Raw genomic sequence first — 57671 nt, forward strand, 5'->3', positions numbered from 1 at the left:
AGCCATGCTGGACCACCGTCGCCGGATCGATGATCCCCTTGATGTTGGGAAAGCCGTTCTCCTCATTGGCGCTGGGCGAAGCGAAGGCGACATCGCCCAGCGGCTGGCCGTCACCATGGGTGACGCAGTAGAGAATGGCGTTGATCGATTCGCCATGGGTCGACAGTTTCAGCGGCGCGATCTTGGAGCGGAAAGCGCCTGACGTGTCGACCGTATGCACCTCGATGAATTCGACGCCGCGCTTTGCCAGTTCGCTCTGCAACGCCTCGAGCTTCGGCGCATAATGCGCGGCCTTGTCCTCAAATTCCACGTTCAAACCTCCACCAGGAAAACTCGGAGCAATTCCAGGAAAAGTGTGAAACGGTTTTCCGTCCGGAATTGCGTTAGAAGATAGAGATAGACGCAGCACTATTTCGCGCTGCGCCTGAAAAATCGCGACAACAGTTCATCGAGCTCATGGCGGCCGCTGATGCCACTTGGCCGGAAGGCCATGCAGAGCACGATGACGACCCCGAGCGCGACGCCCGACAGGCCGAGCAGTTGCGGCAGCTGGATGCCGGCGACCGTCACGCCGGATTCGATGCTGCGGATGAGTTCGAGCCCGACCGAAAGCACGATCACGCCGGTCACAGCACCTGTCACCGTCGCCATGCCGCCCAGGATCAGCATCGCCAGCGTGTTGAAAATCATCTGGAAGTAGAACAGCTTGGGGCTGATCGTGCCGGCGAAATAGGCGTAGAGAACGCCGGCCAGGCCGCAGATCAGCGCCGACAGCACCCATGACATCAGCCGCAGGCGCCGGGCATCGATGCCGAGCGCGGCGGCGGCTTGCGGGCTTTGCGCGCTGGCCCTGAGCTGCAGGCCCCAGCGGCTGTCCTTGAACAGGCGCGCCAGCACGATCACCACCACCGAAAACACCATCATCCAGGGAAGGCCGACCACTTTCGGGATGCCGAAGAAAGCCTGATTGCCCTTGAACAGGTCGGTCCAGTTGAGAAACACCGAATGGACGATGATCAGCAGCGCCAGGCTGACGATGGTCGCGGCGACGCCCGACAGGCGGCTGATGACCTTGCCGCTGACGGCAGCGACGATGCCGACCGCGATGAGCGCGATGAGCGCCGACGACACCGGATCGAACTCCAGCGTGGCGAAGCCGAACGGCGCATTGGGGATCGACAGCTTCTTCATCGCCAGCGGCGTCGACAGGATGGCGACGCCATAGGCGCCGAGGCCGACGAAGGCGCTGTGGCCGAGATTGGCGATGTTGCTGTTGCCCATGAACACCTGCAGGCCGACAACGACGATCAGGTTCACAAAGGCGCCGAGTGCCAGATAGGTGTAATAGGTCGGCGCGAAATTGAGGATCAGCAGCCCGACCACCAGCACCGGCAGCGACGTCACCAACCCGCCGATCAGCGAGCGCGTCAGCGCACCTCCTGGCCGCGTAACGGTTGCAACGGGGGGCGCTGCGTTTTCAACGGCTTGCGACACCTCAGATCTCCTTGTCGCCGAGTTCGACCCGCTGGCCGAGCAGGCCTTCCGGCCGGTAGACAAGCAGCGCGACGATGATCACGTAGGTGAGCGCATCCTTGAAGCCGCCGTACTCCTGCGGCAGCGCGACAAGCAGGCCGACCTCGATAAAGCCGAGCAGCATGCCGCCGGCCGCCGCCCCCGCCAGCGAGCCGAAACCGCCGATCACGCAAGCGACGAACGCCTTCAGCACCAGGCCGAAGCCGAGATCGGGCGAGACGCTGCCGCGTCGCGCGATGATGAACACGGCGGCAATGCCGGCCAGCGCGCCGGAGATGGCGAAGGCCGTGGCGATCACCCGGTTCGCCTTGATGCCCATCAGCCGCACCGTGGCGAAATCGCGCGACGCCGCGCGGATCGCCAGGCCCAGCGTCGAGCGGTTGAGGAAGAGCACCAGAGCAAGAATGGTCAAGCCGGAAACGACGAGTTCCATCACCTGCAGCGACGACACCGCGAAAGGGCCGAAGAACCACATCTGGTTCAGCCCATTGAGGATCGAGACCGACTGCGGCTTGGGCGAGATCAGCAGCATGAACAGGTTCTGCACGACGATCGAGACACCGAAGGCGGTGAGCAGTCCCGTCGTCGTCGGCGCATAGCGCACCGGCCGGAATGCCACCCGTTCGAAGGCAATGGCCGCCAGTGCGGCGGCGGCGACGGTGATCAGCACGGCGACGAATGGCGAGGTCAGCCCGAGCGCAGCCGCCAGGAACACGCTGTAGGCCGAGACGCCGATGATTTCGCCATGCGCGAAATTGACCAGGCCCATGATCGAGAACACCACCGCCAGGCCGAGCGCGACCAGCGAATATTCCGCGCCGAAGGCCAGCGCGTTGAGAAGCTGCTGCAAGGCATAGTCCATGTCGCCGCCTACCCGCCAATGTAGAGGTTGAAGAGGCCGTGTTCGTCGGCAAGGCTGGCCGGCGGCCCGCTGTGGCGAAGCGTGCCGGCGCTGACGACATAGACGCGGTCGGCGAAGCGCAGCGCTTGTTTGGCGTTCTGCTCGACCACCAGCAGCGTCAGCCCCTCCGCCTTGAGCTCGCCGATGAAATCGAAGATCTGCACCACGATCTTCGGTGCCAAGCCCAGCGAGGGTTCGTCGAGCAGTAGCAATTTCGGCCGCGACATCAGCGACCGGGCGATGGCCAGCATCTGCTGCTCGCCGCCCGAGAGCGTGCCGGCCGCTTGCCCGTAGCGTTCGGAAAGCACAGGAAACAGCGTCAGGAAACGCTCGATGTCCTGGCGCACCCCTTTCGGGTCGCGCCGTGTCGCCGCACCAAGCCGCAGGTTCTCGCCGACCGTCAGATTGGCAAAGATATGCCGGCCTTCCGGCGTCGAGGTCAGGCCGGCGCGAATGCGGTCCTCGGTGCGGACGCGCGAAATGTCCTGGCCGTCGAGAACGATGCGGCCCGAGGCCGGCACGACCAGTCCGGTCAGCGCGTTGATGGTCGAGCTCTTGCCGGCACCGTTAGGCCCCAGCAGGGCGACGAGTTCCCCCCGCCCGACCTTCAGGCTCAAGTCGCGCACCGCCGTCACCGCGCCGTAGCGGACGATCAGATTGTCGACCGTCAGCACGACAGGGCCTGCATTGCGAAGGCTCGATCCATCATCGCTTGCCTGCCCGTCAGTTCAGCGCCGGAACGAAGGTCGGCGGCGTGTCGGTGATCAGCACCCGCTTGCCGCTGGCGAAACCCATCACCGGCACGGCCTTGACCGGGTAGCCCTTCTTTTCAGCGAACGAGATAACCGGTGCCGTGGTGCCGGGATAGCCGCCCGGCGCGCGGATCGCCTCGCGCAAGGCGGCGGGCTCGACGGTGCCGGACTTCTTCGCCGCCTCGTAGCTGATCTGCACCATGTCGGCGCCGAGCGCATCGAAGATGCCGTTGATCTTGTAGCCGTCGGCCTTGCACTGGGCGAGAAATTTGTCGATCGGGCTGTCGACACCGGTCGCGCCATGGGTGGCGAACATCACCTTCTCCAGCGATGCCGGATCGCCGACGGTTCCTTCCAGCGATTTGTCGTCGAAGGCGTCGCAGCCCGCCACCCAGCCGTCATAGCCATTGGCGCGCAGCTGGCGAATGAAAATGCCGACATCCGGCAGCACGGCGCAGATGTGGATGGCGTCCGGCTTCTGCGGCAGCGCCTTGATGCTGGCGATCTGCGGCGACCAGTCGGTGGTGCCCCAGGAATAGTTGAGCTTGGAGACGACCTTGCCGCCGAGGTGCTCGAACACCTCGCCGAACCATTCCGGCAGCTTTTCCGAATAGGAACCGGCATCGGGCGAGACCATCAGCGCCACCGTACGGGCACCCTTGCCGTAAAGCGCATTGGCGGTCGCCGCCGCATTGATCGGGTCGGGCACAGCGCCAGCGATGAAATTGTCGAGCCCGGCCTGCTGCATCTCGAGCTGCGTGTTCGGCGCCGAAAACACGGTGGCGCCATAGGGTGCCGCGATCTGCGCGGTCGGAATCAGCGCATCCGGAAATGGCACGCCGGTGATGATCTGCGCACCGGCATCGAGGAATTTCTGGCCGAGCGAAACCGAGAGCTGCGGGTCGGAACGGTTGTCCTCGATCATCAACTCAACCTTGGGATCGCCGGCGCCTGCAGCCTTGTTCAGCTTGTCGGCCATGCAGCGCGCGCCCTCGGCTTCGCTGTAGGGCGCATAGGTGCCGGTCATCGCCACCGCGAGCCCGATCTTCAGGTCGGCGGCGCCGGCATGCGTCACCTGCAAAACCCCAGCCGCGACGATCGCGGCCCCCAAAATCATCTTGTCCCCAAAAATCATCCTGTCCATCGAACCCCTCCTTCTCCCTTGTTGTTACCGTTGCGGGCGCGTCACGACGTTTCGGACTGCCCGACATAAACCTCGATGACGCGCGGATCGCGCCATACCGTTTCGGTCTGTCCGGAGGCGATCACCTGGCCCTGGTCCATGACACAGAGCCGATCGCACAGCCGGTTGATGAAACGCAGATCGTGATCGATGACGATGGTGGCGCAGCCGACATCGCGGCGAATGCCTTCGATCGCCACCGCCAGTGTCTCGGACTCGCCTTCGTTGAGGCCGGCCGCGGGTTCGTCGAGCAAAAGCAGCGACGGGCCGAGCGCCAGCGCGCGGGCGATTTCGAGTCGGCGCTGGCTGCCATAGGACAGCGTGCCGGCCGGGACGTCGGCGAAGCCGTCCAGTTGATATTGGGCAAGCAACTGGTCGACGCCGATGCGTGCCGCGACGTCCGGCCGTACCGCCTGGCAAGTGATATGGGCGACCTCGACATTCTGCCGGACGGTCAAATCCCTAAACAGCCGGATGGTCTGGAACGTGCGCGCGACACCCGCCCGTGCGCAGTGTTCGGGACCATGGCCGGTGATTTCCTTGCCCGCCAGCCGGACACTGCCGGTGTCGGGCTTGAGCACACCGGAGATGGCATTGACCAGCGTGGACTTTCCGGCGCCATTAGGGCCGATCAGGCCGAGGATTTCGCCGGCCTCGCAGGATAGCGAGGCACTGCGTAGCGCCTGCACGCCGCCAAAGGTCTTGCTGACTGCCTCAACCGACAGCATCGGTCACATCTCCCATCCGGCCGATGGCTATTTCTCCTGTCGGCCAGTCCCGGGGATGCTAGACCCAAGATTTTTCCATAACAAGCATTTTTTTCCGTTTTAGAAAATATTCTTGAGAAGCCACGTTTTCCGACCAGATTCTGGCCAGGCTGGGATCATATCCCGGCGCCGGCCGGTAGCCCGTCGCGCGGCACGGTGTTCGACATCAGCATGACCACCGGTTCGTCGCCAAGCGCGATGTAGGCGTGCTGCATTTCACCGTCGAACAGGATGCTGTCGCCCGGCCGCAGCACCGCCGGATCATAATGGATCGTGTGCAGCTCGAGGCTGCCGCTCAGCACATGGATGAACTCTTCGCCTGAATGGGCGCGCCAGCCGCCATTCTCCTCGAAGCTCCTCGCCCGCAGCGTGACGCGCCAGAAAATGTTGGTCTTGTCGCGAAAATCGCTGCACAGGACCTCGAATTCCATGGCGTTGCCCTGATGCAGGATGCCGCTGCCGGCGCGCGTGATCGAGCGCCGCGCCTGCATGCCGGGCTTCGGGCTGAACAGGAAAGAGGCCACCGGCACATGCAGCACGCCGGCGATCATCAGCGCCACATCGACCGTCAGGCGGGCCTTGCCATTCTCGAGCTTCGACAGTTGCGACACCGAAAGGCCGGAGCGTTCGCTGAGGTCGCGCAGCGTGATGTTGCGCTCCTTGCGCGCATCCCGGATCTTGCTGCCCACATTGCCCTGCATCGCCCAAGCCCTTGGCTGTCGTGTTTCCAATTCGACAAGCTCTAGCGGGGTGGCCTTGGGGCGTCCAGCCCTTAGACGGCTACGGCTGGTTTCGGCCATAGCGACATCGCGACAGTGGCAAATACGGTTTCAAGCGTGCGGCTGACGAGCTCGAATGTTTCCGGATCGGCAAGCAGGTCGTTGCGGACTTCGAGATAGAGACAGGCCCTGCCCTGCTCCAGCCCGTGCCGGTTCAGCGTGTAGCCGATGGCCTGGCGCCAGTCATATGGCTCGTTGTCGCCGATCCTCAACCCGGCCTGCGCACCCTGCGCGCCAAGGGTTTTCAGCACCGAGGTGACGAACGGGGACTGCTCCCGCCACAGCACGCCGATATCGACATTGCGCCTGACACCACCCATCACCGGGGTGAAGGAATGCACCGAGATCAGCGCTTGCCGGCCGGCGGCCGCATCGACGATTGCCTGTTCGAGCGGCACCCAGGCAATAAGGGTACGCAGCCGGCGGTCGATCGCATCAGGCGCGAGATTGCCGGGCACCGGAATGCCGCCAAGATCCGGCCGCATGAAGTCCCACTCACCGGCCGGGCGATTGTAGTCGAGGAAAAGCCGCGAACAATGCGCGACTACGGCCGGCGCCCGCAACGTCCGCGACAGCCGGCGCGTCAAGGCATCGACGCCGATGTCGACGGCGAAATGCGTGCCGAGATAGGGTGCCGCGAGGCCAAGATCGCGCCATGGCGCCGGCACCAGATTGCCGGCATGTTCGGCGATCAGCAGATAGGGGCCTGCCGCCTCGATCCGCAGCCGCTCGACGCTGGCCGCGGCCAGCGCGGTGATGGCCGCATCATCAAGCTCTGCAAGGCTGGCAGCGTTCATCGTGCCGATCTCCGGATCAACCGATGACGGAGCGGACATGATAGGACTTCGCCGCTGTCGCTTCCGCCAGGCCGGCGCGGCCATTGGTGCGGCCAAGGCCGGAATTCTTGATGCCGCCCCAGGGCAGATGCAGGTCGGCGTGATCGCAGCGGTTGAGATAGACCGTGCCGGCCTCGACCTCGTCGAGCAGCGCCACGCCGCGCTCGATATCCCTGGTCCAGATCGAGGCGCTGAGGCCGAAATCGCTGTCGTTCATCAGGGTGATCGCCTGCTCGTCGCCGCTGACGGACTGGATGCAGGCCACCGGCCCGAACAGCTCGTCGCGCATGATCTGCATGCCGTGGTCGACGCCGACCAGGACCTCCGGCGCGACATAAGCGGCGCCGAGGGCAGAGGCTTTGAGTGCGCCGTCGTGCGGCATCAGCCGTCGGGCCCCTGCCCGCACCGCGCTGTCGGTGAGACCCCGAATGGCGTCGACGGCACTCGCCCGCACCACCGGGCCGACCATCGGCTTCTCGCCGATCGGATGGCCGATGGTCCATTTCGCCGTCTCGGCAACCAGGGCTTCGACGAAGCGGTCATGGATTGCCTGATCGACATAGATACGCTCGACCGAGCAGCAGGACTGGCCGGCATTGGAATAGGTGCCCTCGGCGATCTGCGGGATCGTCGCCTCGAGGTCGGCGTCGGCGCGCACATAAGTCGGATCCTTGCCGCCGAGTTCGAGATGTACCTGGGTGAAGGTGCCGGCGGCGGCGGCATGCACGCGCCGGCCGCCATTGACCGAACCGATGAAATTCACCGCACTGAAGGCGCCCGATGCGATCAGGTTCTCGGCATCGGCATGGTCGAGGTGCAGGCTCTGGAACACGCCCTCGGGGCCGCCGGCGGCACGGAAGGCCTCTTCCGCAAGCTCGGCGATCAGCGGCGTCTGCGGCGAATGCTTGAAGATCACCACATTGCCGGCGGCAATCGGCGCCGTCACGAGATAGCCGAGCATGGCGGTCGGATAGTTCCAGGCGCAGATCGACAGATGCAGGCCGCCAGCAACTGGCCGCGCATAGCGGCGAATGGTGTCGTCCGAGGGATAGGGCACGTCGGCCAGCGTTTCCGGCGCGATGTCGGCAAGCAGCTGCCCGACCAGCGCCAGGCGCGGCGTCTCGTCGGCCTGCCACAGCGGCCGGCCGATCTGCCAGGCCACCATTTCCGCAAGCGGCGTTGCCCGCGCCTTCATCTCCTCGCCGAAGCGCAGCAGGATCGCCAACCTGTCGGCCAGCTTCATCCGCCGCCAGGACGGCAAGGCGGCACGAGCCCGCGTGAGCGCGGCCCCGATTGCCGCGCCATCGGCATAGCTGCGCGTCGTGTAGGTCGAGCCGTCGACGGGAGAGGTCACGGAGAAGGTCCGCGCGCCGGAATGCAGGTTCATGGTCTTGAAATCCATTCGAGCTGAAACATCATCGATCCCAGCACGATATCGCTATTTTCCATTTTGGCAAATTTTTTCTAATACCGCTTGATGGAAATTTTATCCGCCCCTATTGTCCCGATATCACGCATCGGCGGAAGCAATCGCGCATTGGCGCGAGGACATGAGGGGGTTCAGATGATCGCTTACGATTTCACCGGCAGGCATGCGGTCGTCGCCGGCGCTGGCGGCGGCATGGGCGAGACGATCGCGCTGGCGCTGCTCGATGCGGGCGCCTCCGTCACCGCCATCGACATCAAGGCCCGCCCGGTGTCCCTCGCCGCCTATGACGACAGGCTCACCTTCGCGCAGGGCGATCTCACCGACGCCGCCTTTGTCGAACAGGTCATTGGCTCTGCCGGCCGCGAACGCGGCGGCATCGACTATCTCGCCAATGTCGCCGGCGTGCTCTGGTTCGGCCGTGACAAGTCGGCTCTCGAGATGGACCTCGACGTCTGGGACGAAGTGTTCAGGATCAATCTGAAATCCTTCGTGCACACGGCGCGCTCGGTCGTGCCGCATATGCGCTCGGGCGGGCGTGGCGGCGCCATGGTGCATTTCTCGACCATCCAGTGGTATCGCGGCGACGCCAACCCGCAGGATGCCTACCAGGCATCGAAGGCTGGCGTCTGCGCGCTCTCCAAGTCGCTCGCCATGCAGCTTGCCGGCGAGCGCATCCGCTCCAACGCCATCTGTCCCGGCATGGCGCTAACCCCGCTGCAGGCGCGCTGGGACACCGAGGAAAAGCGCTCGGCCGTGGCGAGCTACGCGCCGCTCGGCCGCATCGGCACGCCGCAGGACATGGCCAACGCGGCGCTTTTCCTGCTTTCCGACGCGGCGAGCTACATTACCGGCATCGAACTCGCCGTCGACGGCGGCCTGTTGATGCGCATGTAATCCGCATGCCTGCGGCCCGGCCGCGATAACAGGCAAACCGGGGCGAATGACAGGCGGCCAAGGCCGGTCGAACCTGTCCAAGTGTTAATTCGACTTGGGCCGGTTTCGGCCATATTGGTTGATGGGGGTGAAAGATGCCGCCATGGACCAGCAATTGGAAATGCCCCTGCAGACGATTGTCGCGCAACGCCGTTCGCGCGGCTGGATCCCCTGGCTGATCTTTCTCGCCGTCGTCGCCGCCACCGGCGCGTATCTGTACCAGCGCCCGCAGGTCACCGCTGCGGCGCCGGGCAACAGAAGGGGCGCGCAACCGATGTCGATCGGCGCCGCGGCCATCGAGAAGGGCACGATAGACGTCACCGTCAACGCGCTTGGCACGGTCACCTCACTCTCCACCGTCACGGTCAAGCCGCAGGTCACCGGCCCGCTCGTCCAGGTGAACTTCAAGGAGGGTCAGAACGTCGGCAAGGGCGACCTGCTGGCCGAGATCGATCCCCGCCCCTACCAGGCAGCGCTGGCCCAGGCCCAGGGCCAGCTGGCGCGCGACCAGGCGATGCTGAAGGATGCCCAGCTCGACCTCGCACGCGATCAGACGCTGGTCACCCAGGGCGCTGCGACACATCAGACGCTCGATGCGCAGGTCGCCCTTGTCGCGCAGGACGCCGGCTCCATCCAGGTCGACCAGGCCATGGTCCAGACCGCCACTCTCAATCTCGACAATTGCCGAATCCTGGCTCCGGTGGATGGGCGGGCCGGCCTGCGCCAGGTGGATGAGGGCAACTACGTGACTCCGGGCGATGCCAACGGCATCGTCGTCATCACCAGGGTACAGCCGATCAGTGTCCTCTTCAGCGTGCCCGAGGACGAATTGCCAGCGATCGCGCAACGCTTGCAGCAGGGCGCCACGCTGCCCGCCACCGCCTTCGACCGCGCCGGCAACAACAAGCTTGCCGACGGCCGGCTCGAAACCTTCGACAGCCAGATCGATCCGAGCACCGGCACCATCAAGCTGAGGGCGGGCTTCGCCAACGAAACGCGCAGTCTCTATCCGAACCAGTTCGTCAACGTCGGGCTTCTGGTGGACGAGCACAAGGACGTGGCGGTCGCCCCGATCGCCTCGATACAGCGCGGCCAGCCCGGCACCTTCGTCTATCTGGTCAATCCCGACAGCACCGTCTCCGTGCGCAAGGTCACGCTTGGCGTCACCAATGGCGAGCGCGTCGAGATCCTGTCGGGCCTCAACCCCGGCGACCGCGTGGTCGTCGATGGCGCCGACAAGCTTCGCGACGGCGCCCACATCAACCTGCGGCAGGATGGCGCGACACAGGCGCCAGCGCCGGCACAGACCCCGACATCGCCATCGCCACCGCCGGGGACAGCACCTCAACCGCAGGCGCAGACACCTGATCAGCCCGCCTCGGATGCGTCGAAACCGGACGATACGTCCAGGCGCAAGGGCCAGGGCCGCAAGCACCGTCATGCGGAGTCCGGGCAGCAGCAATGAGCCCGTCGCGAGCCTTCATTCTCCGGCCGGTGGCGACATCGCTGTTCATGGTTGCCATCATGCTGTCCGGCCTGCTGGCCTACCGCTATCTGCCGGTCTCGGCGCTGCCGGAGGTCGACTATCCGACCATCCAGGTGCAGACCTTCTATCCCGGCGCGAGCCCGGACGTCATGACGTCCTCGGTCACCGCACCGCTGGAAGTCCAGCTCGGGCAGATCGCCAACCTCAACCAGATGAACTCGGTGAGTTCGGCCGGCTCCTCGGTCATCACGCTGCAGTTCAGCCTTGCGATCTCGCTCGATGTCGCCGAGCAGGAGGTGCAGGCGGCCATCAATGCCGCCGGCAATCTGCTGCCGGCCGATCTGCCGGCACCGCCGATCTACGCCAAGGTCAATCCGGCCGACGCGCCGGTGCTGACGCTCGGCCTGACATCGGGCACGATGCCGCTGCGCGACGTGCAGCAGCTCGCCGACACAAGGCTGGCGCAGAAGATCTCGCAGCTGGCGGGCGTCGGCCTCGTCAGCCTCAGCGGCGGCCAGCGCCCGGCCGTGCGGGTCCAGGCCGATCCGCGCAAGCTCGCCGCCTATGGCCTCAATCTCGACGATCTGCGCACCACGCTGGGCAGCGCCAACGTCAACACGCCGAAGGGCAATTTCGACGGACCGTCGCGGGCCTACACCATCAACGCCAACGACCAGCTGAAGAGCGCCGACGAATACCGGTCGCTGATCGTCGCCTACAAGGACGGCGCCCCGGTACGGCTGAGCGATGTGGCCGATGTGGTCGACGCCACGGAGAACAACAGGCTGGCGGCCTGGATGAACAGCACGCCGGCGATCATCATCAACATCCAGCGCCAGCCCGGCGCCAATGTCATCGAGGTGGTTGATCGGATCAAGGCGCTGCTGCCGCAATTGCAGGCCTCGCTGCCGAGCGCCATCGACGTCAAGGTGCTGACCGACCGCACCACCACCATCCGCGCTTCCGTGCGCGACGTCGAATACGAACTGACACTCGCCATCATCCTCGTCGTGCTGGTCATTTTCGTCTTCCTGCGCAGCGCGCGCGCGACGCTTATCCCGAGCCTCTCCGTTCCCCTGTCGCTGGTCGGCACGCTGGGGGTGATGTATCTGTTCGGCTTCAGCCTCGACAATCTTTCGCTGATGGCGCTGACCATCGCCACCGGCTTCGTCGTCGATGACGCCATCGTCGTCATCGAAAACATCGCGCGCTACGTCGAGGAGGGTGCGACGCCGCTGCAGGCGGCGCTGAAGGGATCGCAGCAGATCGGTTTCACCATCATCTCGCTGACCGTCTCGCTGATCGCGGTGCTGATCCCGCTGCTGTTCATGGGCGATGTCGTCGGCAGGCTGTTCCGCGAATTCTCCATCACGCTCGCCACCACCATCCTGATTTCCGCCGTGGTGTCGCTGACGCTGGTGCCTATGGCCTGCGCTAAGCTGCTCAAGCCGTTGTCGGCGGTGCGCGAGAACGCCCTGCAGCGCGCCAGCCGCGACTTCTTCGACTGGGTGATCCGGGGCTACGGCCATGCACTGACCTGGGTGCTCGACCGGCAGACGCTGATGCTGTTGGTGGCGGCGGCCACGCTGGTGCTGACGGTGGCACTCTACGTGGTCATCCCGAAGGGGTTCTTTCCCGTGCAGGATACCGGCGTCATCCAGGCCATCACCGAGGCACCGCAGTCGATATCCTATGCCGCGATGGCCGAGAGCCAGCAGCAGCTTGCCGCTGTCATCCTGAAAGACCCCGATGTCGACAGCCTGTCGTCCTTCATCGGCGTCGATGGCACCAACACCACGCTCAATGTCGGCCGCATCCTCATCAACCTCAAGCCGCATGAAGAGCGCACCGCCGATATCACGCAGGTTATCGCACGCCTGAAGCAGGCCACCGCTTCGATGGCCGGCGTCACCCTCTACATGCAGCCCGTGCAGGACCTGACCATAGACGGCACGGTCAGCCGCACGCAGTACCAATTCGTCCTCCAGGATGCCAATCCGGACGAGCTGACGCTATGGACGCCGAAACTGCTGGCAAGATTGAACACGCTGCCTGAGATCGCCGACGTCGCCAGCGACCTGTCGGATGCCGGCCTCGCCGTCTTCGTCGACATCGACCGCGACCAGGCGGCGCGCTTCGGCATCACGCCGGCAACGATCGACAACGCGCTCTACGACGCCTTCGGCCAGCGCATCGTCTCGACCATCTTCACCACGTCCAGCCAGTACCGGGTCATCCTCGAAGCGGATCCTTCCTTGCAGGATTCGCTGCGCGCGCTGTCCTCCGTCTACCTGCCGTCATCGACCGGCGGCAGTCCGGTGCCGCTTGCCGTCGTCGCCAGCACCCATGTCGCCACGGCACCCCTGCAGATCACCCATATGGGGCAATTCCCCGCCACCACCGTGTCGTTCAACCTGGCGCCTGGGGCGTCGCTGGGCGAAGCGGTCACCGCGATACAGCAGGCGCAAAGCGAGATCGGCATGCCGCTCAGCGTCATCACCAGTTTCCAGGGCGCGGCGCGCGCCTTCCAGGCTTCGCTCGACAACACGCTGTTCCTGATCCTGGCGGCCGTGATTACCGTCTACATCGTGCTCGGCGTGCTTTATGAGAGCTTCATCCACCCGATCACCATCCTGTCGACACTGCCTTCGGCCGGCATCGGCGCGCTGCTGGCGCTGATGATCGCCGGCGAGGACCTGACCATCATCTCGATCATCGGCATCATTCTCTTGATCGGCGTGGTCAAGAAGAACGCCATCATGATGATCGACTTCGCGCTCGACGCGCAGCGCAACGAAGGCAAGGCGCCGCGCGAGGCCATCTACCAGGCCTGCCTGCTGCGCTTCCGCCCGATCCTGATGACGACGCTGGCGGCGATGCTGGGCGCGCTGCCGCTGATGCTCGGCACCGGCGTCGGTTCGGAACTGCGCCATCCCCTCGGCGTCACCATCGTCGGCGGCCTGCTCGTCAGCCAGTTGCTGACGCTGTTCACCACGCCGGTCATCTATCTCTGGTTCGATCGCCTTGCCGCCCGGCTGCAAGGCATCCAGACCGATTTTCCCTCAGCGCATGGCGCGGACACCGCGCCATGAACCTGTCTGCCCCCTTCATCCGGCGCCCGGTCGCCACCACCTTGCTGACCTTCGGCCTGCTGGCGGCGGGACTGGTGGCGTTTCCGCAATTGCCGGTGGCGCCGCTGCCTGAGGTCGACTACCCCGTGATCTCGGTGCGGGCATCGCTGCCGGGCGCCAGCCCGCAGGTGGTGTCCAACACGGTTGCCAGCCCGCTCGAACGGCATCTCGGCGAGATCGCCGATGTCAACGAAATGACGTCGTCGAGCAGCGTCGGCAGCGCCCGCGTCACTTTGCAGTTCGGCCTCGACCGCGACATCGACGGCGCCGCGCGCGATGTACAAGCTGCCATAAACGCGGCGCGCGCCGACCTGCCGTCCAGCCTGCATTCGAACCCCACCTACCGCAAGGTCAATCCGGCCGACGCCCCGATCCTCATTCTGACGCTCACCTCCGACACTCTGTCGAAGGGACAGCTCTACGACGCCGCCAGCACCGTGCTGGCGCAGAAACTGTCGCAGGTCGATGGCGTCGGCGAGGTGTCAGTAGGCGGCAGTTCGCTGCCGGCGGTGCGCGTCGAGCTCAATCCGCAGGCGCTCTACAATTACGGCATCGGGCTGGAGGATGTGCGAGCGGCACTCGCCTCGGCCAACGCCCACAGTCCCAAGGGCGCCGTCGACGTCGGCCCGCAGCGCTACCAGATCTACGCCAATGACCAGGCCAACCATGCGGACGCCTATCGCTCGCTGGTGGTGGCCTATCGCAACGGCGCGCCGGTGCGGCTTTCCGATGTCGGCAAGGTCGACGATTCCGTCGAGAACATCCGCAATGCCGGTCTTGCCAATGGCAAGCCGGGCGTGCTGATCATCCTCAACCGCTCGCCCAACGCCAACATCATCGCGACGGTCGACCGCGTGAAGACGCTGATGCCGTCGCTGCGCGCCTCGATCTCGCCAGCCATCGATCTGTCGCTGGCGGTCGACCGCTCGACCACCATCCGTGCTTCGCTATGGGAAGTCGGACAGACACTGATGATCGCCATCGGCCTGGTTATCCTGGTTGTCTTCGCCTTCCTGCGCGATGTGCGCTCGGCACTGGTGCCGATCGTCGCGGTACCGGTGTCGCTGATCGGCACGCTGGGCGCCATGTACCTGCTCGGCTTCAGTATCGACAATCTGTCGCTGATGGCGCTGACGGTCGCCACCGGCTTCGTCGTCGATGACGCCATCGTCGTGCTCGAGAATATCTCCCGCCACACCGCCGCCGGCATGGGCCGCGTGCAGGCGGCGATCAAGGGCGCACAGGAGGTCGGCTTCACCGTGCTGTCGATGAGCCTTTCGCTGATTGCCGTCTTCATCCCCATCCTGCTGATGGGCGGCATTATCGGCCGGCTGTTCCGCGAATTCGCCATCACGCTGTCGGCAGCGATCCTCGTCTCGCTCGCCATTTCGCTGACCACGACCCCGATGATGTGCTCGATCCTGCTGCGCGACGAGCGAGGCCGCGCGCACGGCCGGCTCTATCGCTTCAGCGAGCGCGTCTTCGACGCCATGCTGGACGGCTACCGCCGGTCGCTCTCCTGGGCGCTCGCCCATCCGCTGCTGATCATGGCCGTGCTCGCGGCGACGCTCTGCCTCAATTTCTATCTCTACGTCACCATCCCCAAGGGTTTCTTTCCGCAGCAGGATACCGGCCGGCTTGTCGGCTCGATCCAGGCCGACCAGGCGACCTCCTTCCAGCTGATGTCGCAGAAGCTCAGCCAGTTCGCCGGCATCGTCGGCAAGGACCCTGCCGTCGATGCCGCTGTCGGCTTCACCGGTGGCGGCCAGACCAATTCCGGTTCGATGTTCGTGTCGCTGAAGCCGCTGGCCGAACGCAAGGTTTCCGCCGACCAGGTGATCGCCCGACTGCGGCGCGAACTTGCGGTGGTGCCGGGCGCCACGCTCTTCCTGCAGGCGGTGCAGGACATTCGCGTCGGCGGGCGTCAGTCGAACGCCCAGTACCAGTACACATTGCAGGGCGACAGTTTCGACGAGCTCGCGCAATGGGCGCCAAAGCTCGCGGCGGCACTGCAGACCGAGCCGAAGCTGACCGACGTCAACAGCGACCAGCAGAACAAAGGCCTGGAGGCGGATGTTACAATCGATCGCGATACCGCGACGCGCCTCGGCATCACCGTCGGCCAGATCGACAACACGCTCTACGACGCCTTCGGCCAGCGCCAGGTTTCCACCATCTATGTGGCGCGCAACCAGTACCACGTCATCATGGAGGTGGCGCCGCAATACTGGCAGAATCCCGAGGCCCTGAGCCAGGTCTATGTCAGCACGTCGGGCGGATCGGTGCACGGTTCGCAGGCGAGCAATGCGGTTGCCGGCACATTCGTCACGCCGGGGCAGTCCAGCAGTGCGGCATCAACGGCGGCGGATGCCGCGCGCAACCAGGCAACCAATTCCATCACCAGCACCGGCAAGACCGCCGCTTCGACCGGATCGGCCGTCAGCACGAGAACCGAGACGATGGTGCCGTTGTCGGCGGTCGCCAGCTATGGTCCCGGCAGCACGCCGCTTTCGGTCAACCACCAGGGCCTGTTCGTCGCAACCACGCTGTCGTTCAATCTCGCGCCGGGCGTGGCACTCAGCGACGGGGTTGCGGCCATCAACGCGGCGGCGGACCGTATCGGCATGCCGGCCACCATCCGTGGCAGTTTCCAGGGCACCGCCCGGGTGTTCCAGGATTCGCTTTCCGATCAGCCGCTGCTCATTCTTGCCGCGCTGATCGCCGTCTATGTCGTGCTTGGCATCCTCTACGAGAGCTACGCCCACCCGCTGACCATTCTCTCCACACTGCCCTCGGCCGGCGTCGGCGCGCTGCTGGCCCTGTCAGCCTTCGACATCGAATTCAGCATCATGGCGCTCATCGGCGTCATCCTCCTGATCGGCATCGTCAAGAAGAACGCGATCATGATGATCGACTTCGCGCTGGCCGCCGAGCGCAACGAGAACAAGTCGGCGCATGACGCCATCTACCAGGCGTGCCTGCTGCGCTTTCGCCCGATCATGATGACGACCATGGCGGCGCTGTTCGGCGCGGTGCCCCTGGCCATCGGCCTTGGCGAAGGCAGCGAGCTGCGCCAGCCGCTCGGCATCGCCATCGTCGGCGGCCTGATCCTGAGCCAGATCCTGACCCTCTACACGACGCCGGTCATCTACATCTACGTCGACCGTTTTGGCCGCTGGTGCCGGCGGCTGCGGTCGCGGACATGGCACCCTTGGCAGCCAAGTGCACAACCGGGAGAGTGAGATGGTTGCGGCGGCCGGCCGATGCGCTAAGTCCGAAGCTCCTCCTTCCGCGATCAACAGCCTGTAACTTTTCCGTTCCTTGCCATGCCGTGACCTGGAGCAGGCCTATATGAATATCGCGGGCCACGAACCGCCGGCGATGACAGGATCATCGCGACGCGACGGAGCGGATTGCCCGCGTTTCGGAAAGCGATATCCATACCGCTTTTCCCGTTCAAGGGAGGCGCAATCATGCGCAATTTCACACCAAGGATCATAGCAATCGCATCGCTTCTGGCGGCGGTGCCGTTATCGAGTGCATACGCGGTCCACCGCCACAGGGTCGAGCCGCAGGCCATGTCTGTCGAGGCCAGAGCCGTCCTGGACCAGTTGCAGGGCGTCAAGCAGGGGATTGTCGAGGCAAGGGATGCAAAGGCGATCACCCCGGCGCAGGAGCACGATCTGATGATGAGGGCCGACGCCATCCATCGCTCGGCAACGGGCAATGGCGCGTACCGGGATTTGCTCAGCCAGGTTGAAGATCTGGATCAACAACTGCTGAATGATGCAGGCGGCGGCATCTATATGGGTGATGGTTCCGATGGCGGATATTATCCAAACGGCTGACGCAGACCGATAGCGATCGTACGGCGCCCCCGGCGATTGTCCGGGGCGCCGGCTTTTCCGATTCGAGCCTCGCTTGCGCGCTCTGCGTGATCACCGAAATCTTCAGCTTTATGCCGTTCACCGGACGCCCAAGCAATGGCAAATAGTGGTAGTGGGTCAGTTTCAAACTGACCCACTACCCAAATAGTTAGCAGCAAGCTACCCGACTCTGCCGCGGTTTGGGCGACCCTGTGGAGCGGGATGGAACGTCTGGACACAAGCGGCGAAGGCTGAAAATGTGGCGCGTATCATCTGGGCTACGGAGGTCGTTCGGACGCGAGGAAGATGGCGCTGAATTTGGAAGACATTGCCGGCCATCCGGCCCTGCATCGCTATGTTCAGGCCCAGTCGCTGGCGCTGATCCGCATCTATGAAGAGAGCCCACGGCTGGCTTCCATTTTCGCCACGCAGCAGCGTTGGCTGATGGGACATGTCGGCCTTGCCATGCATTTCAGGCGCGATCCGCACGACCGCAGCAAGGAACTGACGGTATCGCGGTTCACCGAGGTCGTGCATCGGCACGCGGTGGCCAGCCGCAACACAGCGGACGCTTTCATCAAGGAAATGCTGCACTACGACATCGCCGAGTATGTGTCGGGCGGCGACGGCCGTACGCATCCCTTGCAGCCGACCGCGGCCACCATACAAACTTTTACCGGCTGGGTCCTCGCCCATCTGCGGACGCTGGATCATCTCGATGGCGCCGACCGGCTGGCCAGGTTCCTGGAGCGGCCCGACATGCTCGCCAGGCTGCAGCCTCTGGTGGCGGATGGCCTGCTTTCCTCCAAGCCGGTACGCGAACCCAACCAGACCTTTTCCCTGTTCATCTGGCTCAACAATGGCGGCATCGTCATGGATTGGCTGATGTCGGGCATCGATCCCGATCATGCCGGCCTGGACCGCATTCCAACCAGCGTGGTTTCGATCGGAGACTTCGCCAGATGGCTCAAGCTGTCGCGGACACATCTTGCCCGCAAGCTGCGTGCGGCCGAGAACCTCGGCAGCATCGGCTGGCTCGGTCAGCGCGGCCATTCGGTGATGTGGGTGTCGGACACCTTCTACCAGGAATACATGACCGTCCAAGCCGCCAAACTGGCCATTGTCGATGCCGCTTTCGACGCCTGTTTTCCGGCGCCGGAGCATCGCTGAGAACCTTTATTTGCCTGGGTTGTGAATGTGCCCCGAACGATCGCAACCTGTTATCAACTGACCGCGTCTGGACACGGACCGCGAAGGCTGAAAATGTGATTTGCGTCTTTGTTTAGGGCTCGGCGCGGTAGGGGGAGAATGGCGCTCACGTTGGAAGAAATTGCCGGTCATCCGGCATTGCATCGCTGTATTCGCGTCCAGGCACAGGCGATGAACCAGACCTATGAGATGAACCCGCGGCTCGCCTCGGTGTTCGCCACTCAGCAACGCTGGCTGATGGCCCATATCGGTCTCGCCTTGCATTTCAGGCGGGAGCCCGACGACTATCGCAAGGAATTGACGGCGGCGCGTTTCATCGACGTGATCCGCCAGAATTCCGTGGCCAGCCGCAACACCGCCGACGCCTTCGTCAAGGAAATGCTGCACTACGGTTTCATCGAGTATGTGCCCACGTCACAAGACGGCCGCATCCGCCCTCTGCAGCCGGCGCTACCCTCACTGGAGCCGGTTACCCTCTGGATGATGGCTCATCTGCACACGCTGGACAGTCTCGACGGCGCCAACCGCCTGGCTATGTTCCTGGCACAGCCGGATGGGCTCGCCAGGGTGCAGCCATTGGTGGCCGATGGCTTGCTTTCGTCCAATCCCGTGCGTGAGCCCAAGCAGACCTTTTCCCTGTTCACCTGGCTCAACAATGGCGGCGTCGTCATGGACTGGCTGATCTCGGGCGTCGATCCCGACGATGCCGGACGCGCTCAAATCCCGACCGGCATCGTTTCGATCGGCGATTTCGCCAAATGGCTCAAGCTGTCGCGAACCCATCTGGCGCGCAAGCTGCGCGATGCCGAAGACCTCGGCAGTGTCGGCTGGCTCGGCCAGCGCGGCAATTCGGTGATGTGGGTGTCGCGCGATTTCTATCAGGAATACATGACCGCCCAGGCGGTCAAGCTGGCCATAATGGACGCCGCCTTCGTCGAGGCTTTTGGCGAGCCGGCAGGCAACTGATCGGTGCCGCATCCCCCGTGCGGGGGATGCGCAAAGCCGGCGGGCGCCCTCAGTCGATGTCGAACGAAACGCCCTGGGCGAGCGGCAGCGCCTTGGAATAGTTCACCGTGTTGGTGGCGCGGCGCATATAGGCCTTCCACGCATCGGAGCCGCTCTCGCGGCCGCCGCCGGTCTCCTTTTCACCGCCGAACGCGCCGCCGATCTCGGCCCCCGAGGTGCCGATGTTGACGTTGGCGATGCCGCAATCCGAACCGTCGACACCAAGGAAACGCTCGGATTCCTGCAGGTCGCGGGTGAAGATCGACGACGACAGGCCGGCGCCAACCGCATTGTGCTCGTCGAGCACGGCGTCGAAATCGGAATATTTCATCACATAGAGGATCGGCGCGAAGGTCTCTTCCGTCACCGGCGACACCTGCTTCGGCATTTCGACCAGCGCCGGGTGCACATAATAGGCATCCGGGTGACCGTTCTCGACCCGCGTGCCGCCGGTCACCTTGCCACCATGCGAACCCGCCTCCTTCAGCGCCTTCTGCATGGCGTCGAAGGCAGCCTTGTCGATCAGCGGCCCGACCAGCGAAGAGGTCTCCAGCGGATTGCCGACCGACACACTTTCGTAAGCCTTCTTGAGACGTGGAACCAGGGCGTCATAGACGCTGTCATGGACAAACAGGCGCCGCAGCGTCGTGCAGCGCTGGCCTGCCGTGCCCATGGCGCCGAAGGCGATGGCGCGCAGCGCCATGTCGAGATCGGCGGTCGGGCAGACGATGCCGGCATTGTTGCCGCCAAGCTCCAGCACCGCACGGGCAAAGCGCTTGGCCAGGCGCGGGCCGACGTCGCGGCCCATGCGGGTCGAGCCGGTAGCCGAAACCAGCGGCACCTTGGGGTGATCGACCAGGATCTCACCGACGGCGCGGTCGCCGATCAGCACCGGTGCAAGGCCCTGCGGCGCATCAGTGCCAAAACGCTTCACCGCGCGTGCAAAGATCGCCTCGCAGGCGAGCGCCGTCAGCGGCGTCTTCTCCGACGGTTTCCACACCACGGCGTCGCCGCAGACCAGCGCCAGGGCTGCGTTCCACGACCATACCGCGACCGGGAAATTGAAGGCTGAAATGACGCCGACGACGCCGAGCGGATGCCAGGTTTCCATCATGCGATGGCCGGGGCGTTCGGTGGCGATGGTCAGGCCGTACAATTGCCGGGAGAGGCCGACGGCGAAATCGCAGATGTCGATCATTTCCTGCACTTCGCCAAGCCCCTCGGACGGGATCTTGCCGACTTCGATCGAGACCAGCCGGCCGAGCTCGGCCTTGTGCGTGCGCAGCTCCTCGCCGAGCAGCCGCACCAGTTCGCCACGCCTCGGGCCGGGCACCATCCGCCACGCCTGGAACGCCTTGTGCGCGGCATCGATGGTCTTGGCCGCTTCAGCCGGCGAGATTGTCTTCAGCGCCGCGATCTGCTCGCCCGTCACCGGGCTGCGCACGATCAGGTCGCCGCCGACGAGCGCGTCCTTGGCAACGCCCAGTTTCGCCAGAAGCTCCGTCGTTTCCTTCGCTATCGTCATTTTTGTCCCTTTCAGATCCGATCGCTCATATGGCGTCGGTGAGAGCTTCGCGCCATGTCGCCCGCGTGCCGGCGGCACTTTCAGGCACAGTCATGGCGTGGCATTACCCGTTTCAGGGGAAAATCGCCACCCCGGCATGGTCCAAGCCCGGACGACACGATTGAGCCAGACGAGCAAATGAGGCTTAGTGGGCCTTCTGCGCAGGACTGCGCACGGCGCCATCCTTCATCAGCCGGTCGATATGCATGCGGATATGGGCGGCTTCCGCGGCCGTGTTGGCAAGCGCGATGGCGCGGTCGAAGGCGACACGCGCCTCCTCGCCCCGGTCAAGCTGCATCAAAAGACCACCCTTGAGGCCGAAGAAGTGGAAATAGCTGGAAAGCCTCTGTTCGAGCGGCTCGATCATGGCAAGTGCCTCTGCCGGCCCACGCACCTTGGCGACCGCGACCGCGCGGTTGAGCGTGACCACCGGCGACGGCTGCATCTGTTCGAGCAGGCCGTAGAGCAGGTCGATCTCCACCCAGTCGGTGTCCTCGGCCTTCTCGGCCCGCGCATGCAGCGCGGCAATCGCGGCTTGCACCTGATAGGGGCCGGGCTTGCGATGGCGCAGCGCCTTGTCGACCAGCGCCAGCCCCTCGTCGATCATCTTGCGGCTCCACGCGCCGCGATCCTGGTCCTCGAGCAGCACGATCTCGCCATTCTCGTCGAAACGGGCTGGCGCGCGCGCATGCTGCAGCAGCAACAGCGCCGTCAGCCCCATGATCTCAGGCTCGGTCTGAAACAATCTGAGCAACAGTCGCGCCAGCCGGATCGCCTCCTCGCAGAGCGGCGCACGGGCCGGCGCCTCGCCGCTGTTGGTCGAATAGCCCTCGTTGAAGATCAGATAGACCATGGCCGCCACGGCGGCGAGCCGTTCCGACCGCTCGACCGCGCCCGGCGTCTCGAACGGCACGCCGGCTTCGGCAATGCGCGCCTTGGCGCGGGTGATGCGCTGCTCCATGGCGCTTTCGCCGACCAGGAAGGCGCGCGCGATCTGCTTGACGGTGAGGCCCGAGACGATGCGCAGCGCCACGGCGATCTGCTGCGTCGGCGGCAGATCGGGATGACAGCAGATGAACAGCAGCCGCAGGATGTCATCGCGGTAATGCGCTCCGTCCAGCCGCTCGGCGATATCGTTCTCGGCATCTTCCAGGTCGGATATCTGGTCTTCCTCCGGCATCGGCGCCTGCTTGGCGCGCTTGCGCACCGCATCGATGCCGCTGTTGCGGCCGACAAAGATCAGCCAGGCCGCCGGGTCACGCGGCGGCCCATTCTGCGGCCAGTTCTTCAAGGCCCTGAGGCACGCGTCCTGGAAAGCTTCCTCCGCCGTATCGAGATCGCGGAAGTAACGCAGCAGCGCGCCCATCGCCTGCGGTCGGGCGGCGCTGATGGTCGAGCTGATCCAGGCGAGTTCGGTCATGCGGAAATCTTGCGGGGATGAAAGACGGAGACCGGCCGGATCTCGTAGGAACCGCCGCTCGGATTGACCTCGGAGAGTTCACGGGCGAATTCCACGGCCTCGTCGAGATCGGCGCATTCGAGCGTGTAGAAGCCGAGGAACTGTTCCTTGGTCTCGGCAAACGGACCGTCGATGACGACCGCTTCGCCCTTGACCTTTCTCAGCGTCGTTGCCGCCGTGGTCGGCAACAGCCGCGCCACCGGACCAAGCCGGCCGGCCTTGGCATACTTGTCCTGGACGTCGAGGAGCTTGGCCATGACCTCGTCGTCCTGCGCCTTGCTCCACGAGCTGACGACGTCTTCGGAAGCATAGCAGAGGATTGCGTAGAGCATGGTTGGTCCTTTTGTCTGTCAAAGGACGAAACAGTAGGACCGATCCCGACACGACGTCGATAAAAAAATCGGGCTGCCGCGGATTTGATAACCGTCCAATGCGCCAGTCAGCTTTCACATGCCTTCAGCCATCTGAGCACGAGGGCTTCCTCGTCATCGAGACCGTCTACCCGGCGTTTGCGCTTGTTGGCTCGCGTCATTTCGCCGCGCAACCGGCCTTGCGACCAGGCTTCGAAGACCCGCGGATGGATGTAGCATTTGCGGCAGACGGCACGCGTGTTGCCCAGCCGCTCGGCGACCTTGTCGATGACGCCGTTCATCACCCGCTTTTGTTGCGCCTGGCTTTCCGGCAAGACCGTTTGCGCAAACAGCGATGCGGCGTGGATGGTGCCGCCCCATGTGCGGAAATGCTTCGAACTGAAGGCATCGCCGACGGCCTCCCTGATATAGCGGTTGACGTCGTCGGACGTCACCGGCCGCCTGTTGCCGTCCTCGTCGAGATACTGGAACAGCTTCTGGCCCGGCAGGTCCTGCGCACCCCGCACGATCCCGGCGATGCGGCGGTCGACCAGCTTCAGCTTCCATTCCTTGCCGGACTTGCCCTTGAAGGCAAAACGCAGGCTCGAGCCCGAAATATCGACATGGCGATCGCGCAAAGTGGTCAGCCCGAAACTCTTGTTGTCGCGGGCATAGGCGGCATTGCCGACGCGGATCATCGTGTTGTCGAGCAGCCAGACGACGGCGGCGATGACACGCTCGAGCGGCAGGCCGTGACGGCGCAGATCGCCATCGACGCGGCGCCGCAGGTCCGGCAGGCTTTCGGCGAAGGCGACAAGGCTCGAATATTTGGCGCCGTCGCGTTCTTCGGCCCACTGCGGATGATAGCGATACTGCTTGCGGCCGCGCTGGTCCCTGCCGGTTGCCTGGATGTGGCCATCGGCGTCAGGCGAAATCCAGACATCCGTCCAGGCCGGTGGAATGACGATCGCCTCGATACGCGCCCTGGTGGCATCCGAAACCGTCCGCCCGTCCGGTCTCCTGTAGGAAAATCCTTTGCCAGTTCTCAGCCGGCGGATACCCGGCTCGGCGTCGCTGACATAGGTCAGCGCGGCGTGGTCCGCCGAAGCCTGCGCACCGTTCTTCGAGGTATCATTTTTAGCATCGTCGTCAGACCGATTGTACGGCAACCTGGATCTTTGCAGCATGTCTGCTCCACGCAAATATCCGTAGATAAGCTACGGGCCGGTTGCTGGTTCCACACGCTGTCCGAAAAGCCGCGCTGCCGATAGCGCCGAGCCTGCCTTCACGCCTTTTCGAGCACCACCGGAATGACGTCGACAGCCTGCTCGCCGACCTGCCCCCCCGTGGTCTTGAGCACGCCGACGATCGGCGCCACGTCCGAATAGTCGCGGCCATGGCCGACGGTGATGTGGTCGTTGCTCGCCCGCATGCCGTTGGTCGGATCGAATTCCTGCCAGCCGGCGTCGCGCCCGCACCACACCTTGACCCAGGCATGCATGGCGTCAGCGCCTTCCAGCCGAGGCTTGCCCTTCGGCGGGATGGTGCGCAGGAAGCCGCTGACATAGCCGGCCGGAATGCCGAGCCCGCGCAGGCCGGCGATCATGATATGCGAAAAATCCTGGCAGACGCCGCGCTTCAGCCTGAAGGCATCGCTGGCTCGGGTTCGCACCGTGGTCGCCTCGCCGTCATAGGTGAAATCGTGATGGATGCGATTGCACAGGTCCATCGCCGTGCCGGCAGCCGAGCCGCCGACGCTGTCCTGCGCATAGAAGGTGATCGCACCGTCGATGCCGGCATGGGTGCTGCCCGTCAGGAAATGGTGCGGTGTATCAGGCGCCAGCGACCGCACAGCGGCGAGTTCCTGCCTGAGCCTGCCGATATCGGGCGACACGTCGAGCCCGGGCTCGGGCCGCGACACCGACACGCGTGCGCTCATCCTGATGTCGAGCGCGTCATGCGCGTCGCGAAAAGCGATCGAAGTGACGTTGTTGCCGAAGAAGTCGGAAAAGTCCGAACGCTCGTTGGGCGCCGGCGCAAAGGACAATGACGCCGCGATGACGCGCTGCACGCCGGAGATCGTCGATGGCAGCACGCGGATCTGATGGCGGCCGCCGCCGGCCGCCGCGGCATAGTCGTAATGGAGATGAAGCCGGATGTCGTAAAGCATGCGCTACTTTTCTTGTTTTGGCGCAGGTTCCTGTCGCAAAACCGTGCGATACTTTTGCGGAACCTGCTTAGCCGAAATAGGCTTTGGCGAGGCTGTTGTAGAGGCCGCCGATTTCGTAGGCGAGATCGTCCAGTGCCTCCGCCGTCATGTCCGAAGGCTCCTTGATGGCGATGGCGGTGTTGAGCTGCAGGATCTCTTTCGCCGCCGGTGACATGTGCCCCTCGCCGCCGAGCGACGGCAACAGGTTGATCTCGGCCTTCAGCCGTTCGAGCTGGAATAGGATGGAGCGCGGATTGAGCGGATCGAGCGCCAGGAGGTCGATCACCGTGCGCCGGCCGGCCTGCACCGGATATTGCCGGCGGTGGGTCATCACGCTGTCGCCGATCTCCAGCATCATGTCGAGCGCCCCGTCGGGCGCCTTGGCGCTGGTCAGCCGCGACAGCGTGCGGGCGATCTGGATGCCGCGCTCCAGCCGCCGGCCGACCTCGAGGAAACGCCAGCCGGCGAAGCGATACATATTCTCGTGCAGCAGGCCGGAGAAGCCGGCGAGCTTGCGCAGGATAACCGTCATTGCCCGTGTCGCGTCATCGCCCGGCGCCACCGTCGTCGCGAACTGGTGGATCGTCTTCGACAGGTCCTTGAGCGCCAGCCAGCCATCCGGCGAAAAACGGTCGCGAATCTGTCCGGCGCTGTAGACGGCGCTGTCGAGCGTACCAATCAGCCCCGACGGGATCGCGGTCTCGACGTCGATGCCGAAAGGTTCGAGATAATCCCTGATGTCGGCGAGCAGCGGCATGTCCGGATCGGAGGTCTCGGCCAGCCGTACATGATAGGCGCGCAGGATGCGCACCGTGTCTTCCGAGCGTTCGATGTAGCGGCCGAGCCAGGTCAGGTTCTCCGCCGCGCGACTGGGCAGGCTGCCCGGCCTGGTGCGGGTGAAGCTGTCGCCCTCTTGCGGCAGCAGCGTCTCGCGCTCCACCGGCCGGTCGCTGACCACCCAAACGTCAGCCGCCTGCCCGCCGCGCTGCATGGCGATCGCCGTCGGATCGAGCGACAGGCCGACGCGGGCAAAACCGCCCGGCATCACCGTCCAGCCCTCGGGCGTTCGCGCCAGATAGACACGCAGGCTCGCCGGCCGCGGCTCCAGCCAGCCGCCGACAAAGACCGGTGTCGTCGAAAGCGTAACCGCTTCCTGGCCGACGAAGGCGCCGCCCTCGCGTTCGATGCGCGCCACCAGCTCTGCCCGTTCCCCGGCGGACAGCGCCGAGCCGAGCTTCGTCGAATCGTCATCCTCGAACGCAAGTCTCGTCGACAGCGCCAGACCGATCACCATGCGGTCGATATTGGCCAGCACATGCGCGCGTTCGGCCGCCTGGCCGCACCACCACGTCGCGACGCTCGGCAGCAGCAATTCCTCGCCCCGCAAGGCGCGTGAAATCTTGGGCAGGAAGGCGAGCAGCGCACGCGTCTCCATAAGGCCCGAGCCGAGCGCATTGACGGTCGCGACCGCACCGTGGCGGATCGCCTCGACCAGGCCCGGCGTGCCGATCTGCGAATCCGGGCGCAGTTCGAGTGGGTCGGCGAAGGCAGCGTCGAGCCGCCGCCACAAAACGCTGATCGGCATCAGGCCGGAAACTGTGCGCACCATCAGCCTGCCACCGGAAACGGTCAGGTCTTCGCCCTCGAGCAGCATGATGCCGAGATAGCGGGCGATATAGGCGTGTTCGTAATAGGTTTCGTTGAGCGGCCCCGGCGTCAGGATGGCGACGCGGCCCTCGGTTTCCTTGGCCATGCCGATCAGCGCATCGCGAAAGCGGCGGAAGAAGCCGGCGAGGCGGTGCACATGCATCTCGCCATAGATATCGGACAGCGCGCGCGTGGTGGCGACGCGGTTCTCCAGTGCAAAACCGGCGCCGGACGGTGCCTGGGTGCGGTCGCCAAGCACCCACCACTGGCCATCGGGCCCACGGCCGAGCTCGAAGGCGCAGAAATGCAGGAAATGGCCGCCGGCCGGCCGGGTGCCGACGACGGGCCGCAAATATTCAGGGCTGGCGGCGATCAGCCCCGCCGGCAGGATGCCTTGTTCGACCAGCCGGTTCGGCCCGTAAATATCGGCAATCGTCTCTTCAAACAGTTCGGCCCGTTGCACGAGGCCGGCGCTGATGGCGGCCCACTCGCTCTCTTCGATCAGAACCGGAACATGCGCCAGCGGCCATTCGCGCTCATTGGCGCCGGCCTTGTCGTAGACGCGGTAGTAGACACCGGCATCGCGCAGATACTGGTCGGCGCGGGCAAAACGCTGGCCGAGTTTTTCGGCACCCAGTCCATCAAGCGCTTCGACAAAATGCTTCCAGACCGGACGGGGATTGCCCGAGGCGTCGACCATCTCGTCGACAACGCCGTCGATCGGCTGGTAGTGCTCCAGCAGGCTGTGGTGCTGCGGCTTGCCGCGTACCCTCTTGTGATTCCCCTTTGCCATGCCCGATCACAGTCTTGGTGGACGCCGAAGGTCAAGGGTCATCGGGAAATCTTCCGCCGGTTGTTCCTCGCGCAGCACATAGCTGGACGGCGTATGGCCGCGCGGTTCGAAGCGGGCGAGCCGCCGTGCTTCGGCCTCGTTGCCGTTGACCGGAAAGGTATCGTAATTGCGCCCGCCCGGATGCGCGACATGGTAGACGCAACCGCCGACCGCTCGGCCCGACCAGCGGTCATAGATGTCGAAGACCAGCGGCGTGTTGACCGGCAGCGCCGGATGCAGGCCCGAAGCCGGCTGCCAGGCCTTGAAACGAACACCGGCCACCGCAACCTCGCGGTTGTCGGTCACCTTCATCGGCACGATGCGGCCGTTGCAGACGATCGCATGGCGCTCCGGGTTGAGGCCCGCGGTCTTGACTTGCAGCCTTTCGACCGAGGAATCGACGAAGCGCACGGTACCGCCGATCGCGCCTTGCTCGCCCATCACGTGCCAAGGCTCCAGCGCCTGCCGCAGCTCGAGCTTGATGCCGGCATGTTGGACCTCGCCGCAGAAGGGGAAGCGAAATTCGAGCTGGGCGTCGAACCACTCGGGACGAAACTCGAAGCCGTTGAGCTTGAGGTCGTCGAGCACGTCGAGAAAATCGGCCCAGACATGATGCGGCAGCATGAAGCGGTCATGCAGCGAGGTGCCCCAGCGCACGAAGCGGCCGTCGAGCGGGCTCTTCCAGGTGCGCGCAATGATGGCGCGCACCAGCAATTGCTGCGCCAGCGACATGCGCGCATTGGGCGGCATCTCGAAGCCGCGGAATTCGACCAGGCCCAGCCGGCCGGTCGGACCATCCGGCGAAAACAATTTGTCGATGCAGATTTCCGAGCGGTGCGTATTCCCGGTGACGTCGGTCAACAGGTTGCGGAACAGCCGGTCTACCAGCCACGGCAAGGGTGCCGCCCCCTGGTCCGGATGCGGCACCTGCGCCATCGCGATTTCGAGTTCATAGAGCGAGTCGTGACGCGCTTCGTCGAAGCGCGGCGCCTGGCTGGTCGGGCCGATAAACAGGCCAGAGAACAAATAGGACAGCGAGGGATGCCGCTGCCATTGCAGCATCAGGCTCTTCAACAGATCGGGCCTGCGCAGGAACGGGCTGTCATTGGGCGTCGCGCCGCCGACGACGACATGATTGCCGCCACCGGTGCCGGTGTGGCGGCCGTCGATCATGAATTTGTCGGCGCCAAGCCGCGTCTGCCGCGCCTCCTCGTAGATCGCCGTCGTCGTCGCCACGCAATCCTGCCAGTTGGCAGCGGGATGGATGTTGACCTCGATGACACCGGGATCGGGCGCGACGCGAATGACATTGAGGCGCGGATCGTGCGGCGGGCCGTAGCCCTCGATATGCACCGGCAGCCCGATCGCCTTTGCCGCGTTCTCGGCGGCGGCCACCAGTTCGAGATAGTCTTCCAGAGCTTCGACCGGCGGCATGAACACGCAGAGCCGCCCCTCGCGCGGCTCGACCGAGAGTGCGGTGCGCACCGCGCCACCAATCTCCGTGATTTCCTGTTCGACACGGTCCTGCTGCCCGGTGGCCGCGGTGAACGATGCCGCCTGCTGGCGGCGCGCCATTTCGTCGGCGCCCTCCAGCTCGGCTGGCGCGGCGACAGGCAGTATCGCCTCGCGCGCCGGCAGCGGGCCGCGCGGCAGCGACGGATCGACCGGCACGATATAGGGGAACTGCGCCGGCGGCACATAGGGAAGTGTGCCCAGCGGCAAGCGGTAGCCGACCGGTGAATCCCCCGGCACCAGGAACAGCCTCCCGCGCCGCGTCTTCCATTTTTCCGAACGCCAGCGTGGCCCCGATGCCTGGCTGTTCCAGCGCTGCACAGGCAACACATAGCCCGACGGCTTGGTCAGCCCGCGCTCGAACACTTTCGCCATGCGGCTGCGTTCCTCCGGGTCCTCCAGCTTGGAGTTGGACGGATCGACATTGTCGGGCAGCTTGCCCTCCTTGAGCAGCCACTCGGCCGGATCCTCATAGGCTTCGCTGACCATGGATTTTTCGATGCCAAGCTCGCTGGCAATCGCGGTGAGCAGGCTTTCGGCCTGTTTCGGCCCGACATCGGCCGCGCTCTTTTCCCGCGCGATCAGCGACGGGTCGCTCCACACCGGCTCTCCGTCTGCACGCCAGTAGAGCGAGAATGTCCAGCGCGGCAGGCTCTCGCCCGGATACCATTTGCCCTGGCCGTAATGCAGGAAGCCGCCCGGCGCAAAACGCTCACGCAGTTTCCGGATCAGCGCATCGGCCTTTTCGCGTTTCGTCGGCCCGACGGCGGCGGTGTTCCACTCGGCGGATTCGAAATCGTCGATCGACACGAAGGTCGGCTCTCCGCCCATGGTCAGCCGCACGTCCCCAGCTTGAAGAGCGGCATCGACCTTATTGCCGAGCGCATCGAGCGCCTGCCAGCTTTCATCCGAGAACGGCTTGGTGATGCGCGGGTGCTCGGCGATGCGGTCGACCCGCATCTCGAAGCCGAACTCGACATTGGCGAAGCTCGCCATGCCGGAAATCGGAGCGGCATTGCGGAAATGCGGCGTCGCGGCCAGCGGCACATGGCTCTCGCCGGTGAGCAACCCGGAGGTCGGATCAAAGCCGATCCAGCCGGCGCCGGGAAGATAGACCTCGCACCAGGCGTGCAAATCAGTGAAGTCGACCGCCGTTCCGGGCGGTCCGTCGAGCGCTGCGAGATCCGGCTTGAGCTGGATCAGATAGCCTGAGACGAAGCGTGCGGCGATGCCGAGATTGCGCAGGATCTGCACCAGCAGCCAGCTCGAATCCCGGCACGAGCCCTTTTTCGCAGCCAGCGTCTCTTCCGGCGAGAACACGCCGGTCTCCATGCGCACGATATAGGCGATCTCGCGCTGCAGGCGCGCATTGAGATCGACGAGGAAATTGACGGTATTCTTTGCGCTGCGGTCGATGGTCCCGAGCAAGGCCGAAAGCAGCGGACCGGCCGGCTCCGGCGTCCGGTAGATGGCGAGATCGTCGCGGATCTCTTCCGGATACTCGAACGGAAACGCCTCGGCCGACGGCTCGACGAAGAAATCGAACGGATTGTAGACCGTCATGTCGGCGACGAGATCGACCTCGATCTTCAGTTCCGTCACCGGCTCCGGAAAGACGAACCGGGCGAGGAAATTGCCGTAGGGGTCCTGCTGCAAATTGACGAAGTGGTTCGCCGGCTCGACCTTGAGTGAATGGCTGAGCACCTTGGTGCGCGAATGCGGCGCCGGCTGCAACCTGATGATCTGAGGGCCGAGAACCACCGGCCGGTCATATTTGTAGTGGGTCAGGTGATAGACGGCTGCCAGAATTGCCATGGGGCCCCGGAATCCAGCGTTTCAAACGAATTCGCTGAACCCTGACACAACTAGCAGCCGTTCTCCAAGCAGAGATGTTGCGGTGCACCTAATTTAAGCGGCTACCAAACGCCCAATTTCGCTTGGTAGGTGGCCGCTGCCGGCCTGCGCCCAGCGTCAGCGATGACGAAGCGGAGAGGCCATCTGCCCATACTCAGAAGCGGAGAGGCCATCTGCCCATACTCAAAAGAACGCCTGTATCCCCGTCTGCGCCCTGCCCAGGATCAGCGCGTGCACGTCATGCGTGCCCTCATAGGTGTTGACCGTCTCCAGGTTCTGCGCGTGGCGCATGACGTGGTAGCCGATCTGGATGCCGTTGCCGCCATGCATGTCGCGGGCCTGGCGGGCGATGTCGAGCGCCTTGCCGCAATTGTTGCGCTTGACGATCGAGATCATCTCAGGCGCCATCTTGCCTTCGTCCAACAGCCGTCCGACGCGCAACGATGCCTGCAGCCCCAACGCGATCTCGGTCTGCATGTCGGCGAGCTTCTTCTGGTACAGCTGCGTGCCGGCCAGCGGCTTGCCGAACTGCTTGCGGTCGAGGCCGTACTGGCGGGCGCGGTGCCAGCAATCTTCCGCGGCACCCATCGAGCCCCAGGAAATGCCGAAACGAGCCCGGTTGAGGCAGCCGAACGGGCCGCCAAGGCCCTTGGCTTTGGGCAGCAGCGCGTCCTCGCCGACTTCGACGCCTTCCATCACCACTTCACCGGTGATCGAAGCCCGCAACGACAGCTTGCCGCCGATCTTGGGTGCCGAAAGCCCCTTCATGCCCTTTTCCAGCACGAAGCCGCGGATCTCGTCCTTGCCGTTCTCGCCCTTCAATTTCGCCCAGACGACGAACACGTCGGCGACCGGCGCGTTGGAAATCCACATCTTGGAGCCGGAGAGCTTGTAGCCGTTGGCGGTCTTCTCGGCGCGCGTCTTCATGCCGCCCGGGTCGGAGCCGGCATCCGGCTCGGTCAGGCCGAAGCAGCCGATCCACTCGCCGCTGGCAAGCTTGGGCAGATACTTCTTGCGCTGTTCATCGGAGCCATAGGCGTAGATCGGATACATCACCAGCGACGACTGCACGCTCATCATCGAGCGATAGCCGGAATCGACGCGCTCCACTTCGCGCGCGACCAGCCCGTAGGTCACATAGTTGGCGCCGAGCCCGCCGAATTCCTCGGGAATGTTGATGCCGAGCAGACCGGCCTCGCCCATCTCGCGAAAGATCGCCGTGTCGAAGGTCTCGTTGAGATAGGCGTCCTCGATGCGAGGCGCGAGCTTGTCGGCGGCGAAGGCCGCGGCACCATCGCGCACCATGCGCTCGTCTTCCGAAAGCTGGTCCTCGATCAGGAACGGGTCTTCCCAGACGAAGGTATTCTTGTCGGCGGCCATGGCTCTCTCCCAATTGATGCAGGTCGCCCAAAGTATTCAGCGGTTTGGGATGACGACATGCATGAAGCAAAATCTTGGCCCGGCTTATCGACCTGCGGCTTGAAAAAATCAAACGAAATTGCTTCACCGATCAATGAGCGTTAGGAATGGATCATGAGTGTCCAGCGCCGCCTTTTGCCCAACATCAGCGCCCTTGCCGCCTTCGAGGCGGTGGCCCGCCTCGGCAGTTTCACCGCCGCCGCCCAGGAACTGGATTTGACCCAGGGCGCGGTCAGCCGACAGATCAGATTGCTGGAGGATCAGTTCGGTCGCCGGCTGTTCGAACGTGACAGCCGCAATGTCAGGCTGTCGACAGCAGGCGAAATCTATGCCGACGCGGTGCGTTCAGCGCTTGGCCAGTTGCGTGACGCGGCCCTTGGATTGATGAGCAATCGGCATAGCGGCATCCTGAACCTCGCCATCTTGCCGACCTTCGGCACGCGCTGGCTGATGCCGATGATCCCCGATTTCGTCGAAAACAATCCTGATATCACAATCAACTTCGTCACCCGCGTCGGCCGCTTCGACTTTGCCCGCGAGCGGCTGGATGCCGCCATCCACTATGGCCTGCCTGACTGGCCGGAGGCCGACTCGACGCTGCTCGTGCGCGAAACGGTGGCGCCGGTCGTGTCGCCGGAATTTCTCGCCGGCCGCGCCATCGCCTCACCGGCCGATATCGGCCGCTTGCCGCTGCTGCACATGACGACGCGCCCTGGCGCCTGGACCGAATGGTTCGAGCATCAGGGCCTGAGCGCCCCGACCGGACCAGGCATGCAGTTCGAACAGTTCGGCACCGCCGCCCAGGCCTGCATGGCAGGGCTCGGCGTGGCGCTTTTGCCGCAGATCCTCATCGCTGGCGAATTGCAGCGCGGCCAGCTCGTGCCGGCGCCCGGCCAGCCCATGCAAAGCCGCAGCGCCTATTACCTCGTCGTCCCGCACGACAAACGCGGCCACCCGCCGGTCGCCAGCTTTCGCGACTGGCTGCTGACGCATGTCGCTCCGCAGATTTGACTTGGTCAGTTTATCAAAAATTGATAATATTGGATAAAACGAAAGGAAAATCATGCCTGCCAGTTACAGCATCGGCTCCCGTTATGAGACATTGGTACGCGAGTTGGTAGAAAGCGGCCGCTATGCCAGCGCCAGTGAAGTTGTGCGCGATAGCCTGCGGCTGCTGGAAGAGCGCGAAGAGCAGCGCGAGGCAAAGCTTGTCGCGTTGCGTGAGGACATCCGCAAAGGCGTAGAAAGTGGCCCGGGCATACCGGCCGAGCAAGTGTTTCAACGTTTGGAAGCAAAATACAGCGGCGGAAAGCCGTGAAGAATGGCGGTCATATTCGCGCCAGCGGCCTCCCAGGACATCGAAGAGATCAGCGACTACATCCATGCCGAAAATCCAGCCGCGGCTCGGCGCTTGATTGCTGGGCTGAGGGAACGCTGTGACCGTATTGAAGACACGCCGCGTGGTGGCGTTTCGCGCTCTGCCCTATGGCCCGGGCTACGCTCAATTGCATTTCAGCGCTATGTGATTTTCTACACTGCACGCGGCGACGAGGTGCGTATTGAACGCATTTTGCACGGCGCCCGCGACATCCCGACAATTTTCGAGGAACCGAGCAATGATCCTTGAACCTTCGTGTTCACCTGGCTCCTTTGGACTAAATCTCGTCAGGCACGGACGTGCCTAGCATCTGTCGCGAAACACCTACTTCCGCTTCAGCGCATCGGCCAACGCCGCGCCGAACGCGCCCTGTTGCGCCGGCCGCTCCGGCTGGCGCGGCGGCGCCGGTGAACGCGGCGCCGGCTTGCCGCCGCCAGTGTCGCGCGGCCCACCGCGCGATGCGCCGCCCTCGCCGCCATCCTTGCGCATCGAAAGCGCGATGCGCTTGCGCTTGATGTCGACATCGACGACCCGCACTTTCACCACGTCACCCGCCTTGACCACCTCATGCGCGTCCTTGATGAAACGGTCGGCCAGTTGCGAGACGTGCACTAGGCCGTCCTGGTGCACACCGATATCGACGAAGGCGCCGAAGGCCGCGACATTGGTCACCGTGCCCTCCAAAAGCATGCCGGGCTTCAGATCCTTGATGTCGTCGACGCCGTCGGCGAAGGTGGCGGTCTTGAAGCCGGGGCGCGGATCGCGGCCGGGCTTTTCCAGCTCCGCCAGGATGTCGCGCACCGTCGGCAAGCCGAAACGCTCGTCGACGAAGACGCGCGGATCGAGGGCCTTGAGCGCAGCGCTATCGCCCATCAGCGCGCGCACGTCGCGGCCGCAGGCGGCGACGATCTTCTTGGCCACGCCATAGGCTTCCGGATGCACCGACGAGGCATCGAGCGGCTCGCTGCCATTGGCAATGCGCAGGAAGCCGGCGCATTGCTCGAACGCGCGGGGTCCAAGGCGGGAAACCTTGAGCAAATCCTTCCGGCTGGCGAAGGGACCGGTCGCGTCGCGGTGCGCGACGATGGCGTCGGCGAGCGACGCGCCGAGACCTGAAACGCGCGCCAGCAGCGGCGCCGAAGCGGTGTTGAGATCGACGCCGACCGCGTTGACCGCATCCTCGACCACCGCTTCCAGCGAGCGGCCGAGCCGGTACTGGTCGACATCATGCTGGTATTGGCCGACGCCGATCGATTTTGGTTCGATCTTGACCAGTTCTGCCAACGGATCCTGCAGGCGCCGGGCGATCGACACCGCGCCACGCAGCGACACGTCGAGGCCGGGGAATTCCGCCGCCGCCGTCGCCGAAGCCGAATAGACCGAGGCGCCGGCCTCGCTGACGATCACCTTCAGCGGCTTCGGCCCGCCATCCGCCGGCATCTCGGACAGCATGTCGGCAACCAGCTTTTCCGTGTCGCGGCTGCCGGTGCCGTTGCCGATCGAGATCAGCTCGACCTTGTGCAGGCGAATGAGTTTGGCCAGTTCCGCCTGCGTGCCGCGCACGTCGTTCCTGGGCGGGAACGGATAGACCGTCGTCGTCGTCAGCACCTTGCCGGTGCCGTCGACCACCGCCACCTTGACGCCGGTGCGGATGCCGGGGTCGAGCCCCATCGTGGCGCGCGAACCGGCAGGTGCTGCCAGCAGCAGATCCTTCAGATTGCGGGCAAAGACATGGATCGCCTCTTCCTCGGCCCGCTCACGCAGATCGCGCATCAGGTCGAGCGTCAGGTGCAGCGACAGCTTTATCCGCCAGGTCCAGCCCGCCACCTCCATCAGCCAGCGGTCGCCCGGCAGGCTGCCGCCGATCGCATAGGCATTGGCGATCGTCCGCTCGACCGGCTTCACCGGCGAGGTGTCGTCGGCATCGACCTCGATGTCGAGCGACAGCATTTCCTCGTTGCGGCCGCGCAGCATCGCGAGCGCGCGATGGCTCGGCACATTTGCCCAGCGTTCGACATGGTCGAAATAGTCCGAGAATTTGGCGCCGGCCTCTTGCTTGCCGTCGACAACCCGAGCCCGCATGAAGGCGCGTTCCTTCATGTAGGTGCGCAATTTGCCGACCAGGTCGGCATTCTCGGCGAACTGTTCCGACAGGATGTCGCGCGCGCCCTCGAGTGCTGCCTTGGCGTCGGCCACCTCTTCTGTGACATAGGCCAACGCCAGTTCGGCCGGGACCAGCGAACGATCGGCAAGGATAGCTTCGGCCAGCGGCCCCAACCCGCGCTCCCTGGCGATCTCGGCCTTGGTCCGGCGCTTGGGCTTGTAGGGCAGATAGATGTCTTCCAGCTCCGCCTTGGTGGTGGCGGCGACGATCTTGCCTTCAAGCTCGGCGGTCAGCTTGCCCTGCTCGCGGATCGAGCCGAGAATGGTGTCGCGGCGCGCGTCGAGTTCGCGCAGATAGGCGAGCCGTTCGGCAAGCAGGCGCAATTGCGTGTCGTCAAGCCCGCCGGTGACTTCCTTGCGATAGCGCGCCACGAATGGCACCGTCGCGCCTTCGTCCAGCAGTTCGATCGCCGCCGCCGCCTGTTCGGGCCGCGCGGTGATCTCGGCCGCGATGATGGCTGCAATGCGCTTGATGTCGGATGCCATGTCGTTCCTGCTCTCGTCGAAAAGAGCGGCGACCATAGGCGCAGACGTTCAGTCCGCCAACCGCCGCGTTTTGATCGGCCTGGCGGGTCCACAGGAAAGCGTAAGCCAGTGTGGCGGCTTGAGGGGAATCAGACGATGCGGCTCAGCGCCTCGAAAAAGGCGACGATCTCGACATCGAGCAGATCGTCGACCGGCTCCGGCTGCGACGCCATCTTGGCGATCACCACTTCGGTCCTGGGATCGACATAGAGCCACTGGCCGTGGATGCCGATGCCGCAATAGGCGCCGCTCGGCAGACCCGTCTGATACCATTTGTTGCGGTAGCGGCCCTTCGGGAACAGCGGCAGCATCGCGCCGCGCTGCCAGGCTTCAGCACTGCCGCCGGTGGCAGTCGTATCGCGCACCCAGGCTTCGGACACGACGCGACGGCCATTGGCCGTGCCACCCTGTCGCATCATCTCACCGACACGCGCCAAATCGCGCGGCGTTACCGACATCCCGCCGGCGGTGCGCGCCGTGCCTTCCATGTCGACACCGATCGAGGCTTCGCTGACGGCGCCGAGCGGCAGCCACAGTTTGTCGCGCATCAGGTCGGTGAAGCGCTGGCCGGAGGCGCGCTCGAGCAGGATGCCGAGCAGGTCGGAGTTGGGCGAACGATAGCGGAAGGTCTGGCCATGCGGCTCGGCAAGCCGCTGCAGGGTCAGGATGAATTGGCGCAGGCTTTCCGTGCCACCGCCTGGGTTCCACAACGTGGCGCGGCGATAGCGGGCAAAGGCGCTTTCCGGATCGAGATAGGCCTCCTCGAAATCGAGACTGACGCTCATGTCGAGCACATGCCGCACGCTGGCATCGACATAGGCCGAGCCGGCGGCTTCCGATATGTATTGCGTTACCGGCGCTTCCGGATCGAACACCCCCTCGCCTTCCAATATGCCGGCGACGATGGCGGTCAGCGACTTGCTGATCGAAAAGATGATGTGGCGGGCGCCGAAATCCATATGCGGCGCGAACCAGTCGCCGATGACCTTGCCGCCTTTCATCACCGTCAGCGCGTCGGTGCTTGAGCGTGCGAGAAAATCAGCCACGGTCTCCGGCGCGCCGGCGATCGTAATTTTGTCACTGAGCAGCCCGTTCATATCCCGGACCGGTGTCTCGACACCACCCGGCGAGGCCGCCACGCGCGCGGTCGGCACCAGTTCGCCGAGATTCTGGAACGACCAGCGGTTGAACGGGCTTTCGCGCCAGTTGGCGAGCAGCACCTGGTTGCGGCGGAAGCCGTATCGGGTCTCGAACGCGGTCTTGCCAGTCATGGCGTTTCCTTCCGGGTCGTTTCTTTTTGAGATTCAGGCAAGCGCGGCGGCGATGGCGTGCACCGCCTTCAGCGTCGCCACCGAGTAGGCGACATTGCCGAAATCCGGATAGGTCGAAAGCTTGACCACGACCGTTCGCGTATCCCAGTCGATATGGATCATCTGTCCGAACACGCCCCGGCATATCAGCGCGCGCGAGCGTGGATTCTCGATCCAGAACTGGTTGCGGTAGCTGCCCTCGGGCAGGCTGGGGCTGAAGTCCGGCCCGTGCCTGCCGTTGCGCGTCGCCTCGATCCAGTCGGCCGGCACGACGCCGCCGCCATTGTCGAGGATCAGCTGGCCGAAGCGGCCATAGTCGCGCAGCGTCGCGTTGAAACCGCCATCGGCGACCGCATAGCCTGCGCTGTCGACGGTGAAACAGGCGCTTTCCTCGGCGCCGAGCTTTTGCCAGAGTTCTTCCGAAACCAGCTGCGGCAGACGTTTTCCGGTCACCCGCTCCATGATGAAGGCGAGTACGTCGGTCTCGATCGAACGATATTCGAAGGCAGCCCCATGCGGGCGGGTCGTCTCCTTCAAACCCAGGATCAGCTCGAACATGTGCGAGGGCCAGCGAAAGGCCGGATCGCTGCCCGGCGGCACCGGCTTCCAGCCGGTCGCGACATCGACCTGGCCAATGTCGGAATAGCGGTCGGTATATTCTTCGGAGAAACGCACCCCGCTCGTCATGTCGAGCACCTGCTGGACGCTGGCGCCCAGCCAGCCGGTGACGCCGAGCTCCGGCAGATAGTCTGTCACCGGCTTGCCCGGATCGATCAGGCCGCGCCCGACCAATATGCCGAACACCGAGCCGGTCACCGACTTCGCCATCGATTGCGACAGGTGCAGCGACCGCTCGCCCATGCCGTTGAAATAGCGCTCATAGGCGACCTTGCCGCCCTTGAGCACCAGGAAGCCGTCCGTATAGGTCTCGTCGAGCAGCCCGGCGAGCGTCGAAGGCCTGCCGTCGCTGGCCTCGACCGGCAACCCGTCGAGATCGACTTCCGCGCGTTCGAAACGGTGGCGATGGCCGTTGCCGCGCCAGACTTCGGCGGTCGGCAGGAACTCTCTGATATGCTGGAATGCCCAACGGTTCCAGGGCGGCCGGTCCCAGTCGAGCTTGGGCAGCACCATGGCTGGCGGCGAGCCCTGCATGATCGTCGGCCGCGGATCGGAATTGCGATAGGACGTCATTGTATGCTGCTCCAGGGTAACTCTCGCCATGTCCCGGCTGAGCCCGGCACGGCCGCGCAGCCCCTTACAGTTTCGGCCGGCTGGCCTTTTCTCCGTACCAGCCACCCAGTGCTTTTTCATAGGCCATGCCGGCGCGGAACACGTCCTCGTCGCAATAGGTGCGGCCGATGATCTGGATGCCGGTCGGCACACCGTTCTTCGCATGGCCGGACGGCACCGACAGCACCGGGCAGCGGCTCATCGTGTTGAACGGCGTCGTCATCACCCAGCCGAGCGCGGGATTGACCAGCTTGCCGTTGATCCTGACCTCGTCCTTCGTCTGGTCGAAATCGGCCGGCACCGACGGCAGCGCCGTCGTCGGGCAGATCAGCACGTCGTATTTCTCGAGCAGCGGCCCAAGCGTCGTGTACATGCGGCCGGCCACCTCCAGGCTGCCGACGAAGTCGGTCGCCTTCGAACTGGCGCCGTCCTCGGCGAACTTGCGGGCATAGCTGGTCATCTCATCGGCATGATTGGGCAACAGCTTCGACAGGAACGCCCCGAACAGGTGATGCAGATAGGCGAGCCCGGCCTCCAGCACCTCCGGTCCCCAGCCAAGATCGACCTCCTCGACCTGCGCCCCCAGAGAGCGGAACACGTCCAGCGCCTTCTTGGTGTTCTTGACGACTTCGGGATCGACCTCGAAGCCGCCGAGGTCCATCGAATAACCGATCTTCCAGCCCTTGATCGGCTTGAACTTGGTCGGCAGCGTCAGCTTCGGCCGCAGCGAGGCGATGTCGAGCGGGCTCGGCCCGGTCATCACGTTCTGCAGCAGGATCGCATCCTCGACCGTGCGCGCCAGCGGCCCGGTGTGGCAATAGAAATCGAGGTTGAAGGGCGGGTCGTCGGGATTGCGGCCATAGGGCGGCTTGTAGCCGACGACACCGCAGGTCGAGGCCGGGATGCGGATCGAGCCGCCAATGTCGGAGCCGGTGGCGATCGACGAGGTGCCGGAGGCAAGCGAGGCGCCGGAGCCGCCCGACGAACCGCCGGGCGTGAACTTGGGATTCCATGGGTTGCGGGTAACGCCCCACAGCCGCGACCAAGTGTAGGCCGCGCAGGAAAACTCCGGCGTCGCCGTGCGCGCATGGACGATGCCGCCAGCCTTGATGATGCGCTCGTTCATGGTCGAGGTGATGTCGGCGACGAAGTCCTTCATGATCAGCGAGCCGCCGGTGGTCGGCTTGCCCTTGATATAGCTTTCGTCCTTGATGCCGACAGGCAGGCCTTCGAGCGACCCTGTCGTCTTGCCCTTGGCGTATTTCGCCTCGGCCTTTTTCGCCAGCGCCATCGCCTCGTCATAATGCGTGTTGGTGAAGGCGTTGATCTTGTCCTTCGTCGCCTCGGCGCGGCTGATGACCGCTTCCATCAACTCGACGGGCGAGAGCTTTTTCGCCTTGAAGCGCTTCAGCGCTTCGCTGGCCGGCATGTAGCAAAGGTCGAGATCGGTCATTTCAGGCGTGCCTCCGGATGCGTCGGTTTTGGCCGGACGTCGTTTATGTCGGGTCGTGTCTAAAACCAGAATGGGAAGAACCCGGCGGCATTCGCCGCCGGGTTCTTGGGATCCCCCGCGGCTACTTCTGCAGCTCGGTCCAGATCTTGGTGTACATGGCCTGGACGTCGGGCGGGCAGCTCAGCATGAACTTGCCCTTGCTGGCGAACTCGGCAGGAATGTTGATCTGCGGCGCATCCTTCATGTCGGCCGGCATGAATGCTTCCGAACCCTTGATGCCATTGGCATAGCGCGCGAACGCCGAGATCAGCGCCGCGTTCTCGGGATCCATGATGAAGTTCTGGAACAGCTTGGCGTTGTCGACGTTCTTGGCGTCCTTCAGCACCGCCACATTGTCCATCCAGATCGGGAAGCCTTCCTTCGGATAGCCATAAACGATTTTCGGATCCTGCAGGTGAGCGCGGAAGGACGCGCCGTTCCAGTCGACACCGGCCGCGAAGTCGCCCTTGGTGAACTTCTCGATCGAACCGTAGTCCATCGAAATCCACTTCGGCTTGGCCGCCATCAGTGCGTCGCGCACCTTCTTCAGCACTTCCTTGTCGCCGGTGCAGGGCTCGCCGCCTTCATAGGCGATGGCAAGATGCATGACGTCGGCCATTTCGGGCACGACATTGACCTTGCCAGCCAGTTCCGGCGGCGGATCCATGAAGATCGCCGAGGTGTTGACGTCGCCCTTGTAGACTGAGGTGTTGACTGTGACGCCCGTCGTGCCCCACTGCCACGGAACCGTGTATTTGCGGCCCTTATCGAACGGAACATCGACCCATTTCGGATCCATGTTCTTGAAGTTTTCCATCTTGTTGGGATCGGTCTCCAGCAGCAAGCCTTCCTGGATCCAGATCGGCACGAAGCTGGCCGAGGGCACCACGATGTCGAAGCCGCTGCCCCCCTGGCGGATCTTGGCTAGCGCGGTGTCGTTGGAATCATAGTCGGTCAGCGTTACCTTGACCTTGTACTTTTCCTCGAACTTCTTGATCAGGTCCGGGTTGGTGTAGTTGCCCCAATTGTAGATGTTGAGTTCGCCGTCGGCTCGCGCAATACCGGCCGAAGCCAGTAACGCGGCGCCGATCGCCGTCGCGGTCAGTTTCCAGTTCATTGCTTCTCTCCTGTCGTTTTTGTCATTCCTGATCCTTTTTCCTGCTGACGAAAAAGAAGACGGTGACGATCAAGATCGAGATCAGCAGGAACACCGTCGAAATCGCATTGATCTCCGGCGTCACGACGCGCCGGAGCTGGCCGAGCATGTAGGTGGGCAACGTGTCCTGGCCGCCCGACTTGACGAATTCGGTGATGACGACGTCATCCAGCGAAATGACGAAGGCGAGCATCAGGCCGGCAAGGATGCCGGGCCACAGCAGCGGGAAGGTCACGCGCCGAAAAGCCTTCCAAGGCGTCGCGTAGAGGTCGGCCGCCGCGATTTCCAGCGACAGGTCCATGTTCTCCAGCCTTGCCCGGATCGGCAGATAGGCGAACGGAATGCAGAACGCCGTGTGCGCCGCGATCAGGTAGCCAAGGCCGGAATAGCCGGTCCAGATCTTGATGCGCGAGAAGAAGATCAGCAGTGCCACCGCGGTGACGATCTCCGGCACCATCAGCGGCTGGTTGATGAAGGCATATTTGAAGCCGAGACCGGGATAGCGTTTGGTGCGTGTCGTGGCGAGTGCCGCCATGGTGGCGACGATGGTGGAAATGATCGCCGCGACCGAGCCGATCTGCAGCGAGCGGATCGAGGCGTCGACGACCTGATCGTTGTTCCAGGCCTGGTAGAACCAGCGCAGCGACACGCCCTCCCAGATAGCGATCGAATTGCCGGCGTTGAAGGCATAGACGACAAGTGTCGCGATCGGCAGATAGAGCGCGAAGAAGCAGATCATCGCGACGGTGGTGAAGCCGGTCTGCTGGCGGACGTCGAAGCGGCTAGCCATGCGAGCCTCCCTGGCGTCCGGCGGAACGGACATAGAACAGCAGCGCCACCATGACGATCACCATCAGCGTGATCGACAGTGCCGAGCCAAGCGGCCAGTTGCGCCCCTGTCCGAACTGCAGTTCGATCAGATTGCCGAGCATCAGGTTCTTCGCGCCGCCAAGCACGCGCGGCGTCACATAGGCACCAAGCGCCGGGATGAAGACCAGGATCGAGCCGGCGATGATGCCGGGCTTGACCAGCGGGATGATGATGCGCCTCAGCACCTGGAAGCGGCCGGCATAAAGATCGTAACCCGCCTCGACCAGCCGGAAGTCGATCTTCTCCATGCTGGCATAGAGCGGCAGCACCATCAGCGGCAGATAGACATAGGTCATGCCCAGCATCAGCGCGAAATCGGTGAACATCATCTGGATCGGCGCATTGATGATGCCGAGCTTGATCAGCAGTGTGTTGACGATGCCCTCGTTGCGGATCACCTCCTGGATGGCGAAGGTGCGGATAAGCAGATTTGTCCAGAACGGAATGGTGATCAGGAACAGCCAGATGTCGCGCTTTCGCTCCGGCCGCGTGGCGATGAAATAGGCGGTCGGGAAGCCGAAGATCAGTGTGAAGATCGTCGTGAAGAACGACAGCTTGGCCGAGCGCCAGAAGATCGACAGATTGGCATCGGCGAAGGACAGCGTATCGTCGAACATATCACGCTGCAGCAGCACCGATACCCAGCCGTCGGTGGAGAACTTCCACACCACGTCGCCATAGGGCGCGGGCGTCAGGAAGGAGTAGAGCACGACGATCAGCAACGGGCCGGTCGCCGCGAGCAGGATGATGATCAGGGCCGGCGCCGACAGCAGCCAGCGTGAGCGGATATCGCGCCGCTCCGCTTCCCGGGAGACTTCCTGAGCGGTTGCCATCAGTCCCTCAACACCTGCGCAGCGTCGTTGCCGATGGCGATGCCGACCTTGTCTCCCTGGTCGAATCCGCAGCCGGCGCTGCGGCTGTTCTGCTGACGAACGGTGAAAGCCTCGCCGCTGTCCAGGCGCACCTGGATATGCGTGTCGGTGCCGAAATAGACGATGTTCTCCACCACCCCGGCAAGGTCGCCCTTGGCGGTGGTCAGCTTGGCGTGTTCGGGCCGCACCACCACCGTGGCATTGTCCTTGGGCTGGAACCCTTCGGCCACCGTGGCATCGATCGTCGCCCCGGATTTGAGCGTCGCGCGCGCCTTGCCGTTGCTGACGCCGGAGATGGCCGCGGTCAGGAAATTGGTCTCGCCGATGAAGTCGGCGACGAAGCGTTCCGCCGGCTTGTCATAGATGTCCCAGGGAGAACCGACCTGCAGGATCTTGCCCGACGACATCACCGCGATGCGGTCCGACATGGTCAGCGCTTCTTCCTGATCGTGAGTGACGAAGATGAAGGTGATGCCGGTCTCGTGCTGCAGCCGCTTCAGCTCGATCTGCATCTCCTTGCGCAGCTTGTAGTCGAGCGCGGAGAGCGGCTCGTCGAGCAGCAGCACCTTGGGCTGCGGCGCCAACGCCCTGGCCAGCGCCACGCGCTGCTGCTGGCCGCCGGAGATCTGGCTGGTGCGGCGCGCGCTGAGCGCCTCCATCTTGACCAGCTTCAGCATCTCGGCGACGCGTGCCTTGATCTCGGCCTTCGGCTTGCCCAGCATTTCCAGGCCAAAGCCGATGTTCTCGGCCACCGTCATGTGCGGGAACAGCGCATAGGACTGGAAGACGGTGTTGACCGGCCGCTTGAACGGCGGCAGTGGCGCGATGTCCTGGCCGTAGAGCAATATCTCGCCGGCGCTCGGAAAGTCGAAGCCGGCAATCAGCCGCAGCAACGTCGTCTTTCCGCAGCCGGAAGGGCCGAGCAGCGTGAAAAACTCGTTCTCGCGGATGGATACCGAGACCGTGTCGAGGGCAGCGACCCGACCCTCACCTGATCCGAAAATTTTGCTTACCTTGACAACTTCAATCGCATTCCGATCCGGTTTGTCCGGCACGATTACGCCTCACTGTTGACCCCGCTCTTGCCGGCGGAGTTTTCCCCTGTTCGATGTGAACACAAGGCCGGTATGTTGGCAAGCCCGGCACTGAATCACAGTTCAGTTAGCAGCTCAGGGCTAGCAAGCCCCATGCCATCGTCATGCCTGATAGGTGACCTTGCCGCCGCAGATCGTCGTCAGCGGCCGCACCATGTGCAGGTCGACCGGCGCCGTCTTCTCGATATCGGCCGACAAAACCACCAGATCGGCCAGATAGCCCGGCTTCAGGCGGCCTTTGCGGTGCTCCATGAATTCCGCATAGGCGCCTTCAACCGTGTAGCCAGCGAGCGACTCGTGCAGCGAGAAGCTCTGGTCGGGGTCGCCGTCTGCCCAAGGTTTGCGCAGCACTGCCGCCTGAATGCCCAGGATCGGGTCGATCGGCGACACCGGCCAGTCCGACGCGAACACGACATGCGCGCCGGCATTCTTCAAGGTCCGCCACGCATAGCTCAGCGGCCAGCGGCTGGCGCCGATGCGCGACACCGTCGGCTCCAGCGGCAGGCCCATCGTGCCCGGCGGATGCGGCGGCTGCATCGAGGCGATGACGCCGAGTTCGGCAAAGCGCGGCACATCGGCGGCGGTGGTCACTTCGATATGCTCGACGCGATGCCGGCTGTCGCGCTTGCCATTGGCCTTCTGCGCCGCCTCGTAGCCGTCGAGCACGGCGCGCACGGCGCCGTCGCCGATCGAATGCACGGCGATCTGCAACCCGCGTTTGTCGATGGCAACGGCCAGATCGATGAACTGCCGCGGTGTGAACAACGGCTCGCCGACCCAGTCGGGCCGATCCGCATAGGGCTCGATCATCACCGCCGTCCAGGAATCGAGCACGCCGTCGTAGAACACCTTGACCATTCCCGACGAGAGCCACTCGCCCTGGTAGCGTTCGGCCATGTCAGACGCCTTGTCGAGCGCCTCGTGCGTCATGAAGTTCTTGTAGTGGAACGGCACCTGCACCCGGCACAGCAGCCCACCCTCGGCCTCGATCTCGGACAACAGCTCGAGCTGGTGCAGATTGCCGTCCATGTTCTGGATCGAGGTGATGCCGTGCCTGGCGCACCATTCCAGCCCGCGGCGCATGATCTCCCGGTCGGAAGCCTGCTCTGCCGCCGTCGGCTTAGGGTTGGGCTCGCCGCCGGTCGACAGTCCCAGCCGCACGCGGCTCTCGCCAGCCAGGTCGATCAGCGGTCCGAAGGCCTCGCCTTCGCGCAATTCGCCGCTGGCCAGGCCATCATCGCCCATGACGATCTCGTTGCCCGGGCCAAGCTCTTTGCCTTTAAGCAGGCCGGCCAGCTCCAGCGCCTTGGTGTTCGCCCACATCGTGTGATGGTCAGGTGCTGCCATGACGAAAGGCCGGTCCGGCAGGATACGGTCGAGATGATGGCGGGTGACCCGCTCGCTCGCCGACAAGATTGTGTAGTCGGCGCCCTGCGCCTGCAGGACGGCCTGGTGCGTCCGACTTGCGGCATAATGGCGCACGGCTTGCGAAAGCGCGTCAAAACCATGCACGCCCATCAATTGCAGATGATCGAGCTCCGCCGCGCCCGCGAAAAGATGCATGTGCGCTTCGATGAAGCCGGGCACGACCGAGCCGCCGCCGGCGTCGATGACGCGTGTGCCGGGGCCTTTGAGACCGAGCACGGTGGCGCGATCTGCGATCGCAATGATTTCATTGCCCTTGATGGCTATGGCCGAAGCGCGGGGAGTATCGGGATCCATCGTCAAAATACTGGCGTTCTCGACGATCAGATCGGCCGTTAGCGGCATAATTTTCTCCCGTTTGAACTTAGGCTAGCAGAGTATTGGCGTCTGGCAAGCCGTCCGGTGGCGGTTCACGGCAACACTCTGGAATGCCCCTTGGCGGCGTTGAAACTCTCTGTCACAAAGCAGTCTGCCAACCCTATCCGAACAAATTGAACAGCGAGCCGGCGCCAAGATGAAGACTGTTTTCTCACCTCTCCACGCCGGCCATGCCGGGCAGATGGAACTGGTCACAAGCGCCATCGTGCCGGGTTTCGAAAAGCCGTCGCGGGCCGAATTCATCAAGGCGCGGGTCGAAAGCGAGGGACTGGGTCCGATCGTCCTGCCGCTCGAGCACGATCTTGCCGCCGCCAAGCGCATCCACAAGGCCGACTACATCGACTTCCTGCCGACAGTCTGGCCCCAATGGATCGAAGCCGGCTTCAAGGGCTCGGCGATGCCCTTCACCTGGCCGACGCGCGGCCTGCGCGGCGACGTGCAGCCAAAGCGTATCGACGCCCTGCTCGGTTACTATTCCTTCGATGCCGGCGCCACCTTCGTCGAAGGCACATGGGCCGCGATCAAATCGTCCTATGACGTGGCGCTGACCGCCGCCGGCCTGGTCAAGGCCGGCGAGGCATCCGCCTTCGCGCTCTGCCGCCCGCCCGGCCATCATGCCGGTGCCGGCTTCATGGGCGGCTATTGCTTCATCAACAACGCCGCCGTCGCCGCGCAATGGTTCCGCGACCAGGGCGCCAGCCGCGTCTCCATCCTCGATGTCGACTACCACCACGGCAACGGCACGCAGGAAATCTTCTACGACCGCGCCGACGTACAGGTCCTCAACCTGCATGGCGATCCGATGGTCGAATATCCGTTTTTCCTCGGCCATGCCGACGAACGCGGCACCGGCGCCGGCGAAGGCTTCAACATCAACTATCCGATGCCGTTCGGCACCGACTGGGACGCCTGGAACGCCTCGCTGGAAGATGCCTGCGCCAAGCTCGCCGCTTACGCGCCCGATGTCGTCGTCGTTTCGCTCGGCGTCGACACGTTCGAGAAGGACCCGATCAGCCAGTTCAAGCTGAAGACATCAGACTATCCCAAGATCGGCCGCCGCATCGCCAAGCTCGGCCTGCCGACTCTGTTCGTTATGGAAGGCGGCTATGCCGTCGAGGAGATCGGCATCAACGCCGTCGGCGTTCTGACCGGCTTCGAGGATCGATAGGAAAACAGGGGGCGGCTTGCGGGCGCCCCCTCGTTCCCAACTAGGCAGCTGCGCCAGTGCTCGCCGCTTCTATCGGCGCGGCTGCCTTGCGCGATCGGCCCAGGTAGTAGACGGCCGCCGCGGCGATGACACCGGCTGCGAGAATTCCCGCCGCCAGCACAGGCCGATACCAGAACCAGGCAATCGCAATCGTCGTCGTGCCGACCAGGATCGCCAGGAAGAAGGCGATGATGCCGGTTCCCATGCGCGCCATGCTGCCCAGGAACGGAATGACGTCGAGGATCACCCCGATCGGGCTGAGGAACAGGGCAAAGCCGATCGTCAGCAGCAAAAGGCCGGCGGCGCGCAGCAGCCAGGTGATCAGCGTGTTTGCGCTGACCGCCTCCGCAAACATCTTGTCGGCCGAGACAGTGCCGGTGTCGACCATCAGCAATTGGTCGCCGGCCACCGTCTGGTAAGGTTCGAACCGGCTGCCGGCCTGGCGCGCAACGATGCTGACCACGCCGAGCGGCGCAAGTTCGTAGCCGATGCGGTAGTCGCCCAGCGCCGGCGCTGTCGTGTCCGCACCGAGATAAATCTTGCCGTCGACGATGCTGAGTGGCCTGGTGCCGGTATAGGCGGCCTTGATCGCAGCCGACTGGTCAGGCGACAGCGGGTACGCTTTGTCGCCCTCTATGCGGTCAAGCACGAGCTGGTCGAGCGTGAAAGCGCCAAGCTTGCCTTCCGGAATCTGGAAGCTGCGGCCGCTGATGGCCATCGCCGGATTCTGGTGGCCGTCCGGCTTCTTGAAGTCCGATGAATCGATCTGCTTGTCGTCCCACACCTTCGAATAGCTGTAGGTCGTCTCCGTCTCCTCGCCGCCTCCAAGCTTCTTGGTGGTTTCGGATTTGGATTCTTCCTTCCACTGGTACATCTCGACGCCGCGCGACAGCCGCAGGCCCTGGGCCGCGATGCCAAAATCCGGGTCGGACAGACCACTATCCGCCGCCACCGGCCCGCTGACATGCACCAGTTTGCCGTCATTGGCCGCATCGACGCTGTCGGCGCCAGCCGAAACCACGGCGCCGGCGCCTTCGGCCAGCGAGCGCGCCGTCTGCACCGCACGCCCCTCGTTCCAGAACAACCCGACCACCATCAACACGATCAGGAGCAGGCCGAAGAAGACCCCACCGACCGCGCGCTTGATGCGCCCGAACCACGAAACGGACGTAACTTCCCGAAATGAATCGCTCATCGTTTCCCCCGAAACCCAAAGTGCAAAAATTTGCACGCGGCCGCCGGCCGCGCATTGAACCGATAAATTGGCGTGAATCCTCGCGCCGCAATCCTTGGCCGAAGCACAGGAATGCACCCACCTACATCATGCCCAGCCCGACCCTTCCCCGCCGGTCGTCGAAAACCTATCGAAATCGATTTGCCCTCGATACAGCAGCTTTGCAACAACGTCCGGCTTTTTCGCGTCGGGTGTTCAGTGCCCGAGAGGCGGCGAAAAGGCCTGGGAAGCGGCCTCTGAGTCGCATGCGAGTCCACCAGATTCGATTTTGTCAAATCGCGTTTGATGTCGGATTCATCTGCGGGTAGATTAGACCCGAATCAGCCGGTCCGAGGGGGGCGCGGCGACCACCCAAAGTCTCACGTTCCGGAGTTTTCCGGCACCAGACGCGGACGGCTTCGCGTTCCCTGAATGGATTCGAATCTGGTTGGCGCAGCCCTGCGCCACGCGTGCGTCTTCGTCAAAGTAATGTGTATTCGGGTTCGGCGGCTGTCATCCAGCATCCGGACAGCAGAAACGATTCCGGCCAAAAGCAACAAGAATGAGCAGTCCCGCCGCGCTTCTTCAATCCGACACATTGGGCTCGCGCCTGGCGTCGCGCGGCGATCTCACCAGTTTTTTCATGCAGCTGGCCGCCGAGATCGGCGCCGACAGCTACATGCTGGTCGCCATCGTCCACGATCAGGATCGCAACGACGCGCGCATCGTTTCGTCCAACTGGATTTTCGACGCCATCGAGCTGATCGGCAAGCGGCTGATCGCCGGGCTTGCGCAAGGCGCGCTCACCGTCGCACCCGGCATCCGCCCGAGACAGCTGGTGGCAGCCCAGGCGCCCGAGACAGATGGATTGATCACCGGTGAGGAGGCTCGCCTTCTCGACGTGCTCGGCCATGCCGAGGTCTATTCACTCAGGCTGAATGTCGGCCGCCAGCGCCTGTTTGCCTTGTTCTCGGCAGCGACGGCCGGCAGCATCGACCCACCGGCGCTGATGCGGGCGCAGCTGAAATGCTGCTACGCGCTTTCGCACATCCCGCAGCTGATTGCCGCCGCCGCCATGCAGGATCCGCTGTCGGACCGCGAGCGCGAATGCCTGTTCTGGGTCTCCGAAGGCAAGACCACCGACGAGGTCGCCGTCATCCTTGGCGTCTCCTCAAACACCGTCAACAGCTACATCACCCACGCCATCCAGAAATTCGCGGCCAGCAACCGGGCGATGGCCATCGCCACGGCGATCAGGAGCGGCATCATTTGAAACAAGCCGATATCAAGGAGGCTGCCGAGGCCCTTTTCAACGAGCAGCGCAACCCGTTCGGTGCTTTCTCGCTCGGCTCCGAAACCCATCACGCCGTCACCATTCCCGATGCCGTACGCCGCTGCCGCTGGATCGCCGTCGACATCAACGCTTCGGCCTTTGGCCTGTTCTTCGTCAGCCCGTCGCCGGAGCGGGCACGGCTCGTTCCTTGCCTCGATTCCGACTATCCCGGCATTGCGGTGGCGACGAAGTTCATTTCAGGCGCCAATGGCGAGGAGATCGTGCAACACACCCGCGACTCGACGGAGCCGCGCTGGTGGACGGACGACGGCGTCGCCGCCATGACGGAGATGTTCGGCAATCTGGCCTGGACCGAGCAGACGGCGCCGCTGGCGCCCGGCACCAGCGGCATCGCATTCCCCGTCCATGCCGACCGCGGCCAATGCGGCCTCGTCGTTTTCCTTGGCTCGGAGATCGCCTTGCGGCAGGACGCGCTCTACGAAATCCACGCCCGCTGCTTTTCGCTGTTCGCCGCTGTCGCCCGCATCCGTCCAGGCGATGCCGGCCGGATGCGTTCGATCTCCAAGCGCGAGCTCGAATGCCTGAAGCTGACCGCCAATGGCAACACCAGCGAAGAGATCGCGCGTCTGCTGAAACTGTCGGTGCACACCGCCAACCAGTACCTGACCCAGTCGACCCAGAAGCTCAATGCCGTCAACCGCAACCAGGCGGTGGCCAAGGCGCTGCGGCTTGGCTTGATCGAATAGGGCAATTCCAATGCATGTCGCCCAAAAGTGGGCCTGGTTTTGGGAAAACGACGGCCGCCGGCGGCTCGAAAACGATCGATGGTCAGCGAAAGGCCAGCGGCTCGGCCTTGCGGACTCGCGCCTGTTCAATCACCGCCTCCAGCAGGGCGGTGTTGTGCTCGGGGTCTTCGCCCGGCTTCTCGAACGACACGTAGTTCACCAACACCGACGCGCCAAGCTCGCTCAGCGTCAGCTGGAAATAGACGGTAACGCCCGGCGGCCTCAGCTCCAGATCGAGCACGATGCGCGGACTGCCGCTCCAGTCGACATGTGCCTCGCCGCCATGGCCCAGCCGCAGCGTGCCCGGCATGAAGAACAGTTCCACCGCTGAATCGACCAGATCCGACAGGCACGCGAAATGCTCCAGCCGAATGAAGGCGATATAGTCGGCGACATCGATCAGTCGGAGTTCCCCCACCACTTGCTCGATGGCGCTGGCGACGATGATCTCGCGGGAATTTGCGTGCGGTTGCCGGTTCATGAAATCTGTCTGCGCTCAGCCTTTTTCGAGTAGACGACCCGCACCAGTTCGGCGACGGCCTGGTAGAATTGCGACGGGATCACATTATCGACCGAAACTTGCTTGTACATGGAGCGGGCGAGCGCCACGTCCTCGAAGATCGGGATGTTGTTTTCCCGCGCGATCTCGCGGATCTTGAGCGCCACCAGATCCTGCCCCTTGGCAAGCACCAGCGGTGCCGCGTCCTCGTCGCGGACATATTTCAGCGCGATCGAGAAGTGCGTCGGGTTGGCGATGATCAGCGTTGCGCGCGGCACCGCCGACATCATCCGGTTGCGTGCCCTGTCGCGCGCCAGCGAGCGCAGCCGCGACTTGACGATCGGATCGCCCTCGGACTGTTTGAACTCGTCCTTGACCTCCTGCTTGCTCATGCGCAGGTCCTGCCGCCAGTGGAAGCGCGACCAGACGATGTCGATAGCCGCGATCAGCCCCATGACGAAGACGATCGCCACCAGGATGTCGACCGCGATGCCACGAATGACGAGGCCGAAGGCAACCGGATTGGTGATCATGCCGGCGAGCAGCTTGCGGTGGTCTTCCGACAGCGTGAAGGTCAGCACGACGATGGCAAAACCGACCTTGCCGAGTGACTTCAGGAACTCGACCCAGCCCTGAACGCCGAACAGCCTGCTCCAGCCCTTGGCGATCGAGATGCGCGAGAGTTGCGGCCGGATCCTCTCGCCGACGAATTGCGGCATGTTCTGGAACACCGAGGCGCCGACACCGGCAACGGTCAGCAGCACCAGCAGGCTGAGGATGGCGCGGCCCACCTCGAGAATAACGATCTTGTAGAGCGCGATGACATCGGTCTCGGTGTCCATCGGCCAGGCTTCCGGCTTCTCCAGGAACATCGACAGGAACATGCCGAGATTGATGACGGCGTCCTTGGCGTAGAAGACGGTGAACACCAGTATGGCAACGAAGGATGCGAGCAGCGCCGTTTCCCGCGAATGGGGCAGCTTGCCCTGTTCGATGGTGTCGCGGATCTTCTTTTCCGTCGCCTCTTCGGTTTTCGAATCCTTGTCGACCGCGTCAGCCATGTCGCGGTCTTAGGCGGCGTTCTGGGTCGAAGGAAGTTCGAAGGCGCCTTCGCGCGACAGCCGGATCGTCGTCGTCACGATCGTCTTGCGGGCCGCCGTGATGTCGGCAAGCGGAACGCCGTCCGACCCTTGTCCGAGTTCGGCTTCGATCATGCGCCGCGACCGCGCCCCGATCGCCGACAGCACCGCCTCCGCAAGTCCGGCCGGAGTGCCGCGCAAGGCCAGCGTGACCAGTTCGGTCGACAGCCCGTCGAACAGCAGCACCCGCGCTTTCTGGGTCAGCAGCGGCAGGTCCTCGAAAGCGAACAGGCGGGCTCGCACGCCGTCGAGATCGGGCGTTCCGGCGGCTTCCAGGTCTAGCATGACCTCCTCGAGCAGCGGCTTGTCCAGCTCGTTGAGAACGCTGGCGACGCGCGCCTGCCCGGCCGACGTATCCTTGGTCGAGGTTTCCGTCAGCACGCTGCTGCGAAGCCGGTTTTCGACGATCCTGGCAGCAGCGTCCGGAACATTGGCCATCGTCACCATGCGCTTGATGATTTCGCCGCGCGCCGCCTTGGTCAGCGTCAGGAGCACGCCCGCCGCCGTTTGCGGCGCAAGCTTCGACAGCACCATGGCCGCGGTCTGCGGATGTTCGCCGGCCAGGAAGGCGCCAAGCCGCGCCGGTTCGAGCTTCTCGAGCTCGGGCCAGATCGGCGGCGGGCCTTCCGGCGCAACCTCGAATTTCCTGTCGCCCATGATGGCGCTCATCTCTTCGGGCGAGAGCGATTCATTGAGGATGGTATCCATCCTGTCGGCGGAATCGAGCAATCCCGCCCCTTCGGTGAATTCGGCCTCGAATTCGGCGACGATGCGCTCGAGATCGCTTTGCGGAATGGTCCGCAGCAGACGGGCGCCCTCGATCAGCGCCTTCAGTTCTTCCTGCTTGAAGAATTTCAAAAGACGGCTGGCCGATGGCTTGCCCATCGCCACCAGTATGGCGGCCGCCTTCTGCGCGCGGGTCAAGGTCACCGGCGTCGTCATGCCTCTCGCCTCCGCTGCCAACGGCAAGCCCCGCACCCCATGTCTAGGCGCCCTTCGTGCCGGCGATGATTTCGGTCAGCCTGATGCCGAAGCGCGAGGGATCGCTTTCCAGCACGGTGATCTCGCCGCGCGCGATCTTGCGGCCGTTGACCACGACGTCGACAGGTTCGCCAATCCGGCGATTGAGCGCCACCGTCGATCCCTTCTGCAGCGCCATCAGGTCGGAGACCGGCATCTCGGTGCTGCCGAGGATGATCTGGACATCGACGGGGATATTCATGATGACGCTCGAATTGGCTGATGAAGCCCTGAACGCCGCATCCGGGCGTTGCTCCTCTTCATGCAGGACCCCGCGCAATTCTTCGATGGCACGGTCGAGCTGCTCGTCGGGCTGGTCGAGGTCGGCTTCCGCCTTGGTCTTGGCCATGCGTCGTCTCCAAATGCTCAGGCTTGTCCGGCGGCAGCCGGCATCAGCCCGTCGATAAAGTCCTGCCCGGCATCGTAGGGATGCCTGATTCGGACGGTGTAATTCTGACCCAGTTTGCCGAACTCGCATACGAACAACGTCTTGCCGCGCGCACTGAGACGCGCCTGCGACTGCGCCGTTTCCTCGAATTCGATGATCTGGCCGACTTCGAAACCGGCGAGGTCGCCGAGTGTCAGCCGCGCCAGCGGCATGGTGGCTTCGAGCGCCACGGTGGAGCGCATCACCTCTTCGGAAAAGCGCGCGCGCCAGCTGGGGCCGTGATCGTCGTCGCTGACAGTGACGGCACCGTCGCGGCTGGCCAGCACGACACGCTGCGGCATCGTCACCGTGACGGTGCCGTTGTCGGCAGGCGTCGAGATGCCAAGGACGATGCGGATCGCCGCGCCGTCGCGCAGCACGTGCCGTTTCGCCTCGGTGCCCGACATCGCCCGCGGCACCGGCAGGCGCAGGTCGAGCGAACGCCGTCCCGATCCGTTCAGCGCCTGCGCCACCTGCTGGAACACCATGGTCGAGACATCGATTTCGATCTGCGACAGATCGCGCTCGATCGGCGATACCGGCAGGTCCGGGTCGCCACCGAACATGGTGCAGATCATGATCGCGATCGCCGGCGCATCGAGCACCAGGGTCATCGCATCGGACGACGCGGACGAGCCGACGACCGTCAGGGCAAACGTGTCGCCGGCGCGCGAACGCGCCTCTGGGACGCGGCTGACCTCGACGGATTTGAGATCGACAATCACCGGAACGCCAAGCTCGCCGGTCAGGCTCTTGTGCAGCAGCGGCACGGCGCGCTCGGCCATGGCCCGGCCGGCGTCGATGACCTGGTCGGCCTCGCCGCTGTCGCCGACGAGACGCTCGATGATCAGCGAGCGCGCTTCCGCGGAGCTTCCCGGACCGCTCATGACAATGCTGGGACCGCTCTGTGGCGCATCGTTCAGGCAGCCTTCTTCTCGGCGGTGCCGGTGTTCATCGTGCTCTGCTCGACGGCATCGATCGTCGGCCGTTCATAGGACGAGATGGTCTTGCGGCCGAACTCGATCGCCACCTGCGGCAGCGCGCCGTTCATGTAGGCCAGCAGCGTCTGCTTGACGATGATGTAGAGACGGTTGTTCTTCTCGCGCACCGTCTTGATCTTGGTGGCGACGGGCCCGACCACCGCGTAGGACAAGAAGATGCCGAGGAAGGTGCCGACCAGCGCCGCGCCAATCAGGCCGCCGAGGATTTCCGGCGACTGGTCGAGCGCGCCCATCGCCTTGACCACGCCGAGCACGGCGGCGACGATGCCGAGCGCGGGCAGGCCGTCACCAACCGCCACCATTGCGTGATAGGCCTTCATCTTGTCGGACCTGATGGTCTGGATTTCCTCGTCCATCAGCGCCTCGATCTCGTGCGAGCGGGCATTGCCGATGATGATGATGCGGCAGTAGTCGCAGATGAAATTCATCAAATCGTGGTTCTTGAGCACGGTCGGGAAGGCCTGGAAGATCGCCGATTCCTCGGGATTGTCGATATGCGCCTCGACCTCGCTGCGCGACTTCGAGCGCAGTTCGCGCATCAGGCTGTGCAGCACGCCGAGCGTTTCGAGGTAGTTCTGCTCCTTCGGCACCGCCTGCTTGAACGCCTCGAGGATGGCCTTGCCGGTATCCTTGACGGTCTTCATCGGATTGGCGACCAGAAACGTCCCGAACGCGGCGCCGCAGATGACCACGGCTTCCCACGGCTGGACCAGCACCTGAAGATGGCCGCCCATGGCCATGAAGCCGCCAAGGACGCAGCCGAGCGTCACCACCAGTCCAATCAGAATGCCCACGAGCGGTCCTTCCGCGTTTCACGTCACGAGAAAGGGATAGTCCCCGTGCCTTGTGTGAGGCTTGAATCGAAGCCGCTGTATCCGATTCAGTTTCGCGCAAGGAAGTGAGGGTATCCTTCGTGAATTAGCTTCTGCCGGAGGCACGTCCTTGCTTAATACGTTTACCAGCTATCAGCTTATAGCCAGAGATATCACCAAGTCGATCACCCAGATCAGCAAGCAGCCTGTGGTCGATCGCGACACCAAATATTATTTGGACAACATCACCAAGGTCAAATCGATCGACGACTTCGTCAACAACGATCGGTTGTTCAAGTATGCCATGAAGGCCTATGGGCTGGAGGATATGGCCTACGCCAAGGCCTTCATGATCAAGGCACTGAAGGAAGGCGTCTCCGACCCCAACAGCTTTGCCAACAAGCTGACCGACAAGCGTTATGCCGACTTCGTGTCCGCCTTCAATTTCGCGGCCCGCGGAAGCGCTGCCACAAGCTACAATCCAGCCCAGCAGGGCGTTACCACGAACTACGCGCTCCAGGTCGATCTCGGCGCTTCGCCGTCCGGGTTCAGCTACTACCAAGGCGAGACGTCATATTATCTGACCAACGTCTCCAATGTGAAATCCATCGACGACCTGATGGGTGACAACCGTCTGCTGACCTACTCGATGGCAGCGTTCGGGCTTGATGCGGCGACCGAACCGCCCGCACGTGTCAGGGCGATGCTCGAAGGCGGAGTGAGCGATCCCGCCAGTCCCGCCAATCAACTGGCCGACAAGAAATACGCAGCCTTCGTCGCGGCCTTCGACTTCGCCCAGTATGGCGACCAGGCGACCTCAAGCGACGCGGTCCAGAAGGCAGTTCCGGCGGGATATGTGGCCGGAACTGGACTGGTGCTGGTCAAGCCGAACGCTCAATACATCAAGGGGGAAGCCGACTACTATGCGGCCAACATCTCCAACGTGAAATCGATCGACGATCTCATGGCGAACAAACGTTTGCTTACCTTCGCCATGGCCTCGTATGGATTGGATGCGGCCACCGAAACACCGCAGCAAATCCGCGCCATGCTCACCGGCGGCGTCAGCGATCCCAATAGCCCTGCAAACAGCCTGACCGACAAAAGATATGCCAATTTTGTCTCGGCGTTCAACTTTGCCCAATATGGCGAACAGACGACTTCGAGCGACGCGGTGCAGAAAGATACGCCGAAGCTCTACACCACCGAGTCGGCGCTTGGCCTCATCAAGCCGAACGCGGACTATATCCAGGCCGAGACGGCCTATTACCTTTCCAACATCACCAAGGTGAAATCCGTTGACGACCTGATGGCCGACAGTCGGCTGTATAATTATGCGCTGGCAGCCTACGGGCTGAATCCGGCGACAGAGAAACGGGATCTCATCCAGAGCGTTCTGGCCGGCGGCATCCGCGATCCCAACAGCGTCGCCAACAAGCTGACCAACAAAGCCTATGCCGGACTCGCGGCCGCTTTCAACTTCGAGCGGTATGGTGAGGCCGCCACCACCTACAATCCGGCACAGCAGCCGACGGTCGACAAATACCTGCGCCAGTCCCTGGAAGAGGATGCGGGCCAGACCAATCAGGGCGTGCGGCTGGCCCTCTATTTCCAGCGCAAGGCCCCCACCATCACCAACTGGTACGACGTGTTGGCGGACACGGCTCTTGCCAGCGTCGTGCGCACCGCGCTCGGGCTGCCCGATTCCTTCGCCACCGCCAACAT

The 57671-nt window shown here is 64.0% G+C and carries 47 protein-coding genes (2 of these 47 only partly in view); 14 read left to right on the forward strand and 33 right to left on the reverse strand.

What is annotated here, in order from left to right; all coding sequences use genetic code 11:
- The 9 genes from BPNPMPFG_RS14735 to BPNPMPFG_RS14775 all read right to left on the reverse strand — a co-directional run.
- Window positions 1-310: the start of a glutamine synthetase family protein gene (locus BPNPMPFG_RS14735; protein WP_258596153.1), read on the reverse strand. The gene continues 1085 nt to the left of window position 1, outside the view; only the first 310 of its 1395 coding nucleotides appear in the window; the start codon lies at window positions 308-310; the stop codon falls past the left edge of the window.
- A gap of 98 nt (window positions 311-408) precedes the next feature.
- Complete coding sequence (locus BPNPMPFG_RS14740) at window positions 409-1494, reverse strand: branched-chain amino acid ABC transporter permease (RefSeq protein WP_258596154.1); 1086 nt, start codon at window positions 1492-1494, stop codon at window positions 409-411.
- Between the two features lies 1 nt (window position 1495).
- Entirely contained in the window at window positions 1496-2395 is a 900-nt protein-coding gene (locus tag BPNPMPFG_RS14745; RefSeq protein WP_258596155.1) for a branched-chain amino acid ABC transporter permease, read from the reverse strand.
- Window positions 2396-2403: 8 nt separating this feature from the next.
- Window positions 2404-3108, reverse strand: a complete 705-nt coding sequence (locus tag BPNPMPFG_RS14750; RefSeq protein ID WP_258596157.1) for an ABC transporter ATP-binding protein — start codon at window positions 3106-3108, stop codon at window positions 2404-2406.
- A 49-nt stretch (window positions 3109-3157) separates the two neighbouring features.
- Window positions 3158-4330, reverse strand: coding sequence for an ABC transporter substrate-binding protein (locus BPNPMPFG_RS14755; RefSeq protein WP_258596158.1), 1173 nt, complete (start codon window positions 4328-4330; stop codon window positions 3158-3160).
- Window positions 4331-4371: 41 nt separating this feature from the next.
- Window positions 4372-5097, reverse strand: coding sequence for an ABC transporter ATP-binding protein (locus BPNPMPFG_RS14760; RefSeq protein ID WP_258596160.1), 726 nt, complete (start codon window positions 5095-5097; stop codon window positions 4372-4374).
- A gap of 155 nt (window positions 5098-5252) precedes the next feature.
- Window positions 5253-5837, reverse strand: a complete 585-nt coding sequence (locus BPNPMPFG_RS14765; protein ID WP_258596161.1) for a helix-turn-helix domain-containing protein — start codon at window positions 5835-5837, stop codon at window positions 5253-5255.
- 71 nt (window positions 5838-5908) lie between these two features.
- A complete protein-coding gene (locus tag BPNPMPFG_RS14770; protein ID WP_258596163.1) occupies window positions 5909-6751 on the reverse strand; it encodes an N-formylglutamate amidohydrolase in 843 nt (280 codons plus the stop codon).
- Window positions 6729-8138: an aldehyde dehydrogenase family protein gene (locus BPNPMPFG_RS14775; RefSeq protein ID WP_258596164.1), complete on the reverse strand. Its 1410-nt coding sequence runs from the start codon at window positions 8136-8138 to the stop codon at window positions 6729-6731. The genes BPNPMPFG_RS14770 and BPNPMPFG_RS14775 overlap by 23 nt, the downstream gene beginning before the upstream one ends.
- 177 nt (window positions 8139-8315) lie before the next feature.
- Here BPNPMPFG_RS14775 and BPNPMPFG_RS14780 point away from each other — a divergent pair, with 177 nt between their 5' ends.
- The 7 genes from BPNPMPFG_RS14780 to BPNPMPFG_RS14810 all read left to right on the forward strand — a co-directional run bounded on the left by BPNPMPFG_RS14780 (window position 8316) and on the right by BPNPMPFG_RS14810 (window position 19771).
- Window positions 8316-9074 carry an SDR family NAD(P)-dependent oxidoreductase gene (locus BPNPMPFG_RS14780; RefSeq protein WP_258596165.1) on the forward strand — a complete coding sequence of 253 codons (759 nt, stop codon included), beginning with the start codon at window positions 8316-8318 and terminating at the stop codon, window positions 9072-9074.
- Between the two features lie 142 nt (window positions 9075-9216).
- Entirely contained in the window at window positions 9217-10578 is a 1362-nt protein-coding gene (locus tag BPNPMPFG_RS14785; RefSeq protein WP_258596166.1) for an efflux RND transporter periplasmic adaptor subunit, read from the forward strand.
- Window positions 10575-13691, forward strand: coding sequence for an MdtB/MuxB family multidrug efflux RND transporter permease subunit (locus BPNPMPFG_RS14790; RefSeq protein WP_258596167.1), 3117 nt, complete (start codon window positions 10575-10577; stop codon window positions 13689-13691). Before BPNPMPFG_RS14785 ends, BPNPMPFG_RS14790 begins: the two co-directional genes overlap by 4 nt.
- Window positions 13688-16972: an efflux RND transporter permease subunit gene (locus tag BPNPMPFG_RS14795; RefSeq protein ID WP_258596168.1), complete on the forward strand. Its 3285-nt coding sequence runs from the start codon at window positions 13688-13690 to the stop codon at window positions 16970-16972. The genes BPNPMPFG_RS14790 and BPNPMPFG_RS14795 overlap by 4 nt, the downstream gene beginning before the upstream one ends.
- A 231-nt stretch (window positions 16973-17203) precedes the next feature.
- Entirely contained in the window at window positions 17204-17578 is a 375-nt protein-coding gene (locus BPNPMPFG_RS14800) for a hypothetical protein (RefSeq protein ID WP_258596169.1), read from the forward strand.
- 324 nt (window positions 17579-17902) lie between these two features.
- A complete protein-coding gene (locus BPNPMPFG_RS14805; RefSeq protein ID WP_258596171.1) occupies window positions 17903-18766 on the forward strand; it encodes a hypothetical protein in 864 nt (287 codons plus the stop codon).
- Between the two features lie 138 nt (window positions 18767-18904).
- Window positions 18905-19771, forward strand: coding sequence for a hypothetical protein (locus BPNPMPFG_RS14810; RefSeq protein ID WP_258596172.1), 867 nt, complete (start codon window positions 18905-18907; stop codon window positions 19769-19771).
- 49 nt (window positions 19772-19820) lie between these two features.
- Here BPNPMPFG_RS14810 and amaB read toward each other — a convergent pair whose 3' ends face one another.
- From amaB to BPNPMPFG_RS14850, 8 genes are all read right to left on the reverse strand, one after another.
- Window positions 19821-21335 carry an L-piperidine-6-carboxylate dehydrogenase gene (gene amaB / locus BPNPMPFG_RS14815; protein WP_258596174.1) on the reverse strand — a complete coding sequence of 505 codons (1515 nt, stop codon included), beginning with the start codon at window positions 21333-21335 and terminating at the stop codon, window positions 19821-19823.
- A gap of 184 nt (window positions 21336-21519) precedes the next feature.
- Window positions 21520-22794 (reverse strand): RNA polymerase sigma factor, encoded by a 1275-nt coding sequence (locus BPNPMPFG_RS14820; protein ID WP_258596175.1) that lies wholly within the window; start codon window positions 22792-22794, stop codon window positions 21520-21522.
- Window positions 22791-23165 carry a YciI family protein gene (locus tag BPNPMPFG_RS14825; protein ID WP_258596176.1) on the reverse strand — a complete coding sequence of 125 codons (375 nt, stop codon included), beginning with the start codon at window positions 23163-23165 and terminating at the stop codon, window positions 22791-22793. Before BPNPMPFG_RS14825 ends, BPNPMPFG_RS14820 begins: the two co-directional genes overlap by 4 nt.
- A gap of 107 nt (window positions 23166-23272) precedes the next feature.
- Entirely contained in the window at window positions 23273-24370 is a 1098-nt protein-coding gene (locus tag BPNPMPFG_RS14830; protein ID WP_258596177.1) for a DNA topoisomerase IB, read from the reverse strand.
- Between the two features lie 98 nt (window positions 24371-24468).
- A complete protein-coding gene (locus BPNPMPFG_RS14835; protein WP_258596178.1) occupies window positions 24469-25353 on the reverse strand; it encodes a transglutaminase family protein in 885 nt (294 codons plus the stop codon).
- A 67-nt stretch (window positions 25354-25420) separates the two neighbouring features.
- Window positions 25421-27832 carry a circularly permuted type 2 ATP-grasp protein gene (locus tag BPNPMPFG_RS14840; protein WP_258596179.1) on the reverse strand — a complete coding sequence of 804 codons (2412 nt, stop codon included), beginning with the start codon at window positions 27830-27832 and terminating at the stop codon, window positions 25421-25423.
- Window positions 27833-27838: 6 nt separating this feature from the next.
- Window positions 27839-31198: a transglutaminase family protein gene (locus tag BPNPMPFG_RS14845; protein ID WP_258596180.1), complete on the reverse strand. Its 3360-nt coding sequence runs from the start codon at window positions 31196-31198 to the stop codon at window positions 27839-27841.
- A 222-nt stretch (window positions 31199-31420) separates the two neighbouring features.
- A complete protein-coding gene (locus BPNPMPFG_RS14850) occupies window positions 31421-32617 on the reverse strand; it encodes an acyl-CoA dehydrogenase (RefSeq protein ID WP_258596181.1) in 1197 nt (398 codons plus the stop codon).
- Between the two features lie 153 nt (window positions 32618-32770).
- Between BPNPMPFG_RS14850 and BPNPMPFG_RS14855 the strand changes: the two genes are divergently transcribed.
- The 3 genes from BPNPMPFG_RS14855 to BPNPMPFG_RS14865 are packed head-to-tail and all read left to right on the forward strand — an operon-like array spanning window position 32771 to window position 34283.
- Window positions 32771-33667: a LysR family transcriptional regulator gene (locus tag BPNPMPFG_RS14855; RefSeq protein ID WP_258596182.1), complete on the forward strand. Its 897-nt coding sequence runs from the start codon at window positions 32771-32773 to the stop codon at window positions 33665-33667.
- A 52-nt stretch (window positions 33668-33719) separates the two neighbouring features.
- Window positions 33720-33974 carry a type II toxin-antitoxin system ParD family antitoxin gene (locus BPNPMPFG_RS14860; RefSeq protein WP_258596184.1) on the forward strand — a complete coding sequence of 85 codons (255 nt, stop codon included), beginning with the start codon at window positions 33720-33722 and terminating at the stop codon, window positions 33972-33974.
- A 3-nt stretch (window positions 33975-33977) separates the two neighbouring features.
- Window positions 33978-34283, forward strand: a complete 306-nt coding sequence (locus tag BPNPMPFG_RS14865) for a type II toxin-antitoxin system RelE/ParE family toxin (protein ID WP_258596186.1) — start codon at window positions 33978-33980, stop codon at window positions 34281-34283.
- A gap of 75 nt (window positions 34284-34358) precedes the next feature.
- On the opposite strand, the gene BPNPMPFG_RS14870 is transcribed toward BPNPMPFG_RS14865, so the two are convergent.
- From BPNPMPFG_RS14870 to BPNPMPFG_RS14910, 9 genes are all read right to left on the reverse strand, one after another.
- The gene (locus BPNPMPFG_RS14870) at window positions 34359-36683 is read right to left on the reverse strand and encodes a Tex family protein (protein ID WP_258596187.1); all 2325 of its coding nucleotides are present in this window, start codon (window positions 36681-36683) and stop codon (window positions 34359-34361) included.
- Between the two features lie 128 nt (window positions 36684-36811).
- Window positions 36812-37993, reverse strand: a complete 1182-nt coding sequence (locus BPNPMPFG_RS14875) for a serine hydrolase domain-containing protein (RefSeq protein WP_258596188.1) — start codon at window positions 37991-37993, stop codon at window positions 36812-36814.
- 33 nt (window positions 37994-38026) lie between these two features.
- Entirely contained in the window at window positions 38027-39223 is a 1197-nt protein-coding gene (locus BPNPMPFG_RS14880) for a serine hydrolase domain-containing protein (protein WP_258596189.1), read from the reverse strand.
- A 64-nt stretch (window positions 39224-39287) separates the two neighbouring features.
- Window positions 39288-40715, reverse strand: a complete 1428-nt coding sequence (locus BPNPMPFG_RS14885) for an amidase (protein ID WP_258596190.1) — start codon at window positions 40713-40715, stop codon at window positions 39288-39290.
- 121 nt (window positions 40716-40836) lie between these two features.
- Window positions 40837-41871, reverse strand: coding sequence for an ABC transporter substrate-binding protein (locus tag BPNPMPFG_RS14890; protein ID WP_258596192.1), 1035 nt, complete (start codon window positions 41869-41871; stop codon window positions 40837-40839).
- A gap of 22 nt (window positions 41872-41893) precedes the next feature.
- The gene (locus BPNPMPFG_RS14895) at window positions 41894-42700 is read right to left on the reverse strand and encodes an ABC transporter permease (protein ID WP_258596194.1); all 807 of its coding nucleotides are present in this window, start codon (window positions 42698-42700) and stop codon (window positions 41894-41896) included.
- A complete protein-coding gene (locus tag BPNPMPFG_RS14900; RefSeq protein ID WP_258596195.1) occupies window positions 42693-43613 on the reverse strand; it encodes an ABC transporter permease in 921 nt (306 codons plus the stop codon). Before BPNPMPFG_RS14900 ends, BPNPMPFG_RS14895 begins: the two co-directional genes overlap by 8 nt.
- Window positions 43613-44707: an ABC transporter ATP-binding protein gene (locus BPNPMPFG_RS14905; protein WP_258596196.1), complete on the reverse strand. Its 1095-nt coding sequence runs from the start codon at window positions 44705-44707 to the stop codon at window positions 43613-43615. The genes BPNPMPFG_RS14900 and BPNPMPFG_RS14905 overlap by 1 nt, the downstream gene beginning before the upstream one ends.
- Window positions 44708-44848: 141 nt before the next feature.
- Window positions 44849-46516, reverse strand: a complete 1668-nt coding sequence (locus BPNPMPFG_RS14910; protein WP_258596197.1) for an amidohydrolase — start codon at window positions 46514-46516, stop codon at window positions 44849-44851.
- 169 nt (window positions 46517-46685) lie between these two features.
- On the opposite strand from BPNPMPFG_RS14910, the gene BPNPMPFG_RS14915 reads away from it, so the two are divergent.
- Complete coding sequence (locus BPNPMPFG_RS14915) at window positions 46686-47717, forward strand: histone deacetylase family protein (protein ID WP_258596198.1); 1032 nt, start codon at window positions 46686-46688, stop codon at window positions 47715-47717.
- A 40-nt stretch (window positions 47718-47757) separates the two neighbouring features.
- On the opposite strand, the gene BPNPMPFG_RS14920 is transcribed toward BPNPMPFG_RS14915, so the two are convergent.
- A complete protein-coding gene (locus BPNPMPFG_RS14920) occupies window positions 47758-48951 on the reverse strand; it encodes a TMEM43 family protein (protein ID WP_258596199.1) in 1194 nt (397 codons plus the stop codon).
- Window positions 48952-49531: 580 nt separating this feature from the next.
- Here BPNPMPFG_RS14920 and BPNPMPFG_RS14925 point away from each other — a divergent pair.
- Window positions 49532-50242 carry a helix-turn-helix transcriptional regulator gene (locus tag BPNPMPFG_RS14925; RefSeq protein ID WP_258596200.1) on the forward strand — a complete coding sequence of 237 codons (711 nt, stop codon included), beginning with the start codon at window positions 49532-49534 and terminating at the stop codon, window positions 50240-50242.
- Window positions 50239-51009, forward strand: coding sequence for a helix-turn-helix transcriptional regulator (locus BPNPMPFG_RS14930; RefSeq protein WP_258596201.1), 771 nt, complete (start codon window positions 50239-50241; stop codon window positions 51007-51009). The genes BPNPMPFG_RS14925 and BPNPMPFG_RS14930 overlap by 4 nt, the downstream gene beginning before the upstream one ends.
- An 82-nt stretch (window positions 51010-51091) precedes the next feature.
- On the opposite strand, the gene BPNPMPFG_RS14935 is transcribed toward BPNPMPFG_RS14930, so the two are convergent.
- Genes BPNPMPFG_RS14935 through motA form a run of 6 tightly spaced genes read right to left on the reverse strand, consistent with a single transcriptional unit; the run spans window position 51092 to window position 55928 of the window.
- Entirely contained in the window at window positions 51092-51529 is a 438-nt protein-coding gene (locus BPNPMPFG_RS14935) for a BspJ family T4SS effector nucleomodulin (protein WP_258596202.1), read from the reverse strand.
- Window positions 51526-52608, reverse strand: a complete 1083-nt coding sequence (flhB, locus tag BPNPMPFG_RS14940) for a flagellar biosynthesis protein FlhB (protein ID WP_258596204.1) — start codon at window positions 52606-52608, stop codon at window positions 51526-51528. The genes BPNPMPFG_RS14935 and flhB overlap by 4 nt, the downstream gene beginning before the upstream one ends.
- Window positions 52609-52617: 9 nt before the next feature.
- Entirely contained in the window at window positions 52618-53628 is a 1011-nt protein-coding gene (locus BPNPMPFG_RS14945) for a flagellar motor switch protein FliG (protein WP_258596205.1), read from the reverse strand.
- 43 nt (window positions 53629-53671) lie between these two features.
- A complete protein-coding gene (gene fliN / locus BPNPMPFG_RS14950) occupies window positions 53672-54055 on the reverse strand; it encodes a flagellar motor switch protein FliN (protein WP_258596206.1) in 384 nt (127 codons plus the stop codon).
- Between the two features lie 17 nt (window positions 54056-54072).
- Entirely contained in the window at window positions 54073-55020 is a 948-nt protein-coding gene (locus tag BPNPMPFG_RS14955; RefSeq protein ID WP_258596208.1) for a FliM/FliN family flagellar motor switch protein, read from the reverse strand.
- A 32-nt stretch (window positions 55021-55052) separates the two neighbouring features.
- Entirely contained in the window at window positions 55053-55928 is an 876-nt protein-coding gene (gene motA / locus BPNPMPFG_RS14960) for a flagellar motor stator protein MotA (RefSeq protein WP_258596209.1), read from the reverse strand.
- A 148-nt stretch (window positions 55929-56076) separates the two neighbouring features.
- Here motA and BPNPMPFG_RS14965 point away from each other — a divergent pair, with 148 nt between their 5' ends.
- Window positions 56077-57671 carry the 5' portion of a DUF1217 domain-containing protein gene (locus BPNPMPFG_RS14965; protein WP_258596210.1) on the forward strand. Its footprint extends 217 nt past the window's final position, so 1595 of the gene's 1812 nt are visible here — the first part of the coding sequence; it begins with the start codon at window positions 56077-56079; its stop codon lies beyond the right edge, outside the window.

Source organism: Mesorhizobium sp. AR07 (genome assembly GCF_024746815.1).
Taxonomy (GTDB): Bacteria; Pseudomonadota; Alphaproteobacteria; order Rhizobiales; family Rhizobiaceae; genus Mesorhizobium.

Bases quoted from the DNA above. Each gene is read 5' to 3' on its own strand.
- BPNPMPFG_RS14745 (WP_258596155.1), bottom strand. From the start codon at position 2,395: ATGGACTATGCCTTGCAGCAGCTTCTCAACGCGCTGGCCTTCGGCGCG.
- BPNPMPFG_RS14755 (WP_258596158.1), bottom strand. From the start codon at position 4,330: ATGGACAGGATGATTTTTGGGGACAAGATGATTTTGGGGGCCGCGATC.
- BPNPMPFG_RS14760 (WP_258596160.1), bottom strand. From the start codon at position 5,097: ATGCTGTCGGTTGAGGCAGTCAGCAAGACCTTTGGCGGCGTGCAGGCG.
- BPNPMPFG_RS14765 (WP_258596161.1), bottom strand. From the start codon at position 5,837: ATGCAGGGCAATGTGGGCAGCAAGATCCGGGATGCGCGCAAGGAGCGC.
- BPNPMPFG_RS14770 (WP_258596163.1), bottom strand. From the start codon at position 6,751: ATGTCCGCTCCGTCATCGGTTGATCCGGAGATCGGCACGATGAACGCT.
- BPNPMPFG_RS14775 (WP_258596164.1), bottom strand. From the start codon at position 8,138: ATGAACCTGCATTCCGGCGCGCGGACCTTCTCCGTGACCTCTCCCGTC.
- BPNPMPFG_RS14780 (WP_258596165.1), top strand. From the start codon at position 8,316: ATGATCGCTTACGATTTCACCGGCAGGCATGCGGTCGTCGCCGGCGCT.
- BPNPMPFG_RS14785 (WP_258596166.1), top strand. From the start codon at position 9,217: ATGGACCAGCAATTGGAAATGCCCCTGCAGACGATTGTCGCGCAACGC.
- BPNPMPFG_RS14790 (WP_258596167.1), top strand. From the start codon at position 10,575: ATGAGCCCGTCGCGAGCCTTCATTCTCCGGCCGGTGGCGACATCGCTG.
- BPNPMPFG_RS14795 (WP_258596168.1), top strand. From the start codon at position 13,688: ATGAACCTGTCTGCCCCCTTCATCCGGCGCCCGGTCGCCACCACCTTG.
- BPNPMPFG_RS14800 (WP_258596169.1), top strand. From the start codon at position 17,204: ATGCGCAATTTCACACCAAGGATCATAGCAATCGCATCGCTTCTGGCG.
- BPNPMPFG_RS14805 (WP_258596171.1), top strand. From the start codon at position 17,903: ATGGCGCTGAATTTGGAAGACATTGCCGGCCATCCGGCCCTGCATCGC.
- BPNPMPFG_RS14810 (WP_258596172.1), top strand. From the start codon at position 18,905: ATGGCGCTCACGTTGGAAGAAATTGCCGGTCATCCGGCATTGCATCGC.
- amaB (WP_258596174.1), bottom strand. From the start codon at position 21,335: ATGACGATAGCGAAGGAAACGACGGAGCTTCTGGCGAAACTGGGCGTT.
- BPNPMPFG_RS14820 (WP_258596175.1), bottom strand. From the start codon at position 22,794: ATGACCGAACTCGCCTGGATCAGCTCGACCATCAGCGCCGCCCGACCG.
- BPNPMPFG_RS14825 (WP_258596176.1), bottom strand. From the start codon at position 23,165: ATGCTCTACGCAATCCTCTGCTATGCTTCCGAAGACGTCGTCAGCTCG.
- BPNPMPFG_RS14830 (WP_258596177.1), bottom strand. From the start codon at position 24,370: ATGCTGCAAAGATCCAGGTTGCCGTACAATCGGTCTGACGACGATGCT.
- BPNPMPFG_RS14835 (WP_258596178.1), bottom strand. From the start codon at position 25,353: ATGCTTTACGACATCCGGCTTCATCTCCATTACGACTATGCCGCGGCG.
- BPNPMPFG_RS14840 (WP_258596179.1), bottom strand. From the start codon at position 27,832: ATGGCAAAGGGGAATCACAAGAGGGTACGCGGCAAGCCGCAGCACCAC.
- BPNPMPFG_RS14845 (WP_258596180.1), bottom strand. From the start codon at position 31,198: ATGGCAATTCTGGCAGCCGTCTATCACCTGACCCACTACAAATATGAC.
- BPNPMPFG_RS14850 (WP_258596181.1), bottom strand. From the start codon at position 32,617: ATGGCCGCCGACAAGAATACCTTCGTCTGGGAAGACCCGTTCCTGATC.
- BPNPMPFG_RS14855 (WP_258596182.1), top strand. From the start codon at position 32,771: ATGAGTGTCCAGCGCCGCCTTTTGCCCAACATCAGCGCCCTTGCCGCC.
- BPNPMPFG_RS14860 (WP_258596184.1), top strand. From the start codon at position 33,720: ATGCCTGCCAGTTACAGCATCGGCTCCCGTTATGAGACATTGGTACGC.
- BPNPMPFG_RS14865 (WP_258596186.1), top strand. From the start codon at position 33,978: ATGGCGGTCATATTCGCGCCAGCGGCCTCCCAGGACATCGAAGAGATC.
- BPNPMPFG_RS14870 (WP_258596187.1), bottom strand. From the start codon at position 36,683: ATGGCATCCGACATCAAGCGCATTGCAGCCATCATCGCGGCCGAGATC.
- BPNPMPFG_RS14875 (WP_258596188.1), bottom strand. From the start codon at position 37,993: ATGACTGGCAAGACCGCGTTCGAGACCCGATACGGCTTCCGCCGCAAC.
- BPNPMPFG_RS14880 (WP_258596189.1), bottom strand. From the start codon at position 39,223: ATGACGTCCTATCGCAATTCCGATCCGCGGCCGACGATCATGCAGGGC.
- BPNPMPFG_RS14885 (WP_258596190.1), bottom strand. From the start codon at position 40,715: ATGACCGATCTCGACCTTTGCTACATGCCGGCCAGCGAAGCGCTGAAG.
- BPNPMPFG_RS14890 (WP_258596192.1), bottom strand. From the start codon at position 41,871: ATGAACTGGAAACTGACCGCGACGGCGATCGGCGCCGCGTTACTGGCT.
- BPNPMPFG_RS14895 (WP_258596194.1), bottom strand. From the start codon at position 42,700: ATGGCTAGCCGCTTCGACGTCCGCCAGCAGACCGGCTTCACCACCGTC.
- BPNPMPFG_RS14900 (WP_258596195.1), bottom strand. From the start codon at position 43,613: ATGGCAACCGCTCAGGAAGTCTCCCGGGAAGCGGAGCGGCGCGATATC.
- BPNPMPFG_RS14910 (WP_258596197.1), bottom strand. From the start codon at position 46,516: ATGCCGCTAACGGCCGATCTGATCGTCGAGAACGCCAGTATTTTGACG.
- BPNPMPFG_RS14915 (WP_258596198.1), top strand. From the start codon at position 46,686: ATGAAGACTGTTTTCTCACCTCTCCACGCCGGCCATGCCGGGCAGATG.
- BPNPMPFG_RS14920 (WP_258596199.1), bottom strand. From the start codon at position 48,951: ATGAGCGATTCATTTCGGGAAGTTACGTCCGTTTCGTGGTTCGGGCGC.
- BPNPMPFG_RS14925 (WP_258596200.1), top strand. From the start codon at position 49,532: ATGAGCAGTCCCGCCGCGCTTCTTCAATCCGACACATTGGGCTCGCGC.
- BPNPMPFG_RS14935 (WP_258596202.1), bottom strand. From the start codon at position 51,529: ATGAACCGGCAACCGCACGCAAATTCCCGCGAGATCATCGTCGCCAGC.
- flhB (WP_258596204.1), bottom strand. From the start codon at position 52,608: ATGGCTGACGCGGTCGACAAGGATTCGAAAACCGAAGAGGCGACGGAA.
- BPNPMPFG_RS14945 (WP_258596205.1), bottom strand. From the start codon at position 53,628: ATGACGACGCCGGTGACCTTGACCCGCGCGCAGAAGGCGGCCGCCATA.
- fliN (WP_258596206.1), bottom strand. From the start codon at position 54,055: ATGGCCAAGACCAAGGCGGAAGCCGACCTCGACCAGCCCGACGAGCAG.
- BPNPMPFG_RS14955 (WP_258596208.1), bottom strand. From the start codon at position 55,020: ATGAGCGGTCCGGGAAGCTCCGCGGAAGCGCGCTCGCTGATCATCGAG.